We start from the raw sequence: 57,671 nt of genomic DNA, 5'->3' as shown, positions 1-57,671 counted from the left end.
GCGCATACCAGCGCGGATCGGTGTGGCCATGCGGGCTGACAAGGGGCAGGTCCTTGATCCCGGCATAGAGATCACGGGCAATCGCGCGCGAATGCGCCTCGGCGGGAAACAGCAGATCCGCATGGATCAGTGTCACGGTCATCCTCCCAAGGCCACTATCGGTAGGGGCGGCAAGAAATAATGTCAACATACAAAAATTCGATTGTTGTATGATGACTTTTCGACCCATTGTGTGGCAGGAAATCGAATGTTACGCCGCTTTGCCGATCCCTGCCGAGGCCACTCATGTCATCCGACCAGACCAGTCGCACCACGACGACCGAACGCCTTTCCACGAAGACGGTGCGCGCGCTGCCGGCATCGATCGCGACACCTGCGTATGATCGCAGCCGCGTCGTCCCGGGCATCGTGCACCTTGGTGTCGGCGCCTTCCACCGCGCCCATCAGGCAGCCTATGTCGACGATTGCCTGGCGGCAGGCGACGCGGATTGGGGCATAACAGGCGTTTCGCTGCGCAGCACCGACACGCGCGACGCTCTCACGCCGCAGGACGGGCTCTACACGCTGGCGATCAGAAGCAGTGGAACCGAAAGGCTTCAGGTCATCGGTTCGATCGGTGTGATGCTGGTGGCGCCGGAGGATCCCAGGGCGGTGCTGGTCGCGCTGACCGATCCGCGCACCCGCATCGTCACGCTGACGATCACTGAAAAGGCCTATCTGAGGGCGGCAGGCGGCGGATTGGACGCCGCACATCCCGATATCGCCCATGATCTGGCCAATCCCCGGATGCCGAAGACAGCGCATGGTTTTCTGACCGAGGCGCTTGCCCGGCGACGCGCCGCCGGCACGCCGCCCTTCACTGTCCTGTGTTGCGACAATTTGCCGGCCAACGGCGCCACGCTGCACCGGCTGTTGGTCGAATTCGCCCAGTTGCGAGATGCCGGGCTCGCGCAATCGAGCGATGTCGGAATTGCCGACCACATCGCACAACAAGTCGCGTTTCCCTCCAGCATGGTCGATCGCATCGTGCCCGCAACCACTGACGCCGATCGGGTGCGGATCGCTGAAGAACTCGGCGTCGAGGATGCCTGGCCCGTGATGACCGAGCCGTTTTGTCAGTGGGTGGTCGAAGATAAGTTCCCGACTGGCCGGCCCGCGTGGGAACAATTCGGCGTCACCATGGTTCGCGATGTCGGCCCGTTCGAGGACATGAAGCTCAGGCTGCTCAACGGCTCGCATTCGGCCATCGCCTATCTTGGCCTGCTCAGCGGTCATGCCACCGTCGACCGCGCCTTCGCCGACCCGGCGATCCGGCAATTCGTTGATGCATTGTGGGCCGAAGCCATCCCGACCCTGCCCGAGGATGCCGGATTGGACACGAGCGCCTATACTGCGGAGCTCGCGGAGCGTTTTTCCAACACTGCACTTGCCCATCGCACGGCGCAGATCGCCAATGACGGCAGCCAGAAACTGCCGCAGCGCATCGTCGCCTCCGCCATCGAATGCCTCGAAGCCGGTACTGAATTGGTCCATCTAACCCTGGTGGTGGCTGCCTGGATCGCCGCTTGCGCCGCGCGAGGAAAAACCTTGCCGGCGGGACATTTCACCGATCCGCTCGACGCGGCGCTGACGGCACTTTTGAGCGAGCAGCTGCCGGCCAACGAAACCGTGACCGCGGTGTTCGACCTGGCCGGCTTCACCAGGGACCATGCCGAGCGGCAGACGTTGATCGAACTCGTGGCTGTCCATCTCGTCCACCTGCGGCGCGATGGTCCGGTTCTGGCCTTCGCCGCGCTCGGCATACAGAGCGAGCAGGCCTGAGCTACGGCCTCGCGGTTATGATGTCGGCGGGACAGCGCCCCTAGGCGCGAAGGATCGCGACAGAACGCCCGTCCTGCGCGCTACCAATGGCATGAATTCCAGAGTCTGCGCTCAGGCCTTACGCCGGCAGGATGGCGCCTTCCAGCGTGGTGAGCTGGCTAAGGAACTGTTCCGCCTTGCTGCGAGCCTCGTCGTCCTTGGCATCAGTGGCGTCTTCCTTGGCTTCCTGGATGCGGCGCGCGAGATCGGCGCGGTCGACATCCTTCACCGCGACAGCCGATTCCGCCAGCAGCGTGCAGCCGGCCGGAACGATGTCGGCGAAGCCGCCGAACACCACATAGCGCTCTTCGCCGCCCGCCGCGGTCTTCACCGTGACGACGCCCGGCTTGATCGTGGTCATGACCGGAGCGTGATGCGCCATGACGGTCATCTCGCCTTCGGCGCCGGGAATGACGACGGATTCGACCTGCTCGGAAACGAGCAGACGCTCCGGCGAGACCAGTTCGAACTTGAAAGCTTCAGCCATGATCAATTTAGTGAGTAGGGAATAGGAACTAGGCAGTAGTAAGTGGCCCTAACCGGTCCACATTACGCAGCTGCTATTCCCCACTCACTACTGACTACTCCCTATTCCCTAAATTAAGCCGCTTCAGCCGCGAGGCGCTGTGCCTTCTCGACCGCTTCCTCGATGCCGCCGACCATGTAGAAGGCAGCTTCCGGAAGGTGATCGTAGTCGCCGTTGCAGAGGCCCTTGAAGCCCTTGATGGTGTCGGCGAGGTCGACCAGCTTGCCCGGCGCCCCGGTGAACACTTCGGCGACGAAGAACGGCTGCGACAGGAAGCGCTCGATCTTGCGGGCGCGGGCCACGGTTTGCTTGTCCTCTTCCGACAGCTCGTCCATGCCCAGGATGGCGATGATGTCCTGCAGCGACTTGTAGCGCTGGAGGATCGACTGCACCTGGCGCGCGACGCCATAATGCTCGTCGCCGACGACCAGCGGGTCGAGCATGCGCGAGGTCGAATCCAGCGGATCGACGGCCGGATAGATGCCCTTTTCGGCGATGGCGCGGTTGAGCGTCGTCGTCGCGTCAAGGTGGGCGAACGAGGTCGCCGGCGCCGGATCGGTCAAGTCGTCGGCGGGCACGTAGATGGCCTGCACGGACGTGATCGAGCCCTTGGTGGTGGTGGTGATGCGTTCCTGCAGCGCGCCCATGTCGGTGGCGAGCGTCGGCTGATAGCCCACGGCCGAAGGAATACGGCCAAGCAGAGCCGACACTTCCGAACCGGCCTGCGTGAAGCGGAAGATGTTGTCGACGAAGAACAGCACGTCCTGGCCCTGGTCGCGGAAATATTCGGCAACCGTCAGGCCGGTCAGGCCGACGCGGGCGCGCGCGCCCGGCGGCTCGTTCATCTGGCCGTAGACGAGTGCCGCCTTGGAGCCTTCGCCGCCGCCCTTCTTGTTGACGCCGGATTCGATGAACTCGTGATAGAGATCGTTGCCTTCGCGGGTGCGCTCGCCGACGCCAGCGAACACCGAGTAACCGCCATGCGCCTTGGCGATGTTGTTGATCAGTTCCTGGATCAGCACGGTCTTGCCGACGCCGGCGCCGCCGAACAGGCCGATCTTGCCGCCCTTGGCGTAGGGCGCCAGCAGGTCGAGCACCTTAATGCCGGTGATCAGGATCTGCGCTTCCGTCGACTGCTCGACATAGGTCGGAGCCGGCTGGTGGATGGAGCGCATTTCGGTCGCGTCGACCGGGCCTTCTTCGTCGACCGGCTCGCCGATGACGTTGATGATGCGGCCGAGCATGCCCGGGCCGACCGGCACGGTGATCGGCGCGCCGGTGTCACGCACTTCCTGGCCGCGAACCAGACCTTCGGTCGAGTCCATGGCGATGCAGCGCACGGTGTTTTCACCCAGGTGCTGGGCGACTTCGAGCACCAGTCGGTTACCGACATTGGTCGTCTCGAGCGCGTTCAGGATCGCCGGCAGGTGATCGCCGAACTGCACGTCGACAACGGCGCCGATGACCTGGCGGACCTTGCCGGCAACGCCGGTTGCCTTGCTGGCCACTGCCGATGTCTTGGCAGCGGCCGCCTTCGCCGGCGCTGCTGCCTTGGCCGGGGCAGCCTTCGCGGCTGCTGCTGGAGCCTTTGCCGCCTTCACGGGGGCTGCGGTTTTCGCGGCTGCGGCCTTGGGGGCTGCCGTCTTGGATGTCGCCTTCTGGGGGGTCGCTGCTTTCGCCATCGTCTTTACCCTTTTTCGTCCTTTGTTTCTCACGCGGTCCGATCGCGGGTCGATGACCCGCGAACCGCGCCTAGAGCGCCTCGGCGCCCGAAATGATTTCGATCAGTTCCTTGGTGATCTGCGCCTGCCGCTGGCGGTTATAGGTGATCGACAGCTTGTTGATCATGTCGCCGGCGTTGCGCGTCGCATTGTCCATGGCGCTCATCTTGGCGCCCATTTCGCCGGCCACATTTTCGAGCAGCGCCCGGAAAACCTGCACGGAGATGTTGCGCGGAATGAGGTCGGAGAGGATTTCGCCCGGCTCCGGTTCATATTCGTAGACGGCGTTGCCGCCATCCGTCGCCTCGGCAGGAGCCGAAGCAACGCCGGCCGGAATGATCTGCTGCGCGGTCGGGATCTGGCTGATCACCGACTTGAACTGCGAATAGAACAGCGTGCAGATGTCGAAGCCGCCCTCATTGAAGAGGTGGATGACCTTCTTGGCGATCGCATCGGCATTGACGAAGCCGAGTGTCTTGACCTCGCGCAGATCGACGCGGTCGATGATCATCGACGCATAGTCGCGGCGCAGGATGTCGAAACCCTTCTTGCCGACGCAGATGATCTTGACCTGCTTGCCGTCCGCCAAAAGCTTGCGGATATGGTCGCGGGCAAGGCGGGCGATCTGCGAATTGAAGCCGCCGCACAGGCCGCGCTCGGCGGTGCAGACGACGAGCAGATGCACGTCATCCTTGCCGGTGCCGGTCATCAGCGCCGGGGCATCGCCGCCGCCGCCGATGGCCTGGGTGATGTTGGCCAGCACGGAACCCATGCGCTCCGAATAGGGGCGCGCCGCTTCCGCAGCCTCTTGCGCACGGCGCAGCTTCGCCGCGGCGACCATCTGCATCGCCTTGGTGATCTTCTGCGTCGCCTTGACCGAGGCGATACGGTTACGAAGGTCTTTTAATGAAGGCATGCTTCAAACCTGATCCCGTCTTGCAATTCGCTCAGGCGAAGGTCTTGGCGAAAGCGTCGATCTCGGCCTTCAGCTTGGCGCGCAGATCGTCCGACAGCGCCTTTTCCTTGCGGATGGCATCGAGGACGTCCTTGCCGGCCGAACGCATGTGGCTGAGCAGGCCATGCTCGAACTTGCCGACCTGGTTGACCGGCAGCTTGTCGAGATAGCCGTTGACGCCGGCGAAGATCACCGCGACCTGCTCTTCCGTTTTCAGCGGCGAGAACTGCGGCTGCTTCAGGAGTTCGGTGAGGCGCGATCCGCGGTTGAGCAGGCGCTGCGTGGCGGCATCGAGATCCGAGCCGAACTGCGCGAAGGCCGCCATTTCGCGGTATTGCGCGAGTTCGCCCTTGATCGAGCCGGCAACCTGCTTCATCGCCTTGATCTGCGCGGCAGAACCGACGCGCGACACCGACAGACCGACGTTCACCGCGGGACGAATGCCCTGGAAGAACAGGTTGGTTTCAAGGAAGATCTGGCCGTCGGTGATCGAGATTACGTTGGTCGGGATATAGGCCGACACGTCGTTGGCCTGCGTTTCGATGATCGGCAGGGCGGTCAGCGAACCACCGCCCAGATCGTCGTTGAGCTTGGCGGCGCGCTCGAGCAGGCGCGAGTGCAGGTAGAAGACGTCGCCCGGATAGGCTTCGCGGCCCGGCGGACGGCGCAGCAGCAGCGACATCTGGCGATAGGCGACGGCCTGCTTCGACAGATCGTCGTAGCTGATCAGCGCATGCATGCCGTTGTCGCGGAAATATTCGCCCATGGTGGCGCCGGCGAACGGCGCCAGGAACTGCATCGGCGCCGGATCGGAAGCGGTGGCGGCGACGATGATCGAGTACTCGAGCGCGCCGCGCTCTTCCAGCACCTTGACGAACTGCGCGACGGTCGAGCGCTTCTGGCCGACGGCGACGTAGACGCAGTAGAGCTTTTCCTTCTCGGGGCCGTTGTCGTGCACCGACTTCTGGTTGAGCATCGTGTCGAGGATGATGGCGGTCTTGCCGGTCTGGCGATCGCCGATGACCAGCTCGCGCTGGCCGCGGCCGACCGGGATCAGCGCATCGATGGCCTTGAGGCCGGTCGACATCGGCTCGTTCACCGATTTGCGCGGAATGATGCCGGGCGCCTTGACGTCGACGCGCTTGCGCTCGACTGCCTTGATCGGACCCTTGCCGTCGATCGGATTGCCGAGCGCGTCGACGACGCGACCGAGCAGGCCGGGGCCGACGGGGACGTCGACGATGGCGCCGGTGCGCTTGACGATGTCGCCTTCCTTGATGTCGCGGTCGGCGCCGAAGATGACGACGCCGACATTGTCGGCTTCGAGGTTGAGCGCCATGCCGCGGATGCCGCCGGGAAACTCGACCATTTCGCCGGCCTGGACATTGTCGAGGCCGTAGACGCGGGCGATACCGTCACCGACGGACAGCACCTGTCCAACTTCGGAGACCTCGGCCTCCTTACCGAAATTCTTGATCTGGTCTTTCAGAATTGCGGAAATTTCCGCGGCGCGGATGTCCATCAGCCGACCTCTTTCAGTGCAAGCTTGAGCGAATTGAGTTTGGTTTTGAGCGACGTATCGATCTGGCGCGAGCCCATCTTGACCACCAGCCCGCCGAGCAGCGACGGATCGACGGTGACGGAGATGGCCACGTCCTTACCGGCAACGCTCTTCAGCGCCGCCTTGAGTTCGGCCTGCTGGGCAGCCGTCAGTTCGTGAGCCGACGTCACTTCAGCAGCGGTCTCGCCACGATGTTCGGCTGATATCTGGCGGAACGCCCTGATCATGCCGGGAATGGCGAACAGCCGGCGGTTGCGGGCGACGACGCGCAGGAAATTGCCAGTGAGGCCGGCAATCCCCGCCTTGTCGGCAATCGCCGCAATGGCCTTCGCCTGGTCCTCGCTGGAGAACACCGGGCTATTGATTAGCCGGGTGAGATCAGCGCTGCCCGCGAGCATGGCTTCGAAACTGTTGAGGTCGGCTTCGACCTTGGCCACGGAATTTGCCTGCAGGGCGAGTTCGAACAGCGAACCCGCATAGCGTTCTGCGACACCTGAGATTGGCGATGACGATTGAGCCACGGACCGTCTTTTCTCTTGTCTGACAGGCCGTAGATTGTTGGCGCGAGCAAAAACTCTGGCTAAATCTTTGACCTTACTGCATTTTTTCGAGCACGGAGGCGCGGCTTCCGCTATCCCCGGCCGAAAGTCGATTGCCGTCTAGCACAGGCATTTTAAGACCGCAATGCGTCGTTCCGCATGGTTTTCAGGCACTATTGTCGCATCCGGCGAAAGTCACCCGTCTTCCATCGCGGAATACCCAACGATTCAAGGCAGAAAGCCGAAGGCAAAGGCGAGCGGAAACGCCGCCAGCACCAATTCCAGCACAATGGAAACCCAATTGAAAGGCGTGTTGGCGCCATCCGACATCATCGACAGCAGCCGGCCGAAGGCGGTGAACAACCAGGAAAAGCCGAGCGCCATGTAGATCAGCGGCTGCGCCAGAAGGATACAGCACAGGCCGACACCGAGATAAAAGCCCGACATCCTGCCGCGCCCCTCGGCGATCGCGGCAGCCTTCTCTGGCTTGACCTGCAGGCGCAGGGCACGGAAGGCGAGACCAGGTGCCAGAAAAAACAAAAGACCGAGCAGCACGGTGAAGACGGCGCTCGACCAGGCCAGCCATTCGCCCTGGCTCGTCGGCCATGGAAGCGCAAAATCCATCTTGTCCCCTCGAAGTGCCTGTTTTGAAATTCCGGGCATTCTAGCGGAGGAAAAACGCCGCGCCAGATGGCATCAGGCACTTTAGGAGAAGCGCATCAGCCGAGCGCGAATTCCACCGCTGCCTCGGCATGAATGCGCGTAGTGTCGAAGACCGGAATGTCGAAATCCTGCTGACCAATGAGCATGGTGATCTCGGTGCAGCCCATGATGACGCTATCGGCCGCCCCTTCGCGGCGCAGGCGTTCTGTCTCGGCTATATAAGCCGCCTTCGAGAACTCCGTGACGATGCCCCGGCACAGTTCCTCATAAATGACACGATGGACCATGTCGCGCCCGGCCGCATCGGGTACGACGGGGGCCAAGCCATATTTCTCGGCGAGCCGGCCCTTGTAGAAGTCCTGTTCCATGGTGAAGCGCGTCGCCAGCAGCGCCGGGCGCTGCATGCCGGCGCGCTTGACCGCCACCGCGGTGGCATCGGCTATGTGGATCAGCGGGATCGACACCGACGCCTGCACCTGGTCGGCCAGTTTGTGCATGGTGTTGGTGCACAAAAGCAGACCTTCCGCGCCGCCGGCCTCGAGCTTGCGCGCCGCTTCGACAAGAAGCACGCCGGCGCCGTCCCAGTCGCCGTGATGCTGCCGCTCGGCGAGCTCGGCAAAATCGAACGACCAGAGCAGCAATTTGGCCGAATGCAGCCCGCCCAGCCGCTCGCGCACGATCTCGTTGAGCAGGCGGTAGTAGATCGCGGTCGATTCCCAACTCATGCCGCCCAGAAGGCCAAGGGTTTTCATGGTGGCTGTTCCTTTGCTGGGTAGCCGCGATATTATAAACACACGAGACTATAAAGGAGGTCGTCGTGAAAACTATTGAGCTTCGGCAGGCCAAGGTGGGGCTCTCGGCAATCGTCGGGGCCGCAGGAAACGGCGAGCCAACCATTATCACGAGAAACGGCAAGCCGACCGCCATGGTCATTCCGGTTGCTGAGGGGCGAAAGCTTTATCCCCAAGACAGCCAGAAAAACTTCGGGGACTTTTTGCTTCGGTATCCGGGCGGCATCGAACTTGAGCGAAATGAATCGCCATTGAGGGACGTCGAATTTTGATCCGCTCTCTATAAGCTCATTTACCGAGAGTGGCCGGCGGCGTTCAACTCACAAAAAGCTCTGCGGATCAATATCGACCTGCACCCTGACCGAGCCGCGCTGCTTAGGCCCGTTGGCCAGCATAGCCCTGATAAACCCTTGCATGTCGGCGCGCCGTTCGCCCTGGATCAGCAGACGGAAGCGGTGGCGGCCGCCGAGCAGTGACAGTGGCGCCTCGGCTGGCCCCAGCACGAACAGATCTGAGGCCTCCGGCGCGGCGCGGCGCAGGCCACGTGCATGGCCTTCGGCTTCAGCCCGCGTCACCGCACTAACGATGACGCCTGCGAGCCGGCCGAAGGGCGGCAGTGCGGCCCGTTCGCGCTCGGCGATCTCACGTTCGTAAAACGCCTCGGCGTCGCCCGAGACGATCGCCCGCATCACCGGGTGGTCGGGCTGAAAAGTCTGCAGCAGGCCAAGGCTCTTCTTGCCGGTGCGGCCGGCGCGGCCGGTGACCTGGCTGAGCAGCTGAAATGTGCGCTCGGCGGCGCGCGGATCGCCATTGGCAAGGCCAAGATCGGCATCGACGACGCCGACCAGGGTCATGTTGGGAAAGTTGTGGCCCTTGGCGACGAGCTGCGTGCCGATGACGATGTCGGCCTCGCCATCGGCGATTGCCTCCAGCTCCAGCCGCAGACGCCTTACGCCGCCCATCAGGTCCGACGACAAGACGATGGTGCGCGCGTCGGGAAAATGCGCAACGACCTCTTCGGCGATCCGCTCGACACCTGGCCCGCAGGCGACCAGATGATCGAGCGTGCCGCATTCCGGGCAGGCTTCGGGGCGGCGCTCATTGTGCCCGCAATGATGGCAGACCAGCTGGCCGCGAAAACGGTGTTCGACCAGCCAGGCCGAGCAGACCGGGCAGCCGAAGCGGTGGCCACAAACCCGGCACAGCGTCAGCGGCGCATAGCCGCGCCGGTTGAGGAACAGCAGCGACTGCTCCTGCCTCTCCAGCGTCTGGCGCATCTGGTCGAGCAGCACCGGCGACAGGAAACCGCCACGCGCCGGCGGCGCGCGCCGCATGTCGACCGCCTTCAGATGCGGAAGCGCCGCCTCGGCGAAACGAGCGGAAAGCACCGCTCTGTTGTATTTACCTTGGCTGGCATTGACCCGGCTTTCGACCGACGGCGTCGCCGACGCCAGCACCACGGGGAAGCTGCCGATATGGCCGCGCACCACCGCCATATCGCGCGCATTGTAGAAGACGCGGTCCTCCTGCTTGTAGGCAGGGTCGTGCTCCTCGTCGACGACGATCAGGCCGAGCTCCTTGAACGGCAGGAACAGCGCCGAACGCGCACCGGCGACGACCCGCACGCCGCCTTCCGCCACTTGCCGCCAGACTTTTTCGCGCATCCGCGGCGGCAGGTCGGAATGCCATTCGCCCGGCTTGGCGCCGAAGCGCTGCTGGAAGCGCTCGAGAAAGGCATGCGTCAGCGCGATTTCCGGCAGCAGGATCAGCACCTGCTTGCCCTGGTCGAGCGCGGCCGCCACCGCCTCGAAATAGACCTCCGTCTTGCCCGAACCGGTGACGCCGTCGAGCAGCGCGACGTTGAACACACCGGCTGCGACATTGGCGCGCAGCATCAGCGCCGCGTCGCTCTGGTCCGGCATCAGTTCCAGTATGGCGTAGCTGGAATCAGGCGCGGCCACCACCGGTCGCGGCGGGATCATCACCGTCTCGAACACGCCTTGCGCCCTCAGCCCGTCGATCACCGTTGACGATACGCCCGCGGCATGGGCGAGGCCGGATCGCGTCCAGGCGAGCCCACCTTCGGCCGTCTCCAGCACGCGCTGCCTGGCGCCCGTCATCCTGTCGGGCACGAGAAGCGTGCGCTGCAGCCCCTCGATCCACGGTTCGGGGTCGAAAGCCTCCGGCGCCCTGAGCAGCATGCGCGCCACCATGCCCGGAGGCGACAGCGTGTACTGCGCCACCCAGTCGACGAAACGGCGCATCGCGCGGTCGATCGGCGGGCAGTCGAAGACCTGTGCGATGGGGCGCAGCTTTTTCGCGTCGACCTTCTCGACCGCGCCATCCCAGACGATACCGGCGACCTGCCGCGGCCCAAGCGGCACGCGCACGATCGAGCCCGGCACCACGTGCATGCCGGCCGGCACGGCGTAGGTGTAGGGGCGTTCGGCGGGCATCGGCACCAGCACCGGTGCGGCTGCGACAAAGGGCGAATCTTCGATCATGAGGCGTGACCTTGCCCTGACTTTGGTCTAGATCAAAGGCCGACCCCGAATGTGCATGACATGCACATGAAAATCTTCAGGAGACCCGTCATGAAATTTTTTGTCGACACCGCCGACGTCAAGGATATCCGTGAGCTGAACGATCTGGGGCTGCTCGACGGCGTCACCACCAATCCGTCGCTGATCCTCAAATCCGGCGGCAAGATCGCCGACGTCACCAAAGAGATTTGCGACATCGTCAAGGGTCCGGTCTCGGCTGAAGTCACCGCCACCGAATATTCCGAGATGATGCAGCAGGCCAAGGTTCTGGCCAAGATCGCCGACAATGTCTGCATCAAGGTGCCGCTGACGCTGGACGGGCTCAAGGCCTGCAAGACGATCCGCACCGAGATGAACCGCCTGGTCAACGTCACCCTGTGCTTTTCGGCCAACCAGGCGTTGCTGGCGGCCAAGGCCGGTGCCTCGTTCATCTCGCCCTTCGTCGGCCGCGTCGACGACATCGGCATCGACGGCATGGAGCTGATCCAGGAGATCCGGCAGATTTACGACAACTACGATTTCCAGACCGAGATCCTCGTCGCTTCGGTGCGCACAGTGAACCACGTCAAGCAGGCGGCACTCATCGGCGCCGATGTCGTGACCGCGCCGCCGGCGACCCTGAAGGCACTGGTCAAGCACCCGCTGACCGACAAGGGTCTGGAACAGTTCCTCGCCGACTGGGCAAAAACCGGCCAGAAGATCGGCTGAGAATGGCGATCGGCTAAAGCCAATTCGCTTGTGATGAAAAGGCCGGGCAACCGGCCTTTTTCGTGTGCGCTCCAAGCAGACTGCCGCTCAATCCGCGCCGTCATCCTCAGGCGCGTTCGCCGGCTGGCGCCGGCCCATAATGATTTCGCGTTTGCCGACATGGTTGGGTGTGCCGACCAAACCTTCCTTTTCCATACGCTCGACCAGGGACGCGGCGCGGTTGTAGCCGATGCCGAGGCGGCGCTGGATGTAGGACGTCGAACACTTCTTGTCGCGCACCACCACCTTGACCGCCTCATCGTAGATGGCATCGCTGTCTTCGGCTGCGACGGATCCCTTGTCGAAGACCGCGCCCTGGTCTTCTTCGATTTCTTCCTCGTCCTCATCGGCCGTCACGGTTTCCAGATATTCGGGGCGCCCCTGCGCCTTGAGATGCGCGACCACATGCTCGACCTCCGCGTCGGAAACAAACGGCCCGTGCACGCGCGAGATGCGCCCGCCGCCCATCATGTGCAGCATGTCGCCCTGGCCAAGCAATTGTTCGGCGCCTTGCTCGCCCAGGATTGTGCGGCTGTCGATCTTCGATGTCACCTGGAAGGAAATCCGGGTTGGAAAGTTGGCCTTGATCGTGCCCGTGATGACATCGACCGAGGGGCGCTGCGTTGCCATGATCAGGTGAATGCCGGCAGCGCGCGCCATCTGCGCCAGTCGCTGGATCGCGCCTTCGATCTCCTTGCCGGCGACCATCATCAGGTCGGCCATCTCGTCGACGATGACGACAATGTAGGGCATCGGCGCAAGGTCGATTTCCTGCTGTTCGAAAAGCGGTTCGCCGGTGCCCTTTTCGAAGCCGGTCTGCACCGTCATGACAACCGTCTCGCCCTTGTCGCGGGCAGCGGCGGCACGCTCGTTGTAGCCGTCGATGTTGCGCACACCGAGCCGCGCCATCTTGCGATACCGGTCCTCCATTTCGCGCACCGCCCATTTGAGCGCCGTCACGGCTTTCTTGGGGTCCGTGACGACGGGCGTCAGAAGATGCGGGATGCCGTCATAGACAGAGAGTTCGAGCATCTTGGGATCGACCATGATCAGCCGGCATTCTTCCGGCTTCAACCGATAGAGTAACGACAGGATCATGGTGTTGATGGCGACCGACTTGCCGGAGCCGGTGGTTCCGGCCACCAGCAAATGCGGCATCTTCGCCAGCTCGGCGATGACCGGCTCGCCGCCGATCGTCTTGCCGAGACAAAGCGCCAGCTTGCAGCTGGTCTTGCGGAAGCCTTCCGATTCGATCAGCTCCCGGAAATAGACGGTTTCGCGCGTCTCGTTCGGGAGCTCGATGCCGATGACGTTGCGGCCAGGCACGACGGCGACGCGCGCCGAAATCGCCGACATGGAGCGGGCGATATCGTCGGCAAGCCCGATGACGCGAGAAGATTTGACGCCCGGCGCCGGCTCGAACTCATAGAGCGTGACGACCGGGCCTGGGCGAACATGAATGATCTCGCCACGCACGCCGAAGTCCTCGAGCACGCTTTCCAGCAGATCGGCGTTCTGCTCGAGCCGCTCCTGCGACATGTAGAAGCCTTGTCCCTCCGGTGGCTGCTGCAACAGCTCTTCCGAGGGAAGCTCATAGGGATCGCCGGCGGTTGACAGCACGACCTTTCCAGCCCCAGGCAAGCGCGCGGAGCGGGCGCCAACGGCCCTGGCAGGGACGTTCACACTTGGCGCGGCCGACGCGGAAACGGCGTCGCTTTTGGCGGCTGGGATTGCGACAGCCTGGACCGGCGACGGCGCATTGCTCGCTGGCACGCCGGGTTGGGCGACGGTCCAGTTCGAATTGGCCGGCCAAACATCCGGCAACGGCTTCAAGGCCTGGCCCGGAAGGCAGTCGATGACACGAAACAATGCGGTGGCATCGGTCCCTGGGCGGATGTCGATCGGCATAGTGGTCGCTGGCGCTACGGCGACCGGTGCAGGCGACGCTGGACCGGTCTGCCGGGCCGGCGACGAAACGTCGACCAGATAGGGTGCCATAGCCTCGAAGAAGGCATGATCCGAAAGATATGGCCAGCGCAGCCTTTCGGAAGTGGTCGTTTTGGCGCCCGGAGCAACGGACGCGCGCGCGGATGCCCGTGCCGTAGCGACCGACCTCGGCGGCACCGGCGCAACGGCTGGCGCCTTCTCCCTGGCGCGCTCCGGGGCAACAAAAGCAGCAGCCGGCGGTAATGACCCTTGCGAGGCGTGGCCGGCCAGCGGCTGGGAAGCAGGGCTTTTCACCGAAGCCGGCAATGCCAGGAGCGAAGGCGCGGAGGACGCCCCGTTGATCATCGATTGCGCAACGGCTTGCTCTGCTGGGCGCGTCGCGGCGTGTTCGACAACACGCTCCTGCTGCGGACGATGCTTCCTGGCCTCATAGTCCGGCGTGCGTGTAAAACGCACATTGGGTGCAAGGAAGAAATATTCCTGCCAGGCAGGGCTCTCGATATCGCCGATTTTCGAAGGCGTATCGTCCGAGCAACCCCGCGGTTCCATATAGGGCCGCTTGTTGCCGCCGAGGTCGACCACCGGTGCGGAATAGCCGGCCCGGCGTGTGGTGGGCTGCCGGCCGTCCGGCTCCTTGCGAGCCGGACGATCGAGGTCGCCTGCCGCGGAAGAACTTCGCTGACCACCCCTGTCGCCGATGCTCTCCAAGCGCTTCCCCTCGGGGCCATCAGGCAATGCAGCCGTCGATAAATTGACCCGGGAAAAACGCTTGGCTTCCATTCTCAAGACTCACTTTGAAATGTCTGCCGAGCAATAGGGAGCGAGTGGTTAACAGTTGCTTCCCGGATGGATCGCCGACCATCCTGGGCACCAAAATCTTCGTGGTGGTCTGCGAGCGACACGGCACGATCGTCGTCTCGCCGCATCCACGCTGGTGGCGCGATCTACTCGCCGTGCCGCAGCAGCTCGATGGGTCTTCGGACAATCCCTGTTCGGAATCTGGCTCTGTTCGGGAATCTGGTCATGATCCCGCGATCATCCCATCATGCCTGGGGCGCCAGACCGTTTCCGTGAAGCGATGAGGTGCGCTAACCAGTCTTGCCGTGCCGGACAAGGTCCTGGGCAATGGACAGCTGCAGCGCTTCCGCCAACTCTCGCGCAGCGCGATTCTCGGCGTCGATCTGCGCCCGGTATGCGGCGAATTCCTGACGCGGCCTGTCGAAGGACGAAGTGATCGAACGCTTGCCGGATGCGATCACCACGCCGGTCTTCGCATCGGCCAGCGTATAGCTGCCGGTCAGCGTCACGGAACCGGCGGTCGGTTCGTCTTCATCCGTTCCGACCTGCACGAGTGCCGCGGACTCGACCGCTTCGGTCACGCCGAGATTTAGCGAATATGCCGGCGAGGCCGGCTCGCCGGCGCCTCGTCCAAACCCGAAAATCAGATTGTTGCGCACCTGTTGGCCGTAACGCGTATTGACCGGCTTGATGCCGATCAACGCCAGTTCGGCACTGGCACTGGCCTGCGAACCCGACAGTGGCGCGCTCGAATAGAGCGGCCGCACCGTGCAGGCCGAGACAAGCGCGAGCGAACCTATCAGGCCGGCAAGCGCTATGCGGCGCAGCAAATGGCTCAACTCTGTCTTTTCCCGATCAGGCAACGACATTGACGATCCTCTGCGGCACGATGATCACCTTGCGCGGAGCCTTCCCTTCGAGTGCTTTCTGCACGAAGTCGAGAGCCAATACCGCTTTTTCGACCGCACCTTGGTCCGCGTCGCGGGCAATTGTCAAATCCCCCCGCTTCTTGCCGTTGACCTGTACCGGATAGGTGACTTCGTTGTCGACGACCAGCGCCGAATCGAAGACCGGCCAAGGCCGTTCGGCAACGAGATCGGTGCCGCCAAGCGCTGCCCAGCACTCCTCGGCCAGATGCGGCATGACCGGCGCGATCAGATGCACGAGAATCTCCACCGCCTGCCGGCAGGCGCCTTTCAGCGCTGCATCGGCCTTGCCTTCGGCCACCTCGTTGAGCGGCGTGGTCAGCGCGTTGGCCAGTTCGTAGATGCGGGCGATGGCGCGGTTGAAGGCGAGCTTCTCGATATCCTGTCCGACCGCCTTCAGTATCTTGTGCGCGGCCTTGGAAACCACCGCGGCCTCACCGCTGCTGGCCGCCACGGGCTTGATGCCGGCCAGTGTTTCGGCCGCCGTCGACACCAGGCGCCAGATGCGCTGGATGAAGCGATGCGCACCGGCGGCGCCATCGTCGGTCCACTCGACATCGCGCTCGGGAGGAGAATCCGACAGCATGAACCAGCGCGCCGTATCGGCGCCGTAGCCATCGGTGATGTCTTCCGGGCTCACCGTGTTCTTCTTCGATTTCGACATCTTTTCCAGCGGACCGATGGTGACGGCCTCGCCGGTGGCGATGTCGATGGCGCTGCGCTTGCCGTCGACATCCTCCAACCGAACTTCGGTGGGCGCCAGCCAGCGGCCATTCGATGCCGAGCCGACGCGATAGGTTTCGTGCACCACCATGCCTTGCGTGAACAGGCCCTTGAACGGCTCGGCCAGATCGACATGGCCGGCCTCGCGCATGGCGCGGGTGAAGAAGCGCGAATAGAGCAGATGCAGGATCGCGTGCTCGATCCCGCCAATATACTGGTCGACCGCCAGCCATTCGTTGGCCGCCTTGGGATCGGTCGGTTCATGCGCCCACGGCGCGGTGAAGCGGGCAAAATACCACGACGAATCGACGAACGTGTCCATCGTGTCGGTTTCGCGCCGCGCATCCCTGCCGCATTGCGGACATTTCACATGGCGCCATGTCGGATGCCGGTCGAGCGGATTGCCCGGGCGATCGAAATCGACATCGTCGGGCAGCTTCACCGGCAGGTCCGCCTTCGGCACCGGCACCACGCCGCAACCCTCGCAATGAATCATCGGGATCGGGCATCCCCAGTAGCGCTGGCGCGAAATGCCCCAGTCACGCAGGCGGAAATTCACCTTGCGCTCGGCCATCGGCCGGTTGCCGATCGTCTTCTGCTCCAGCAGTTTGGCGACCTCGTCGAAAGCCTGATCTGGCTTCATGCCGTCGAGAAAGCGTGAATTGATCATCACGCCGTCATCGACATAGGCTTCATCGATGATCTGGAACGTCGCCGGATTCTCGCCTTCCGGCATCACCACCGGAATCACCGGCAGGCCGTATTTGTTGGCGAAGTCGAGGTCGCGCTGGTCGCCGGACGGACAGCCGAAAATGGCGCCGGTACCGTATTCCATCAGCACGAAATTGGCGACATAGACAGGCAGCGTCCAGTTGTCGTCAAACGGATGGACGACGCGGATGCCGGTGTCAAAACCCTTCTTCTCAGCTGTCTCCAGCGCCGCCACCGAGGTGCCCATATGGCCGATATCCTCGATGAACTTCGCCAGCGCCGGATTGTGCGCAGCGGCCTTCTTGGCCAACGGATGATCGGCGGCGACAGCCATGAAGGAAGCGCCGAAGATGGTGTCGGGCCTTGTCGTATAGACTTCCAGCTCATGCTCGCCATCAGAGGCGTCGGCCAGAGGCCAGCGGATCAGCAGGCCTTCCGAGCGGCCGATCCAGTTCTGCTGCATCAGCTTCACCTTTTCCGGCCATTCGTCGAGGCCGTCGAGCGAATCCAGCAGATCCTGCGCGAAGTCGGTGATCTTGAAGAACCACTGCGTCAGTTCGCGCTGTTCGACCAGCGCGCCCGAGCGCCAGCCGCGCCCGTCGATGACCTGCTCGTTGGCGAGCACGGTCATGTCCTCCGGGTCCCAGTTGACCTTGGAGGATTTGCGCGTCACCAGCCCCTTCTCGACAAAATCGAGGAACAGCATCTGCTGGCGGTGGTAGTAGTCGACGTCGCAGGTGGCGAATTCGCGCGCCCAGTCCAGCGACAGGCCCATGACCTTGAGCTGCTCGCGCATGGTGGCGATGTTCTGGTAGGTCCATTCCTTGGGGTGGACCTTGTTTTGCATCGCCGCGTTTTCGGCCGGCATGCCGAAGGCGTCCCAGCCCATCGGGTGCAGTACGTTGAAGCCCTTGGCCCGCTTGTAGCGCGCCACCACGTCGCCCATCGTGTAGTTGCGGGTGTGGCCTATATGGATGCGCCCCGACGGATAGGGAAACATCTCCAGCACATAGTATTTCGGGCGCGGATCGTCATTGTGCGCTTCGAACAGCTTCTTGGCGTCCCAGGCCTTCTGCCATTTGGGCTCTGACGCGCGCGGATTGTATCGTTCGGTTGCCATGGGACGTTTTTCACTTAAAAGCAGGCGCGAACTGCGGGCGATGGCTCGGCAGTTCAGGGAATGTGGTCCGGGTGTTCACCATGGTTTGGCAAACCCGTCAACCATATGGGTATCGCGTCTGACAAAAACGCCGGTCAAAACAGCAGGATTTGCATATGGGTGACGCCGTTCAGCAATTTTTCGCGGTCAAGGCGAAGATCGCCGCCGCCGAGCGCGAGGCCGGCCGCGAAGCCGGCGTCGTGACGCTGGTCGCGGTCTCAAAGACCTTCGACGCTGCCGACATCGGCCCGGTCATCGAGGCCGGCCAGCGCGTCTTCGGCGAGAACCGCGTGCAGGAGGCGCAAGGCAAATGGCCTGATCTGAAGGACGCATTTCCCGACATCGAACTGCATCTGATCGGCCCGCTGCAATCCAACAAGGCCAAAGAGGCTGTGGCGCTGTTCGACGTCATCGAGACGATCGATCGCGAGAAGATCGCCGCCGAACTGGCCAAGGAGATCGCCAGGCAGGGCCGCGCACCGAAGCTCTACGTCCAGGTCAACACCGGCTCCGAGCCGCAGAAGGCAGGCATCGAGCCCCGCGACGCCGTGGCCTTTATCGCCCGCTGCCGCGACGTGCATGGCCTCGCCATCGAGGGCCTGATGTGCATCCCGCCGGCCGATGAGAACCCCGGCCCGCACTTCGCGCTGTTGGAAAAGCTCGGCAAGGAAGCCGACGTCGCCAAACTCTCGATGGGCATGTCCGGCGACTACGAGACGGCGATCGCCTTCGGCGCCACCAGCGTGCGGGTGGGCTCGGCGATCTTCGGCAGCCGGTAGCGGACACATCTGTTGGCCAGCAGCGCTGCCGACCTTTAGGAATGTCTGCTATAGTTAGCCAAGCTATCGAGCGAGCAGTCCTCATGAACTGGGATCTTCAGAACGCAAAGAACAAGCTCTCGGAGCTGGTCCAGCAGGCGCGCGAAAATGGACCTCAGACCATCACCGTGCGCGGAAAGCCCGCTGTTGTCGTGCTGGCTGCCGAACACTACCAGAGACTGGTCGGCGCAAAGCATTCGCTTACAGAATATCTTTTTTCCGGCCCGGAGTGGGATGACGACTTCATCGAGGAGGTCAATCGGCGCTCCGAGACGATGATCCGGGATCTCGATCTCTAATCCTTGGGCAGCCTGACTCTATTTTCATCGTTGCGTTCCTGACGGTCGCCGATGCTTCGGCACAGATGCCGGCTAAAGACCTGTGGGCCAGTCCGGCGAGTCCATTGCACCAAGACTGGAAACGAAACGTACCGTTCCTATTTGCTTCGCGTCATCACAAACTCTCTGGAGCCGCCACCATGCGCTACAACCAGCTTGGAAATACGGGGATGTTCGTCTCCGAACTGTGCCTCGGCACCATGACCTTCGGCGCCGCCGGTCAGAATGCCCAATGGGGCCTGATCGCCAGCCTCGACCAGAAGGGTGTCAACGAGATCGTTGCCCATTCGCTCGCCGCCGGCGTCAATTTCTTTGATACGGCCGACGTCTACTCCTTTGGCGAATCCGAACGGCTGCTCGGTCAGTCGCTCAGGGACCTCGGCGTGAACAGGCAGAATGTGGTCATCGCCACCAAAGCCCACGGCGCCATGGGCGACGGTCCGAACCAGCGCGGCTCTTCACGCGGCCACATCATGGATTCGGTCGATGCCAGCCTGAAGCGGCTGCAACTCGACCATATCGATCTTTACCAGCTGCACGGCACCGACACCGTGACGCCGATCGACGAAACGCTGCGGGCGCTCGACGATCTCGTTGCCAGCGGCAAGGTTCGCTATGTCGGCGTCTCCAACTGGGCGGCATGGCGCATCGCCAAGGCGCTCGGCATCGCCGAGCGCAAGGGTTTCGCCCGTTTTGAGACCGTGCAATCCTACTATTCGATCGCCGGCCGCGACCTTGAGCGCGAAATCGTACCCTTGCTCAATGAGGAGAAGCTCGGCCTGATGGTGTGGTCGCCGATGGCCGGTGGCCTGCTGTCCGGCAAATATGGCCCCGGCGCGCCCGGCAATGGCGAAGGCCGCCGCGCGTCCTTCAACTTCCCGCCGGTCAATGAGGACCGTGCCTGGGCGGCCGTTGCCGTCATGCGCGAAATCGCCAAGAAGCATGATGTCAGCGTCGCCACGGTGGCGCTCGGCTATGTCCTGGCCAAGCCCTTCGTGATGAGCGTCATCATCGGCGCCAGCCGCATGGAGCAGCTGGAGCAGAACCTTGCCGCCACTGAAGTGAAGCTCGACAGCGACGATCTGCTTCGTCTCGACCAGGTCAGCGCCCTGCCGTCCGAATATCCCGGCTGGATGCTGGAGCGCCAGGCAGCGGGCCGCCGCCCGGCGCCGTTCACGCCGAAAGCATAAATATAGCCCACGCTGACATCCCGGGAGCCCGTGGCTCCCGGATGTCAGCTCAGCCGGACGCTCTCACTCAGAAAATCGAGAAAGGCACGCACCCGCGCCGGCAGATGCCGGCCTTGGCCGACATAGACGGCATGGGTGGGCTCCTCGTCGCCCGGATTGAATGCCTCCAGCAGCGACACCAGCCGGCCTGCGGCGATATCGGCCGCCACATGCCAGCGCGCCAGCCGGGCGATGCCCGCGCCCGCCAGCGCCATCAGCCGCATCGCCTCGCCATCGCTGACCAGCGTGTTGCCGGTGATGGGAACCATGATGGCGCGGCCGTCCGCGTCGAGGAACGGCCAGCCATCGAGATGCCTGACGAACCCGAAGCCCATGCGGTTGTGCCTGTCGAGATCGGCTGGCGTCGGTGGCATGCCGTGCTTCTCCAGATAGGAAGGTGCTGCAACGACGACCACCGGGCTTTGCCCGAGCTTGCGCGCCACCAGCCGTGACTCACTCAGCGGCCCGGCACGGATGGCGACATCGGCGCGTTCCGCCATCAGGTCGATGACGCTGTCGGTCAGCACCAGATCGACCGAAATCTCGGGGTAGCGTTCGAGGAAGCGTGGCAGAAGCGGGATCAGCCGGTGTACCCCGAAGGGCACGTAGCTGTTGACGCGCAGCCTTCCGCGCGGTGCCGCACCCGCCGCCGCCTCCTGCTCGGCCGCCGCCATGTCGGCGAGGATGCGCAGGCCGCTCTCGTAGAATGCTGTGCCTTCCGGCGTCAGTTGCAGCTTTCGCGTCGAACGGCTGACCAGCCGCGCGCCAAGCCGGGCCTCCAGCCGCGCGATCAGCTTGCTCACCGCCGACGGCGTCATGCGCAACGCGCGTGCGGCAGAGGAAAAACTGCCTTCCGCGACGACGCGCACGAACACTTCCATCTCGCCGGAGCGATTGATGTCAGGCCTGGCCATTTGTGAATCTATTTCACAGAAAATGTGCCCAAGGCAAGTCTGGTTCACAATGCAGGGAAGTACGATCTCAGAGCTCGGGGCGCGGGACGGCGCTCGTCGTCATCGAAGTGGAAACCGCCATGCCTCTTGCTCTCTATGCGCTTGCCGCCGGTGCCTTCGGCATCGGCGTCACCGAATTCGTCATCATGGGTCTGCTGCTCGATGTCAGCAAGGATCTCGGCGTTTCGATCTCGGCCGCCGGCCAGCTCATTTCTGGTTATGCGCTCGGCGTCGTCATCGGCGCGCCCTTGCTGACCATCGCCACCGGCAACTGGCCACGCAAGACCGTGCTTCTGGCGCTGATGGCGATCTTCACGCTTGGCAATTTCGCCTGTGCACTGGCGCCCGACTACTGGACGCTGATGGGCGCCCGCATCATCACCGCTTTTGCCCACGGTACATTCTTCGGCGTCGGCTCTGTCGTCGCCACCGGGCTGGTCGCGCCCAACAGACAAGCCTCGGCGATCGCGCTGATGTTCACTGGGCTCACCATCGCCAACATCCTCGGCGTACCCTTCGGCACCTGGCTCGGCCAGGCCTTCGGCTGGCGGGCGACCTTCTGGGCGGTGACACTGGTCGGTCTGGCGGCCTTCGCCGTCATCCTGGCTCTGGTGCCGCGCAGCCGAACAGCGCCCGAAAAGAGCGATCTGCGCGCCGATCTCGCCGTTTTGCGCCGCACGCCTGTCCTGCTCGGTCTTGCCACCACCGTGCTCGGCTATGCCGGTGTCTTCGCCGTCTTCACCTATATCGCGCCGCTGCTGACCGAGATCAGCGGCTTTAAGGAAGCGGCCGTGTCGCCGATCCTGCTCGTCTTCGGTGGCGGCCTCATTGCCGGCAACTTGCTTGGCGGCAAGGTCGCCGACCGCTGGCTGGTGCCGGCCGTGCTGGGCAGTCTCGTGGTGCTGGCCCTGGTGCTCGCCACCATGACCTTCGCCATCCACAGCCAGGTGATGGCCGTCATCTATGTCGGTCTGCTCGGGGCCGCCGCCTTCGCCACCGTGGCGCCGCTGCAAATGTGGGTGCTGGAAAAGGCACAAGGTGCCGGCCAGAGCCTCGCCTCGTCCTTCAACATCGCCGCCTTCAATCTCGGCAATGCGGCAGGTGCCTGGCTTGGTGGTGCGGTGATTGCCCATGGCCTTGGCCTGGGCTCACTCACCTGGGTCGCCGCCCTGCTGCCGCTCGCGGCACTCGGTGTGGCGGGGCTGGCGCTGCGTCTCGATCGCACCGCCACGCTCGGCGAGCCTGCCTCCATCCGGTCGTGACCGTCCTCTGCAAACCCGCTTTCCACACCCTTCATTCCACAGGAGCAAAAAGATGGACTACCGACGTCTCGGTGCATCGGGCCTGAAAGTGCCCGCACTCTCATTTGGCGCGGGAACCTTTGGCGGTTCCGGCCCGCTGTTCGGCGCCTGGGGCAACAGCGACGCCAGGGAAGCGCGGCGGCTGATCGACATCTGCCTGGAGGCCGGCGTCAATCTGTTCGATACTGCCGACGTCTATTCGAACGGCGCCTCGGAAGAGGTGCTTGGCGAAGCGATAAAAGGCCGCCGCGATGCCGTGCTGATCTCGACCAAGACCGCGCTGCCGATGGGCGATGGGCCGGCCGACTATGGCTCGTCTCGGTCGCGGCTGATCAGATCCGTGGATGATGCGCTGAGGCGCCTCGGCACCGATTACATCGACCTGTTGCAACTGCACGCTTTCGACGCCGGGACGCCGATCGAGGAGGTCTTGTCGACGCTGGACGAACTCGTGCGCGCCGGCAAGCTGCGCTATGTCGGCGTCTCCAATTTCTCCGGCTGGCAGGTGATGAAGTCGTTGGCGCAAGCCGACAGCCAAGGCTATCCACGCTATGTCGCGCATCAGGTCTACTATTCGCTGGTCGGGCGCGACTATGAATGGGAGCTGATGCCGCTCGGCCTCGACCAGGGCGTCGGCGCGCTGGTGTGGAGCCCGCTTGGCTGGGGCCGCCTGACCGGCAAGATCCGCCGTGGCCAGTCCTTGCCGGAAAAGAGCCGGCTGCACGACACGGCAAGCTTCGGACCGCCGGTCGAGGACGAGCATCTCTATCGGGTGATGGATGCGCTCGATGCGGTGGCGCTGGAAACCGGCAAGACCGTGCCGCAGATCGCCATCAACTGGCTGCTGCAGCGTCCGACTGTTTCCTCCGTCATCATCGGCGCCCGCAACGAAGAACAGCTGCGCCAGAACCTCGGCGCCGTCGGCTGGAATTTGACGCCGGAGCAGATCAGGAAACTCGACGCGGCAAGCGAAGTCACCGCGCCCTACCCGTACTTCCCGTATCGGCGGCAGGAAGGCTTTGCCCGGCTCAATCCGCCGGTGGTGTGAGCACTGGCGTTGAAGCTGCCAATCTCCCCCCCTTGCGGGGGAGATCGGCTGTACCGCGTTCAGTGCAGCACGAACTCGCCATCCACCTTGCGCCATTCATTCGGCGCGATCAGCTTCTGGTGGGTGTAGCTGATCGAATGCAGCGGCCCGTCCAGCTTGGCCTTCCAGAACTCGATGAACTTGATCAGTACCGGAAATTGTGGCGCCAGATCGTAGTCCTGCCAGATGAAGCTCTGCAACAGATGCGGATGATCGGGAAAGTGATAGAGAATCTTGGCCGTGGTCAGGCCATAGCCTTTGAGCATCAGGTCCATTTCGGAATGGTCGCGCATGGCAGTCCCCCTTGGGCGGTCCTGGTTGAGTCTCCTTTCCTCCCAACGTCAGAGTGTGCGCGCCGTTGCTTAACTGTCTATTGATTTTTCCTGATCGAAAACGGGTTTTCCGCGCGAAAACATGCAGTTAGCAGCGACGCTGATCGAGTGCTGACAGCGGCGGGAAAAACACCTGCGGCATCCCGCCGCGCGAATCCAACGTCTAATGTTGCCGTAACGGCGGAACTGGTAATAATGCCGCCGAATTCGCGGCCGTGTCGCTGCGATCCCGCCGGCATTTCAAGCCGGCGATTGGTTCGGGAGGAAAGTCAGGAATGTCCGAGGTTCATGTCCATCGCGTCCAGCCGGCGTGGAAGAAAAACGCGCTGATCGACAATGACACCTACCTGAAATGGTATGCCGACAGCCTCAAGAACCCGGACAAATTCTGGGGCAAGCACGGCAAGCGGATCGACTGGTTCAAGCCCTTCAGCAAGGTCAAGAACGCCTCCTTCGACGGCAAGGTCTCGATCAAATGGTTCGAGGACGGACTGACCAATGTCTCCTACAACTGCATCGACCGGCACCTGAAGAAGCGCGGCAACCAGACCGCCATCATCTGGGAAGGTGACAATCCCTACGACGACAAGAAGATCACCTATAACGAGCTCTACGAGCATGTCTGCCGGCTCGCCAATGTGATGAAGAAACACGGCGTCAAGAAAGGCGACCGCGTCACCATCTACATGCCGATGATCCCGGAAGCCGCCTATGCGATGCTGGCCTGCACGCGTATCGGCGCCGTCCATTCGATCGTCTTCGGCGGTTTCTCGCCGGATGCGCTGGCCGGCCGCATCGACGACTGCAAGTCGACCTTCGTCATCACATCAGATGAAGGCCTGCGCGGCGGCAAGCCGATCCCGTTGAAGGAAAACACCGACAAGGCGATCGAGATCGCCGCGAAGGCCGGGACGAAAGTCGAAAAGGTGGTGGTCGTGCGTCGCACCGGCGGCAAGACCGGCTGGGTTCCCGGCCGCGACGTCTGGTACCACGACGAGATCGCGACGGTGAAAGCCGAATGCAAGCCCGAGAAGATGAAGGCCGAGGACCCGCTGTTCATCCTTTACACATCGGGCTCGACCGGCAAGCCGAAGGGCGTGCTGCACACCACCGCCGGCTATCTCGTCTACGTCTCGATGACGCACCAATATGTCTTCGACTACCATGACGGCGACATCTACTGGTGCACCGCCGATGTCGGCTGGGTCACCGGCCACAGCTACATCGTCTATGGCCCGCTCGCCAACGGCGCCACCACGCTGATGTTCGAAGGCGTGCCGAACTATCCGTCGCAGTCGCGCTTCTGGGAAGTCATCGACAAGCACAAGGTCAACATCTTCTACACCGCGCCGACGGCCCTGCGCGCGCTGATGGGCGCCGGCGATGCGCATGTCACCAAGACGTCGCGCAAGTCGCTGCGCGTGCTGGGTTCGGTCGGCGAGCCTATCAATCCGGAAGCCTGGGAGTGGTATTTCAACATCGTCGGCAACGGCAAGGTTCCGATCGTCGACACATGGTGGCAGACCGAGACCGGCGGCATCCTGATTACGCCGCTGCCGGGCGCCACCGACCTCAAGGCGGGTTCGGCGACACGGCCCTTCTTCGGCGTCAAGCCGCAGCTGGTCGACAGCGAGGGCAAGGTGCTGGAAGGTGCGGCCGACGGCAATCTGTGCATCACCGATTCTTGGCCCGGCCAGATGCGCACCGTCTATGGCGACCACGACCGCTTCGTGCAGACCTATTTTTCGACCTACAAGGGCAAGTACTTCACCGGTGACGGCTGTCGCCGCGACGCCGACGGCTATTACTGGATCACCGGCCGCGTCGACGACGTCATCAACGTCTCCGGCCATCGTATGGGCACGGCCGAGGTCGAATCCGCACTGGTCAGCCACGACAAGGTTTCGGAAGCCGCCGTCGTCGGCTATCCGCACGACATCAAGGGCCAGGGCATCTACTGCTACGTCACGCTGATGGCCGGCGAGCAGCCGAGCGAGGATCTGCGCAAGGAGCTGATCGCCCATGTCCGCAAGGAGATCGGGGCCATCGCTTCGCCCGACAAGCTCCAGTTCGCGCCCGGCCTGCCGAAGACGCGCTCCGGCAAGATCATGCGCCGCATCCTGCGCAAGATTGCCGAGGACGATTTTTCAGCGCTCGGCGATACCTCGACGCTCGCGGATCCGGCCGTCGTCGATGATTTGGTCGCCAACCGGCAAAACAAGAAGAGCTGATGATGCAGGCCGCGCTCGGCACTGTCAGTGAACTCTGGCGCTATCCGGCGAGTTCGCTTGCCGGCGAGCGTCGGGAAACAATCTCGGTCGATATCGAGAGCATCGAGGGCGACCGCATGTTCGGCCTCGTCGACGCGTCCGACAATGAGATCGCGCGACCGGACCGCGACCCGAAATGGCACAAGGTGCCGCGCATCCGCACCCGGCTGTCGCCGACCCTGGAACTCGAGATTGCCGTTCCCGGGGACAACTGGCTGGCTGCGCCAAGTATCAAGAGCGACCGCGCGGTGTCGGCCTATCTCGGCTTCGAGGCCTCGATCCGACCGTTTCGCCGCGAGAATGCCGGACCTGACTATTCCGGCCCGCTGACCGCGGAGCGCTACCGCAAGGCGCCCATCCATCTGTTGACCACCGCCTCGCTGGCACGGCTCAAAGCGTTGCATCCGGAAGGGGTCGCCGACCCACGCCGCTTCCGCCCCAACATCGTCGTCGACATGACGGCAATCGAAGGGTCGTTTCCGGAAACGGAATGGATCGGCCGCAAGCTTGCCATCGGCGATCTCCTGCTGACTGTCTCCGAACCCTGCCGCCGCTGCGGTTTCACCATCGTCGCCCAGGATGGCTTCGACCATGATCCGGCGATCCTGCGCAACCTGGTCCGCCACAACGCCCACAATCTCGGCGTCTACTGCACGATCGACCGGCCGGCGCGCGTCGAAGTCGGCGACGCGATGCGCTTCGTGTAAGCTATCGATACAGATCTGCCCGCGTCGGCGGCAGGCCGCTTGGGCCGCGCGCGCGCTTGGTGACGACGGTCTGGAAAATCTGTGCCGAGGCACGTTCGAAGGTGATCGAACAGCCGGTCAGGTAGAGCAGCCATAGCCGCGCCCTGGCCTCGCCCACCTCGGCGATAGCCTCGTCGAAACGCGCGTGCAGGCGCTCGGCCCACAGGCGACAGGTGCGGGCGTAATGCTCGCGCAGATTCTCGACGTCGTAGACCAGGAAGCCGTGCGCCTCGAGATTGCCTGTTGTCATGCCGATCGTGTCGAGTTCGCCGCCGGGGAAAATGTATTTGATCAGCGCCTTGAACTCCGGCCCCTTGCGCAGGGTCTTCTTCATGTCGCCCTTGCTGCGCCTGGTGATGGCGTGATGCAGATAGATGCCGCCGGGCTTCAGCAGGCGGTGGACAGTTGAGAAATAGGTCGCGTGGTTGGCGAGCCCGAGATGCTCGAACATGCCGATCGACGAGATCTTGTCGAACGAGCCGGTGAGTTCGGCATAGGATTTGATCTCGATGGTGATGCGGTCCTCCAGACCCTCGGCGCGGATGCGTTCACGGGCAAGATTGGTCTGGGCCTGCGACAGCGAGACACCGTGGCCGATGACGCCATAGTTCTTCGCGGCATGGATGAGCATCGCTCCCCAGCCACAGCCGATGTCGAGCAGTCGTTCGCCAGGCTTCAGCCGGAGCTTGCGGCAGATATGGTCGAGCTTGTCGATCTGCGCTTGATCGATGCTGTTGGCGAAATCCTTGAAGTAGCCGCAACTGTAGACCATGCGCTCGTCAAGGAAGAGCCGGTAGAAGGCGTTCGAAATGTCATAGTGATGCTGGATCGCCTCCTGGCTCGAACCGCTGACATAGGGATTGCGCCCCGACAGATCGGTCCGCGCCGTCATCTGCATGCGTGCCAAAAGCACGGAAGGCAGGTCGCGCAGGATCGCCATTTTCGGCAGCGATTTGAGCTTGGTTCTGAGCTTGCCTTGCGACGGCAGGGCGTAGAAGTCGAAAAACGTCCCGTCTTCGATATCGATCGTCTTGGAAATCCACATTTCGATCAGCGTCGACAGGGATGGTCGCTTCACCACCTGCCAGACGATGTCCTGGTCGTTGATGGTGAGCACTGGACCCGTGGCGGGGCCGATCCGCTCCCCGGTCCACAGCCTGACGGCAAAGCCCGGTTTCAGCGTCTCGACAACCGTCCGCACGATCCGCGCCGCTCTCTCGGCTGCCTCCATGCATCCCTCCCACAGGGGCCGACCCGGATTGCCGGCTCGGCTCTATGCCATGATCTTGCCTGCCCGGCCGACAGCCCGCAACCCAGTGTCGTGCCAAAAGCACCTTCCCACTTTTTCAAACCTGCGCCTTGTCTTTTGCTGCAACGCACCCCATCATGAGTATGTGTTCAACAAATCGAAAGGAGGTGATCCGATGTCGAGTGATTTCGTTTTCCAGAACGTGGCCTCAGCGGATTGCACTTTCGGGAAGCAGTCTTCCCGTTAAGGCGCGAAATGCGCGGCGGGTGACCTCATAGGTCATCGCCATAGGGCCGCGCCACGGACGGAAACACGGAAGGCCGCCGGCTTCGAAAGAAGCGGCGGCCTTTTCCGTTTGCGGACTAGACTACTGGGTCAATGCGACCTTTTCGGTGTTGCGGATGATTTCCTGAAAGGCGGCATCCAATTCTGCTCCGGTGGACACCTCGAAGAAATGTCTCTTGGCGGCGGAGGCGTCCTTCGATGAACAGTCCTTCAGCACCGCCTTTGCCTGGTCCCGCTCGGTTGCCGACATGTCCTTGTTGTTCAGATCGAAGCCGATGGTGAAAATCTCGATGCCGTCATTTTTCATGTTGCCGCACAGCGTTCCGGCGTTGCCGCGCGCAAGGTTGCCCTGGCTGTTGTAGCTGTCCCCAGCACCGGCGAAGGCGGTATTGAATTGGCCATCGGTCATCAGGATCGCGACCTTGGCGATCTTCTTCGGATCGGCGTCCGAGGCGCCTTTGCCGAGACCGGCATTTCTGATCGCAGTGCGCCATTGCGGCGACAGCATATAGTAGGTCCACTGAATGGCGATCGCGCCGGCCGTGTAGCCATCGGCCTGGAAGTCCTCGATCGATTCAAGCAATGCATCGGAATCGGCGGTCAGCGGGATCACTTCCGCATCAGGGCACCTGTTCATGTCCCCGCCGAGATGATCGTCCCGATTGACCAGGGCATAATATTTCTTGCCTTCCTTGTCGGTGCGAACCGTGTCTGGGCCGTCGGCGCTCATATCCGCGTTGCCGTTCTTGTCCTTGCGCTCCGTGGCGCAGTTGTCGGGATGTGGCATCGCCGCGCCGACGATGGAGATGTACTCGCTGAAGGAGGGCAGCAGATTTTTGCCCGTCTTGGCGACGAGAAGCGGACTGCCGGCGACGGGTGGCAGTTCAGAGCTCCCTTGCTTCTCGGCATAGACGTTTTCCGCCAGCTTGCCGGCGTTCACACCTGATGCGTAAGGCACAATCGCGACGCGGATGCGGGGGTTCTTCGGATCCTGGTTCTGCAGCATCGTCCGGACGGCGTTTTTTGCAGCAGCTTTCAGATCGCCGATTTTGTCGACCTTGCCGCGCTTCCTCATCGATCCGGTCACATCGAGCATCATCGCCACTTCGATGGTCTTGTCCGAATAGAGCGCCGTCGTGGAGGCGGCGACGCGTTTCATGTCGCCCGTGCCAAAAATCGGAAAGTACAGCGCGACATCGACATGGGCGTCGGCCTGGACCGTCTTGGCGGTCTTGTTGACAGTCAGCTTGTCGAGTACGATCTGGTCGGCCTGCAGAATGCCTGCCTGGCTGTTGGCGTCGAGAAAGGCCTGCACCGATTTGTTGGCATCGGCTTCCTTGATGACACCGGTCGTCAGGTCGCGTGCCGTCGACGTGACCGCGGCGTCGACCACGCCCTGAAGGCTCGTTTTCGCATTGTAGAGCTGCGATACGTTGACCGAAAAGCCCACGGCCAGCGCCAAGACCGAGGCGCTAAGGCCGAACAGGACTGCGAAATTTCCACCGCGATCCCTGGCGAACCCGCCAACCGCGTGAACAAGACCCCCGTAATTTCGCATCCTACAGCCTCCACTCGCCTCGGCCTCGTCGCCGCGGAAAGGGCAATGCAGGATTCCCGCCGGATGACGCCCTAGCTGGGCGGAGAGCTGGCTTTCCAGTAGCAAGTCACTGTTTTTGTTAAACTTTGGAATCAACAAAGGTGAACGGCTGGTAAACGGGAACGCACCATGGCGCTGGCGTTTACCAGCCGCTTACCATGATCTGGCCCGAGGCACCGCGACGCCGTCGACGGCGTCCTGTTGCGGCACAAGCTCACTGTGCCGAAGCGGACCATGTGTCCCGAAAGTTGCGGCCGGAGAAAACCTCCTGACCACCCTGGAGCAGTTGCAACGGTAGGCCTCGCGACTACGCCAGCATCTGTGCGCTGACGGTCCTGTCGATGCCGTGGTAGGGCGGGTTGAACAGATTGCCTTCCTGTTCGTAGGTCCACACCTTGAACAGGCTGAGCCGGTGGGGGCCGAAACTGTGCAGCAGCGGCACGTCGGTGGCGTCGCGGCCGCGGGCGATGACGATACGGCCGGTTCTCGGCGTGTTGTGGCGAGGATCGAACGTGTACCATTTGCCGTCGAGGAACACTTCCAGCCACGCCGAGAAGTCCATCGGCGCCGGATCGGCTGGCACGCCGATATCGCCGAGATAGCCGTTCACGTAGCGTGCCGGAATGTTCATGCAGCGGCAAAGCGTGATCGCCAGATGGGCGAAGTCACGGCAGACCCCGACGCGCTCCTCATGCGCCTGCGCCGCGGTGCGGGTCGAGCGCGCATAGCCATAGCCGAACGACAGCCGGTTGTGGACATAATCGACGATCGCCTGCACGCGCGCCCAGCCGGACGGGATGTCGCCGAAGAGCTCCCAGGCCAGGCTGCTCAGATGATCCGTCTCGCAATAGCGGCTGCCCAGGAGATAACCGAGAACTTCGTCGGGCAGGTCCGCCACCGGCACTTCCCTGGCCAGCGTGTTGACCTCGTCCGTCTCGCCGCTGTCCTCGACGACCGCGTCATACAGGATGCGAAAACCACCGGCGGGCGCTGTGAAGCGCCGGCAGGCATTGCCATGCAGGTCATGGTACAGCCTTGTCGGCACCGCGGGCGAGGTCAGCACCCGCGTCTGCCGCTTGATGTCGGCCTGCCTGTCCCGATGGATCTCGAGCACTGAAATCACCGGCGTGACGGCTACGCATTCGATGGCGATTTCGTAGCCGAGCCGGATCAGCATCGTTGGTCCCCCTTCGATCGTTGTTGTGAGAAGCAGTCCTTCCCAAACGCCCTGAGGATACCGCGGTTCCCTGGGCCGATCGAAAAGCCCACCCCGTGTCTTCCCCTGCCGCGGTCGAGGGGTTAGGTTCGGCAACCCCACCAGCGCTCCCCGAACTCAAGGAAAATCATGTATTCAGGCAGAAACTTCGCGGCCTTCCTCTTCGACATGGACGGCACGCTCATCAATTCCATCGCCTCGGCGGAACGGGTGTGGAGCGATTGGGCACGTCGCCAAGGCCTCGACGTCGCCGCCTTCCTGCCGACGATCCATGGCGTGCGCGCGATCGAGACCATCACCGGCCTGGCACTGCCGGGCGTCGACCCGGCATACGAGGCTGATCTGCTGCTGAAGGCCGAGGCGGCCGATCTCGATGGCATTCTCCAGATCGCCGGCGCCGTGGCATTTCTCAATTCGCTGCCGCCCGAACGCTGGGCAATCGTCACCTCCGCCCCGCGCGAGCTGGCGCTGTTGCGCATGAAGGCCGCCGGCATCCCCGTCCCGGGCGTCATCGTCGCGGCGGAAGATGTCTCCCGCGGCAAGCCGGCGCCCGATTGCTTCCGGCTTGGCGCGGAACGGCTCGGCTTCGACGCGCGCGATTGCCTCGTCTTCGAGGATGCTCCAGCTGGCATCGCGGCAGCCGAAGCGGCGGGCGCGGCGGTCATGGTCATCAGCGCCACGCACAAGCACCCCTTGCCAACGCAACATGCCGCGATCGCAGGCTACGACATGGTCGGCATCACGGTCGACGAGCGTGGCTGGATCGCGCTCGAGCCGCAGCGCAACGCTGCGTAGGGAGGCATCTAGAAGTCGCTGGTCAGGCCCTTTACTTCCCAGTCGCCGTAGCGCCCTGGCTCCTTGCCGCCGCGGCCGCCGATCTCCTTCGGCAGCGCGGCCTCCTTTTCGCGGTAGTGTTCCCGCCGCGCTGCGGCCTCGGCCAACGCACGGCGTGCGGCCGGCGCTAGCTCTCTTTGCGATGCCGCTTCGGCAGGAGCGGAGCCTGTTTTACTGATTTCGTCGGTCATGCGATAATCTCGGCAGATTGAGTCCAGTCAGCAGATTGAGTCCAGTCAATTGAAACAGGAACTGGCGTTTCCCATCATATAGCCATGAACCCACGACGATCGACCCCTTTTCGCTATCCCCCGGACAGGAGCAGACGATGAACACCATCCGCACCGCCATGCTTCTTGCCGCGATGACCGCGCTGTTCATGGGCGTCGGCTTTTTGATCGGCGGAACCGGCGGCATGATGATCGCGCTGCTGATCGCCGCCGGCACCAACCTGTTCAGCTACTGGAATGCCGACAAGATGGTGCTGTCGATGAACCGTGCCGTCGAGGTCGATGAAAGGAACGCGCCCGAATATTACGCCATCGTCCAGGCAATGGCCAAACAGGCCGGCCTGCCGATGCCGAAGACCTATCTGATCGACAACCCGCAGCCGAACGCCTTTGCCACCGGCCGCAATCCGCAGAATGCGGCGGTGGCTGCCTCCACCGGCCTGTTGCAGGCGCTGACGCCTGAAGAGGTCGCGGCGGTCATGGCGCACGAGCTCGCCCATGTGCAGCATCGCGACACGCTCACCATGACGATCGTCGCCACCTTTGCCGGCGCCATTTCAATGCTCGGCAATTTTGCCTTCTTTTTCAGCGGCAACCGCGACAACAACCCGTTCGGCTTTGTCGGCGTGCTGGTTGCGATGATCGTGGCTCCGTTTGCAGCGATGGTCGTGCAGATGGCGGTCAGCCGGACCCGCGAATACGAGGCCGACCGGCGTGGCGCCGAAATCTGTGGACACCCGCTCTGGCTGGCATCGGCGCTTGACAAGATCGCCCGCGGCGCCGAACGCATCCGCAACCCCGATGCCGAGCGAAATCCCGCGACCGGGCATCTCTTCATCATCAATCCTCTTCACGGCGAGCGCATGGACAGCCTGTTCTCCACCCACCCCGCCACTGAGAACCGCATCGCAGCCTTGCAAGCGATGGCGCGCGACATGGCCGGCAGCCAAACCCAGGCCGCCCAGCGCCAGGCCCCAACGCCACGCCAGGCGGACGAACTACGGCCATCCGGCCCATGGGATCAGGCAGCGCGGCCCGAGCAGTCGGCGGAGCCCGCCCAGCCGAAGTCCAACCCGTGGGGTCGCAATCCGACCGGGCCCAAGGGCCGGTGGTCGTGAGCGTGGCGGACAGAGGACCACGACGCACTGTTTCAAGTGATCAGGAACACAGGGACGGCGGCGACTTCGTTGCCGGCCTCGCCGCCCGCAAGGCGGCGGCGCGCCTGCTTGCCGCCGTCATCGACGCCAGGACGCCGCTTGATGGGCTGACCGATCACGAGAACGGCCACCCGCAATACAAGGCGCTCGACTTGCGCGATCGCGGCCTGGTCCGCGCCATCCTGGTCACCGCGCTACGCTATCGCATGACCATATCAGGGCTGCTGGCGAGGCGCCTGGAAAAACCGCTGCCGCCCAATGCCACCGCTTTGTCGCACATATTGCATGTGGCCGCAGCACAGATCCTGTTCCTCGATATTCCCGACAGCGCCGCCGTCGACATTGCGGTGACCCATGCCAAGTCCGATCCGCGCACGGTGCGCTTCTCCGGCCTCGTCAATGGCGTTCTGCGCACGTTGGCACGGGCCAAGGAAACGGAATTGCCTGCCGCCCTTGCCGCCACCGACGAGGCGCCCAAATGGTTTTCCGACAGGCTGAAGACCACCTACGGCAACGAGAAGGCCAGACAGATCCTCGAAGCACATCGCGTTGAGGCGCCGGTCGACTTCTCGGTCAAGGCCGATCCCGGTCTCTGGGCCGAAAAGCTCGGCGGCATCGTCCTGCAGACAGGCACGGTGCGAGTCGAGAATCTTGTCGGTGCTGTCACTGAATTGCCTGGCTTTGCCGAGGGCGCCTGGTGGGTCCAGGACGCCGCGGCCAGCCTGCCCGCCCGGCTGTTCGGCGATGTCACGGGATTGCGGGTTGCCGATCTCTGCGCCGCGCCCGGCGGCAAGACCGCGCAGCTGATCGTTGCCGGCGCGAAGGTCACCGCCGTCGACACGTCAAAAAACCGGCTCGTGCGGCTGACGCAGAATCTCGACCGTCTCGGCCTGTCGGCCGAAATCGTCCAGGCCGACCTGCTCAAATATGAGCCGGAAGAACTCTTCGACGCGATCCTCCTCGACGCGCCCTGCTCGTCGACCGGCACGGTGCGGCGGCATCCCGACGTGCCATGGACCAAGACTTCGGCCGATGTCGAAAAACTGGCCGACCTGCAACGCAGGCTGCTCGCCCGCGCCGTCACCCTGGTGAAGCCCGGCGGCACGATCGTCTTTTCCAACTGTTCGCTCGACCCGCTCGAGGGCGAGGATCTCTATCGCGCCTTTCTGGCCGGCACGCCTGAAATCACCAACGATCCGTTGCGGCAAGGCGAGATCGCCGGCATCGATCCGTTCCTGACGCCGCAGGGCACGTTGCGCACCACGCCCGCCGACCTGGACCTCGGCGCGCCGGAGCGCTCGGGCCTCGACGGCTTCTTCGCCGCTCGCATGCGGCGAGCCGGCTAGGGATTGAACTGCCGGATCTACTGACTTTTTAGGCAGGATCGGGGGCAAAACCAGGTGAACCGGCGTGGGCTCGTGGAATTCGCCTTCGCACGAATCGTGCAATCATGTAGACTCGGCGCCGGGGTAGAGGACGATCAGGAGGGGTTTTGGCACTTGCTGCCAGCAGCACGACGCGTCTATGGACGCTTGTCGCGAAGGAGTTCTGGCGCAAAACGCGCCGGCGCCTGCGCGCCGGGCCTGTCTATCGCTGGCGCTATTCCGGCCGCACGCCGGAACGTGTGCTGATCGCACCGCCGGACCTGCGCCTCGCCGACCCGCAGATCGCACTCGAGATCTATTACGGCCGTTATCCCCTGTCGGGGCATCTCGTCGAGACCGGCGGCAAGTCGCCTTTCCAGATCAACGTGCCCAATCACGGCTGGCAGAAGACGCTGCACGGCTTTCGCTGGCTGCGCCATATGCGCGCCGCCGGCACCGAGCTTGCCGCCGCCAATGCCCGCGCCCTGGTCTCCGACTGGATCACCATGCATGGCAGCCATATTTCCGGCATCGCCTGGGAGCCGGGCACGACGGCCAAGCGCATCATCGCCTGGTTGCAGCACTCCTCGGTCGTATTGCAGGGCGCCGAGTTCCCTTTCTACCGCGCCTTCCTGAAATCGGTTGCCATCCAAATCCGCTACCTCAGGTCGATGGCGCGCGAAATGCCCGACGGCAAGGACAGGCTGCGGGCCCGCATCGCGCTCGCCTTCGCTGCCTTGTCCCTGCCGGCGCCGGCATCGGCCCTGCGGGGCGCGACCCGCAATCTTGCCGAGGAACTCGACCGCCAGATCCTCGCAGATGGCGGGCACATTTCGCGCAATCCGATGGTCGTCCTGGAAATCCTCGCCGACCTTCTGCCGCTGCGCCAGACTTATGCCAACCAGGCGGAAACGCCGCCGCAGGCGCTGATCGGCGCCATCGACCGCATGCTGCCGGCGCTGCGCTTCTTCCGCCATCAGGATGGCAGCCTCGCCCGCTTCAACGGCATGGGCGCCACCATCCACGACCGCATCGCCACCATTCTGCGCCACGACGACACCGCTGGCGCGCCGCTGCTGCATGCGCCGCATTCCGGCTATGAGCGCCTGTCGATGGGCGGCACCACGGTCATCGCCGACACCGGCCCGCCGCCGCCGATCGATGTGTCCAACGCCGCACACGCCAGCTGCCTCGCCTTCGAACTGTCGTCCGGCCGCCAGCACTACATCGTCAATGCCGGCATTGACACCTATGGCGCGGCTGAATTCCGGCCGCTGGCGCGCGCCACCGCCGCGCACTCGACCGCCACCATCAACGACACCTCGTCGGCGCGCTTCAGCCATTCGTTGCGCGTCAACGACCTGCTCGGTTCGCCGCTGATCGGCGGCCCGCAGCATGTGCAGTGCAAGCGCACCGACCAGAAGGGCGTTCAGGGCTTCATCGCCCGCCATGACGGCTATGTCCCGCGCTTCGGCTTCCTGCATGAGCGCGAGCTGAAACTGTCGTCGAACGGCAATGTGCTGGCTGGCCGCGACCGCTTCCAGCGCCCCGGCAATACGGCGATCCGCAACAATGGGCGCGACTTCGTCACCGTCCGCTTTCACGTTCATCCCGACGTCAACCTTTTGCAGGACGAGCATGACCGCCTGGTGCTGGCCGCCGATCAGGCCGACACCTGGGTGTTCACAGCAGCCGAAGTGGTGCCGGAGGTCGAGGAATCGATCTATTTCGCCGGCCTTGGCGGCCCGCGCCGCAGCCGCCAGATCGTGCTTGCCTTCAAGGCTTCGGAAATCGCCGAAGTCCACTGGCAGCTGACCCGCACCAGCATCGCCGGCTACCCGGAAAACAACTGACCCTCCTGACAGGGCTTCGAACTCAGGTTAACAAAAGGCCTGACGACAACCAGTTTGGGGCATCGGCAGCTTTAGTGCCGGCAGCTTTCCCACGATAGGAATTTTTTCTTGACTCCGTGCCCTCAGCTATGGTACATTTTTGCCTATGGTGCTGATTTGCGCCAGTGGCCCGCCGCATAGGCGGGTTTTTTCGTTGGTGCTCCGTCAGCCAACGCGCCTGCGAAGTCTCCGAAGAAACCCGTTAACACGGATTCGTTGCCTTGCCCCAACCTGACCGCCGGTTTGATTTCCGGGCGGCATGTGCTACGGGCGCGGGCATCCACCACACCAGTCGTGAAAGGCCGCCAGCCCATGGCCGTCGCCGCCAAGAACATTCCCGCACCAGACCTTGTTCCCGTGCGTCGCGCCCTGCTCTCCGTTTTCGACAAGACGGGCCTTATCGATTTCGCCAAAGCGCTGACAGCGGCCGGTGTCGAACTGGTCTCGACCGGCGGCACGGCAAAGGCGATCACCGAGGCGGGCCTGGCGGTGCGCGACGTCTCCGAGCTCACCGGTTTCCCCGAGATCATGGACGGCCGCGTCAAGACCTTGCATCCCGGCGTGCATGGCGCGCTGCTTGGCGTGCGCGACGATCCGGAGCATTCCGCGGCAATGCGCAAATACGGCATCGAGCCGATCGATCTCGTCGTCTCCAATCTCTATCCGTTCGAGGAGGTCCGCCGCTCCGGCGCCGACTACGCGTCGATCGTCGAAAACATCGACATTGGCGGCCCGGCGATGATCCGCGCCTCGGCCAAGAACCACGCCTATGTCGCCATCGTCACCGATCCCGGCGATTACGCTTCGGTGCTGAATGCGCTGGAGATGAACATCGGCTCGCTGTCGCTGGATTTCCGCAAGAAGCTGGCGGCCAAGGCCTTTGCCCGCACCGCCAGCTATGACGCGGCGATCTCCGGCTGGTTCGCCGAGGCGCTCGAGATCGAACATCCGACATGGCGCGCCTTTGGCGGCAGGCTGGTCGAGGTGATGCGCTATGGCGAGAACCCGCATCAGAGCGCCGGCTTCTATGTCAACGGCGACAAGCGCCCGGGCGTCGCCACGGCACGCCAGCTGCAGGGCAAGCAGCTATCCTACAACAACATTAACGACACCGACGCCGCCTTCGAATTGGTCGGCGAGTTCGACCCCGATCTTTCCGCCGCCGTCGCCATCATCAAGCACGCCAATCCGTGCGGCGTTGCCGAAGGCGCCTCGCTGAAAGCCGCCTACGCCAAGGCGCTGGCCTGCGACCCGGTCTCGGCCTTCGGCGGCATCATCGCCGTCAACCGCACCCTCGACGCCGAGGCGGCGGAAGAGATCGTCAAGACCTTCACCGAAGTGATCATCGCACCCGGCGCGACCGGCGAGGCCGCGGCAATCGTTGCGGCAAAGAAGAACCTGCGCCTGCTGGTCACCGGCGGCCTGCCGGATCCGCGCACGCCTGGCACAACGGTCAAATCCGTCGCCGGGGGCTTGCTCATCCAGGGCCGGGACAATGCCGTGGTCGACGACCTCGAGCTGAAGGTGGTGACGAAGCGCGCGCCGACAGCGGCCGAAATGGCCGACCTCAAATTCGCTTTCCGCATCGCCAAGCATGTCAAGTCGAACGCCATCGTCTACGTCAAGGACGGCGCTACCGTCGGCATCGGCGCCGGCCAGATGAGCCGGGTCGATTCCTCACGCATCGCCGCCCGCAAGGCGCTCGACGCGGCCGAGGCCGCCGGCCTTGCCGAACCGCTGACCAAGGGCTCGGTCGTCGCCTCCGACGCCTTTTTCCCCTTCGCCGATGGGTTGCTGTCGGCGATTGCCGCAGGCGCCACCGCCGTCATCCAGCCGGGCGGCTCGATGAACGACAAGGACGTCATCGCCGCCGCCGACGAGCACCGCATCGCCATGGTGTTTACGGGCGTGCGGCATTTCAGGCATTGAGCGTTCTTCCTTCTCCCCTTGCAGGAGAAGACCCACGACACGGGGCGTTAACCCCGTCTAGGCGACACTTGAAACACGTTGTGATTCGCCTACCTGACTTAATTAGGCCAGAGTGTTCACGTTCCGTTCTCTGTGACTCAGAAAGCACTCTCACGGAGAATGTGACGAAAACGTGTCGAGACCATATCCGAATCAATGGTGATTCGATCTTGTGGAAAAGAACTAAAGCAGCACTGGAGGGTTATTGATGAAACTAAAGATCAAGCAGATTGGCGAAGGAAACCATCCGGGTGAGGTAGTTGTGTCGCTCGACACAACCACAGGAACTGAACGTTTGGTGGTGCATCATCGTTCGTTAAGTGGCGATAGTTTAGACATTGGCTGGCCGGTTGATCGGGAGGACTCAAACCTCCTAGTTGAATTGCCGCGTGAAACTATCAATGGTTCATGGCGGGTGTGGGTTCCGCAGGGGTTAGTCGTAGAATAACCTAACAAAAATGGGGGGGGGGGGCGGGCAATGATACTTACCGACAGAGAGATTCAAATCGCAATCAGCACAGAGGCGATACGAATAGAGCCCGTCCCCGATCTATCATATTACAGCTCAACCAGTCTTGACCTTACGCTCGGTGACCTACTTACCGTTTTTAAAGACCCAAAGATAGGCTTAGGTATTTGCATCGACCCTTCGGAGAAGGGCTATAATCACGAAGAGGTGATGGTCGAAACAACCAGCCCGATCAAGATTGATCCCGAAGCTGGCTACGAATTTAAACCTGGCCAGATGGTCCTAGCTTGGACTCGTGAGGTTGTTGAGCTGAAAATTCATTCTCGGATTGCAGCGAGAGTGGAAGGAAAGAGTTCGCTGGCCAGATTGGGGATCGGCATCCACCTGACAGCCCCGACCATACATGCTGGCTTCGCCGGTCAGATTAGACTTGAGATGGTGAATCACAACAAGCTTCCGGTGCGGTTGCGCATTGGAATGAAGATTTGCCAGTTGATTTTTGAGCAGACGCTTGGCACCCCCACAAAGGGCTACGAAGGCCGGTTTGCCGGCCAAAAGGCTGACGCGAAAAAAGGATAACCCAAGGTACTTTCGAAAACTTGGAAGCGGTCATACCTTGCGCACGGAGGGACCGGGGATGGTAATCAAATGTCGCCGCAATGGCGCTTATTCTGGAGTCGGCTCCGGGTCTGTTGACGGCGTTGTAAGGGGCTATCAGGGCGGCACGGTTGATATCGCCTTTTCGACAGGCGGCCTCTATCGAGGTACGACGTGGCGTGTGGAAATTTCCCAAATGTCATTTGAAGACGTAGCTAAGGCTATGGTCCTCGCAAATCCAGCTTATGCGATACGAGCCTTCGGTGCCGCGCTCGCATCATTCGACAGCGCTACCCAGCCGTAGGGGAATGGCCAATCAAACCTTATCCCACATGGCGGCGATGAACTGACAAGCGTTCTCCATGTTGCCGATCATCGCCTTGGTGTTCTTCGGCGCCTTGTGAATTTCCCCGGTCTGCACGTCTACCGACCAACAAAGATCGAATAAGGGCTGCCGATTGCCCGCAAGGTTCGCACCAACTTGCATCAGTACAAGGGTGGCAACAAAGCGTCCCATCTGGTCCCGCTTCGATTTTGCCTTATCTGTTTCGTCCTCGTCCGGCTTCGTGAGACGAAAAAGCGCAGCGCCAATGCACTCAACGCCTTTCACTGGACAGTGAATGAGAACATCGCAATTTACCGAAACGCCCACACCACCAATAGCCAGCATTGGTTGTTTCGGCGGAGACGGAACGAAATCGAATCCCTTTAGCAAATTCACCATTTTGCCGAAGGATTCCATAACGTCCAACGACTTGGATGCGTCCTCCCGACTCCATGCAGACAATGAGGCATCGGAGGCCTTCTGTTCAAAAGAGCCGAAGGCCGCAGCCAAAATCTGCTTCCCCTTGATAGGGTCACACATAGAAGCGGCAATAGCCGCTCTCACGTCAGAGTATCGAAGGGCTACCGCGCCTCTCTTCTCTTTCGCGCGCTTAATAATTCCCATTCGGCCCGTGTCGCCACTCACCATAAATCGCGCTAATTCATTTGCTGAGATGCGAGACTCGGCATGATATTTTATATGGGAGCTTGCCATGGACGATGACTTCTTCGTTGCGACTCGAATCGATGAACATAGGAGTCTGTGCATCTCATCTATATCAAAGAAGACGTACCTAGAAGTCGGCGCCGAGTTTTTCCCCAGCGACCGTGGATACTTCATTTGCGAACACGACGATCGACAACCATCTGCTGGATTGTCTGTGCTTGCCAAAGTCGCGTCATTGGAAGCCGCCTACCGACTTGTGGACCTTTGGCAATCGATTACTCAACCTGCTCGTGAGACAGTGACCGGTCACTAAGATTTCTTTGGCTTGTCTTCTTTCGTCGGCGTGGCCTTCACCACCTTCTTCAAGACGCGGTCAAAGGCTTCCTCGAAGGCGGCGGCTTCATCGTGGAAGTAGGGACGGGGCGGACATGACTTATTCTCGGAACGGGGCTCTAACGTTCCCAAAAAATACCCCTGCGGAATAGGTCTGTTAAATATATAATCGCCCGGGAGATGGAAGAACGCTGCAGCTATTCGCTTGGCCGGTCCGCCGGATAGGGCGTCTTGACCAGGATCGCCATGCCGATGCCCAGGAACAGCACGATCACCGCCATGCCGAGCCGCGCCGAGCCGCTGGCCAGGGTGACCGACGCGACCATGAACGGCGCCAGGAAACCGGTCGCCCGCCCGGCCAGCGCATAAATGCCGAAATAGCGGCCGGATTCTGCCGCCGTGACGCTGCGCGCCATATAGGATCGCGACGACGCCTGCACCGGCCCGAAAGCCACGCCGATCAACAGGCCGAAGAAGATGTAGGCCTTTTCCGCTGCCGTGCCGAACAGGCCGCCGCTGTCCGGTCCAGGCATCATCCAGAGGCCGAACAACGTATAGCCCGGCCCAGTCGAGACGATGCCGATCGTGGCGATGCTGAGCAGGACCAGCGAGATCATGACGATGGTTTTTGAGCCAAGCGCCGTGTCGAGACGGGCTGCGACCAGGCAGCCGAAGATGGCGACGACGTTGAGAATGATGCCGAAAATACCGATCTCGGTGATCGACCAGTGGAACATCGCAGCGGCGAAAGTGCCGCCCAACGCCAGCAACGCGTTGACGCCGTCCTGATAGATCATGCGGGCGACCAGGAAGCGGAAGATACCGCTGCGCTTACGCACCTCGCCCAATGTCACTTTCAGCTCCGCCAACCCCTCTCGGACAGCCGGACCGATCGGCAGGCCCTTGATGGCGTCGGGGGTGAAAAAGAACATCGGCAGGATGAACAGGAAGTACCAGCCGGCTGACAAAGGCCCGGTTGCGCGCGCGTCCTCGCCGAGCTTCGGGTCGAGCCCGAACAGCGGGTCGATGCCGATGATCGTCTTGCCGGTCTCCGGCGAACCGGCCAGGCAGGCGACGACGAAGATCAGCGCGATCATGCCGCCGAGATAGCCAAGGCCCCAGGCCATGTTGGAGATCCTGCCGATCTCGCTCTTCGGCACCAGGCGCGGCATCATCGAGTCGTTGAACACCGTCGAAAACTCCGCCGCGACCGACGCCAGGGAGAAGAAGAACACGACCAGGAAAAGGTTCGAACCGGGGGCCGCGAACCAAAGCAGGCAAAGGCAGGTGATCTTGACCGCGGCAAAGAATGCGATCCAAGGCTTGCGCGGTCCGGTCTGGTCGGCGATCGAGCCGAGGATGGGCGACAGCACTGCAATGACAAGGCCGGCCGCGGCAATGCCGTAGCCCCAGGCCGCTTGCCCGGTTTCCGGATCGCTCGCCATCCGCGACACGAAATAAGGCCCGAAGATGAAGGTGGTGACGACGGTGAAGAACGGCTGCGCCGCCCAGTCGAACAACATCCATCCCCAGATGCCGCGCCCGGACGCACGCTGCACTGTCTCTACCGTCATGATGATCCCCCGGCACCGGTTCCGTGTCGGGCGCCATGTCTGCATGTTTCATGCGCTCATGCAATGAACGAAGCTTGGTGCCGTCCCTTGCCCCTGCCCGGGGTTCATTGTTGGAAAACCCAGCAATTGGCTTTCGTCCGCGGCGCGGGCCAAGCCCTTATTTTTTCTCGTGAGGGAAGTCGGACCGAAGGTCCGGCACCGTCCTCCACCCCCTGCTTCGCAGCGATTGCCGCCGTCGCGAATTTCTTGATTATTAAGTTGACTCTTTTTATCCGGTTTGACTAATTGCGCTCGCGTAGGGCCGGAAAGTCACCGGTCGAACGGCTCGATATTGGTCTGACAGGAATAAGAGATGACGATTGGTCGACAGGCATTGTTGCGCACTCAGGCAAGGCGATTGATTGCGAGCAGTGCCTTGATAGCGGCATCTTTTGGAGCGATGGGGGCCGGCCGGGCCCAGGAGGTTTCGCCGGACGATGCAACTCAACTGGAAACGATCGTCGTTACCGGCAAGTCGGACCGCGTTGTCGGGCCCGATCAAACGATCGTCGCCGAGGATACGGCGACCGGCACCAAGACCGATACGCCCATCGTCGACGTTCCCGCCTCGGTTTCAGTTGTAACCCAGAAGGAACTGGAGGCACGCCATGTCGAAAGCCTCCAGCAGGCCGTGGCCTACACATCCAGCGTCCTCACCGACGAGTTCGGCAACGATGACCGATACGACTATATTCGTATCCGCGGTTTCGACCAGACATCGCTCGGTACTTATCGCGATGGCCTCACGGCGCGCATCCCCGCTTGGTTCACGGCCAGCCGTCTCGAGCCTTACGGACTTCAGCGCGTGGAGGTCCTGAAGGGATCGACATCGACGCTTTTTGGTCTCAACGGCCCTGGCGGACTGGTCAATGCCATCACCAAGCGGCCGCTGGACCAGAAGCAGGGGGAGATTTACACGTCCTATGGCGACGGTACCAAGGAGGTTGGCGTTGATTTTGGCGGACCGATCGACCCCGATGGCGTGTGGACCTATCGGCTCACCGGGCTGGCCAAGGATGGCGATCAAGGATGGGACTATTCCAACGACGATCGGCTTTACATCGCGCCCGCGTTGACTATCAAGCCCGAGGAAGGAACGTCGCTCACCATCCTGACTGACTATTACAAGCGAGACGGGACAGGAGCACGCGGCACCCCGGCTGGCGGCAATATCGACGTCGGCACATTCCTGGGCGAGCCGGATTTCAACCGCTTCAACACGGAGCAGGTCGATATCGGCTACCAGTTCGAGCACGAGTTCAACGAGAACCTCACCTTCCGCTCCAATGCCCGCTACACGCATTTGAGCCTCGACTACGCCGAGGTCTACGGCGCGTCGCTTGACCCCACGGCGGATCGCACGGCATTTTCCGTCGATGGCGTGTCCAACCGCTATGCCTTCGACAATCAGTTGCAATACGATACGGGCTGGCACGGGATCGACAGCAAGACGCTTGTCGGCGTCGACTACGCCAATGACAACACCCGCGAAAACATCCTCTTCGGTACCGCCGGTCCCATCGACATCAACAATCCGACCTATTGCGGTCTGTCCTGCATCAATCTCGGCCCCTACGTGAACTGGCGGGTCAAGCAACAGGCGGTCGGTGTCTATGCCCAGGAGCAATTGACGTTTGACGACCGCTGGATCGTCACCCTGGGCGGGCGCTGGGACCGCGTGCATACGACGGCGGACTATCTCGACTCGGGAACGCAGGACGACGACACGGCATCCGCCTTCACCAAGCGCGCCGGCCTGACCTACAAATTCACCCCGAATCTCGCGGTCTACGCCAACTATTCGGAAAGCTTCCAGCCGCTCGTGGCGCCAAGCGCCAACGGATATGCGGTCTCGGGTTCGCTGAAGCCTCAAGAGGGCAAGCAGTATGAGGCAGGCATCAAGTACAAGCCCGACGGCTTCGACGGCCTGTTCACGGCCGCGGTCTTCGACCTTACCCAAACCAATGTTCCAACCTATGTCACGCCTGTTGTCCAGCAGCAGATCGGCAAGGTCGGCGTCCGCGGCATCGAACTCGAGGGCAAGGCTGCCATCGCGGAAAACCTGAACCTGACGCTTGCCTATTCCTACTGGGATGCCGAGATCCTGGAAGACGGCATTGGCGGTAATGCCGGCAATCGGCCGCAGCGTGTTCCTCGCCACCTGGCGTCGGCCTGGGTTGATTATACGCTTCCCAAGGAAGGACGGCGTGGCGACCTGACCATCGGCGGTGGCGTGCGCTATATCGGGCAAACCTACGGGGATGACGCGAACACGACTTCGATTGGCGGCTACGCACTGGTGGATGCGGCGATCAGCTACAAGATGACCAAGGACGTGACGTTGGCCCTGAACGCAACGAACCTGTTCGACCGGAAGTATTTGACAACCAGCTATTACGGAACCGAATTTTACGGCGACCGGCTGAAAATCGTCGGCACGCTCAAACATTCCTGGTGAGCTTTTTGAACGCAGGTTTCGAAGCGGATGGCATTCGAAAAGAGCCACACGCATCCGGTGATGCGTGTGGTGATCGTCGGCGGTTCACATCCCCGTCAGATCGCTCATCAGCCCCGACGCCACCGACAGCCGCGACACGGTGATGTCGCCGCCCTCGGTCAGTGCCTGCAGCCGCTCGCGGATGCGCGCCACCCGCTCGCCGCCGGCGTCCAGCCAGGCAACCACCGGATCGGCCGTCTTGGCGTGGCCGGTGAGTGCCGCCACCGCGATGCCGCGCCGTGCCGCGCCGATCGTGTCGGTGGCGCGCGACAGCGCCAGTTGATCATAGTAGTCCGAAGGCGTGATCGAGCGTGCGGCGTCCTCGACACGCGGGATGCGGAAGGCATCGCTGACGGCGAAGAACGCCTTGGCCGCGGCGACGATATCGGCGCCGGCGGTGCGCGCCGTCAGCGCGATGTCGGGGATAAGTTCCGCCACCTCGCTGAGCGCCAGTTGCCCGGCCAGCCCTTCCGGCGCGCCGCTCTTGAACAGCCCGTGCCGCTTCTCCTCGATGCGCTCGCGCGAGAAAGCCGGCAGCAGCGAAACAAGCTTGGGTTCCAGCGCCTTGCGTGCGTCCTGCAGCGCGGCGATGCGCTGGCCAAGCGGTGCCGTGCCGGCATCGTTCTTCAGATACCAGCCGCTGGTCACGTAGATCAGCCGGCTAACCATCTGATAGAGATCGAGCTGCACCTGGCCGTCGATCTGGTTGTCGAGCGCGTCGATCTCGCGATAGAGCCCCGGCAGCGCAAAACCGTCGCGCACCACGGCGAAAGTGCGCACGACATCGGCGGCGGTGCGCCCCGTGGCTTCCTGCAGCCGGTTGACGAAGGATGGGCCGCCGCGATTGACCAGATCGTTGGCGACGACGCGCGTGATGATCTCGCGGCGCAGCCGGTGGCCATGGATCTCAGTGGCGTATTTCTTCGCCATCCGGTCCGGGAAGTAGCCCATCAGGTCGCGATCGAAATGCGCGTCATCAGGCACGTCGCTGGCGACGATGTCGGAAAACAGCACGATCTTGGCATAGGCGAGCAGCACGCCAAGTTCGGCCCTGGTCAGCGGTTCGCCACGTGCTTCGCGCTCGGCGAGCGCTGACGGCGACGGCAGCGTCTCCACAGCGCGGTCGAGCAGGCCACGCGCCTCCAGCGCCGTCATGAAACGGCTCTGATGCGCGATGTCGGCGAGGCCGCGCTTGCGGGCGATCGAAAGCGCCAGCGTCTGCTGGTAGTTGTTGGACAGCACCAGCGAGCCGACCTCGTCGGTCATCTCGGCCAGCAGCTTGTTGCGTGCCGGGCGCGTCAACGACCCCTTGCGCATGGCGGACGCCAGCGCGATCTTGATGTTGACCTCGACGTCGGAACAGTTGACGCCGCCCGAATTGTCGATGGCGTCGGAATTGCAGCGGCCGCCATTTAGGCCGAACTCGATGCGCGCCCGCTGCGTGACGCCGAGATTGGCGCCCTCGCCGATCACTTTGGCGCGCACGTCGAGCGCGGTGATGCGAATGGCATCGTTGGCGCGATCGCCGACTTCGGCATTGGTTTCGGTCGATGCCCGCAAATACGTGCCGATGCCGCCGAACCACAGGAGATCGACAGGGGCCTTGAGGATGGCGGTCATGATCTCGACCGGCGTGGCAATGGTCTTGGTCAGGCCGATCGCCGCCGCCGCCGCCGCCGGCAAGGTGATCGATTTCTGGTTGCGCGAGACGATGATGCCGCCTTCCGACAGTTTCGTCTTGTCATAGTCCTGCCAGCTCGAACGCGGCAGCGCGAACATGCGCTCGCGCTCGGCCATCGAGGCTGCCATATCGGGATCGGGGTCGATGAAGATGTCGCGATGGTCGAAGGCGGCGATCAGCCGGGTTTTCGGCGACAAAAGCATGCCGTTGCCGAACACGTCGCCCGACATGTCGCCGACCCCGACGACGGTGAAGGACGAGGTCTGGATATCGCGGTTGATCTCGCGGAAATGCCGCTTGACCGCTTCCCAGGCGCCCTTGGCGGTGATGCCCATCTTCTTGTGGTCGTAGCCGGCCGAGCCGCCGCTGGCGAAGGCGTCGTCGAGCCAGAAGCCGTGCTTCTCCGAGATCGCGTTGGCGGTGTCGGAGAAGGTCGCCGTGCCCTTGTCGGCGGCAACGACGAAATACGGATCGTCCGGGTCGCGTCTGATGACGCCGGCCGGCGGGATGACACCGTCGAGGCCGATATTGTCGGTGATCGACAGCAGGCTGGAGACGAAGTTCTTGTAGGCCGAGGTGCCGGCCGCAAAGATGGCGTCGCGGCCGGCGCTCATCGGCAGCTTCTTGGGATAGAAGCCGCCCTTGGCGCCGACCGGCACGATGACGGCATTCTTGACCTGCTGTGCCTTGACCAGGCCAAGCACCTCGGTGCGATAGTCCTGGGCGCGGTCCGACCAGCGCAGACCGCCGCGCGCCACCGGACCGAAGCGCAGATGCAGACCTTCGACCTCGGAACCGTAGACGAAGATCTCCCGCCACGGTCGCGGCGCCGGCAAGCCCTCGACCGCGTGCGAATCGAGCTTGATCGCCAGCGACTGGCCCTTTTCTTTCGTATCGGCAACGAAATGATTGGTGCGCAGCGAGGCTTCGATCAGATTGAGATAGCGCCGAATGATGGTGTCGTCGTCGATGTTGGGAACGTCTTCCAGCGCATCCTTGATCTTGGCCTTGAGGTGCTTTGCCGCCACCACGCCTTCTGTCTCGGCCGTTGGGCCAAGCCGGGCGATGAACAGCGCATGCAGGCCGCGCGCGATGTCGGGATAGCGGTTGAGCGCAGCGGCGATGAAATCCTGGCTTTGCGGAATGCCCACCTGTTGCAGATAGCGGCCATAGGCGCGCAGGATGGTGATCTCGCCAGACCACAGGCCGGCGGTCTGGGCGAGGCCGTTATAGCCGTCATTGTCGACGTCGCCGCGCCAGACGGAGAGGAATGCGTCCTCGAACAGCGCGCCGCCATCGGTCAGGTCGATCGGCTTGCCGTAGCTGTTCTCCAGTTCCATGTCATGAATGAAGACCAAGCTGGACTGGTCATCGCCGACCTCGAAGGTGCGTTCGCTGATGACGCGGAAGCCGATGTTTTCCAGCACCGGCACCCGGCGCGACAGCGCCACGGGACTGCCGTGGTGATAGATCTTCAGCGCCGCCTGGTGCGGCTTCTGCTCGGCGTGGCGATAATAGTCGATGGCGATCGGATTATCGGCGCTGATTTTGGCAATGCGCCGAGCATCGGCCAGCGCCACCGCCGCGCTAAACGAATCGCGGTAGCTTTCCGGCAGCCGCGCGGCGATCGCCTTCAAAGCCTGGTCGCCGCCACTGGCCTCGGCCGCATCGGAAAGGGCGTCCTCCCAGGTACGCACGATGTCGCGGATCGCCGCCTCAATCGTCGCTTGTTCGACCTTCGGCGTCTTGCCGCCGGAGCGGCCGATGATGAAGTGCACGCGCGCCAGCCCGCCCTCGGGGAAGGCCGGGTAATAGGCCGACAGCCGGCCTTCGAATACGGTTTTCAGATACGAGCCGATCTTCTCGCGCACGACGCTGTCGTAACGGTCGCGCGGCACGAAGACGAGGATCGAGACGAAACGGTCGAACTGGTCGGCGCGTACCAGCGCCCGCACGCGCGGCCGCTCGACCAGGCCAAGAATGGCTGCGGCGTGCTTCCTCAGCACCGGCACCGGCACCTGGAACAATTCGTCGCGCGGATAGCTTTCCAGAACATTGATCAGCGCCTTGCCGGAGTGATCGTGCCGGTCGAAGCCGGACTTGGCGATGATGGTTTCGGCCTTGGACCTGAGATACGGGATCTTCATCACCGAGCGCGTGTAGGCGGTCGAGGTGAACAGGCCGACGATGCGCAATTCGCCCGCGAGTGTGCCCTTGGCGGTGTAGGTCTTGACGCCGATATAGTCGAGATAGATGCGGCGGTGCACGGAAGACTTGGCATTGGCCTTGGTGACGATCAAGGGCTCCGGCCCATGCAGGAAGGCGCGGATCTCCGGCGTCGTCGTCACCGCTTCGGTGCCGCGCCTGAGCACCAGCACGTCGGGGTCGGACAGGATGCCGAGGCCAGGCTTTTCAGCGCGCTCCAGCGTGCCGCTTTCCTCGCCGCCGGTGTATTTGAACTCGCGCATGCCAAGGAAGGTGAAATTGTCGTCGCGCAGCCACTCCAGGAAGGCGAGGGCCTCGGCAACGCTCTTCTTGTCGAGCGGCACGGCCGTATAGCGGAATTCCGAGATCGCCTGATCGAGGCGGGCCAGCATCGGCCTCCAGTCGTGAACGGCGGCATGAACCTGGCCAAGGATCTTGCGCAGCCGCTCGCTCAATCCGCTCGCCTGCTCGGATGTCAGCCGCGGGATGTGGACATGGATGACGCTCAGCCGGTCGTGGCTGCCATCGTCCTTGGCGAAATTGCCGTCGCCGAGGATTTCTTCCACGCCGCCCTTGCCGTGGCGCACCACGATAACCGGATGAGTGACCAGGGTCGGTTCGCCCGATGTCTCGGTGATCTCGCCGAGGATGGAATCGAACAGGAACGGCATGTTGTCGTTGACGACTGTGACAACCGTCATCGGGCGGCCGTCTCGCACAACGCCCGAATCGGCATCGACGGCGACGACGCACTCGCCTTTCCTGTGAGTGGCGACTGCCTGGCCGGCGAGATCGGCGGCACGTTCCAGGTCGGCCACATCGTAGGGAGCAATGTCTTCAGCCGGCGCGCGGGCGAGCAGATAGTCCGCAAGCCTGGCTGGCATTTCCTCCGCTCTAATCGCTGCCGTGGCTTTTTTCTTCGGCTTGCTCGCGGATTTCACGCTGGCCATGACGCAATTCCCTCCCGTCAATGCTTTTACGACTATGGTAGCAGATGACCGCTGTTTGGCGACAAAGGTTTGACGGCTTGCCAAGAATTATCGGAATTTGGCGACAAGATGCCGCGCAACGAGGAGAAATGACCCATGACCGGCAAAATCACCGCGCTTGACCTTGGCCAGGCAGAGCTGAGCGACGCGACAAAAGCCTATTTCGCCAAATGCGAGGAGAAGCTCGGCCTCGTCCCCAACGTGCTCAAGGCCTACGCCTTCGACGACAAGAAGCTGCGCGCTTTCACCGACATGTACAACGATTTGATGCTGGGTGATTCCGGCCTCTCGAAGCTGGAGCGCGAGATGATCGCGGTCGTCGTCTCCTCGATCAATCATTGCTACTATTGCCTGACCGCGCATGGCGCGGCGGTACGTCAGCTGTCCGGCGACCCGGCGCTCGGCGAAATGATGGTGATGAATTCCCGCGCCGCCGATCTTTCGCCCAAGCAGACCGCAATGCTCGAATTCGCCGTCAAGCTGACGGAAGAACCGGCTAAGATCGTCGAGGCCGATCGGGCCACCCTTCGCAAGGCCGGCTTCACCGACCGTGACATCTGGGACATCGCCTCGACATCAGCCTTCTTCAACATGTCGAACCGGGTGGCTGCGGCAATCGATATGCGGCCGAACGACGAATACCACGCCATGGCACGGTGAGGCGCGGCAGCTGGGCCAGGTCGAGCGTTATATTAGCAGTTTCGCATTCTCGTTGCTTGTTTGCCGGTTTGGTCCGATGATCGGCAGGCGGCATGACCGCATGCCGGTTCGATGCCGCTCACCAAGGGAGGAGAACATGGCGAAGTATCTCTACGTCTATCATGGCTCGGGCAAGATGCCGACCGACGAGGCCGAGCGGAAAGCCGCAATGGACGCCTGGAACGGCTGGTACGGCAAGCTCGGCTCGGCCGTGGTCGACGGCGGCAATCCGGTCGGCATGTCGAAGATGGTGCTGCCCGGCGGCAAGGTCGAGAACAATGGCGGCAGCAATCCGACCGCGGGCTACACGATCGTCGAAGCGAAAGACATCGACGAAGCCGTCGCCAAGGCCAAGGATTGCCCGATCCTGATGGATCCGGGTTTCAGCGTCGAAATCGCGCCGATCATTGAAATGATGTGACGGGTTAGGACCGCGCCGCGATCGCGGCCGCCGCGCCGGCCATCGTCGTCGCGCTGACACGGTTGGCGATCTTCATGGCGCGCTTGCTTTTCAAAAGCTTGCGCGCCTGTGATGCAGCGAGCACCCAGGCGAGATCGATGGCGACCAGCACCACGGCCATGGTCGCCGTCAGCTCGACCCAGCCGACAATGCTGACCGAAGCGAGGTCGATGATGGTCGGCAGCAGCGCCAGGTAGAACATCATGATCTTGGGATTGCCGAGCGTCACCGCCATGCCGGCAAAGAACAGCTTTGCCGGAGAATCCTCGCGCGGCATCTCGCCCTCTTTCGCGTCGACAGGGGCGGTCCACATCTTCCAGGCGAGATAAGCGAGATAGGCAACGCCGACCCATTTCACCACGACGAAGGCGAAATGGAAGGTCTGCGCCACGACAGCCAGGCCGAACACCGCCAGCGACAGCCAGATGCCCTCGCCGATCCACATGGCGAGCAGGAACGGGAACACGTCGCGAAATCCTTTCGAGATGACGCGGGCGACAAGCGCCGCGATCGATGGCCCGGGCGAGCCCGCGGCAACGAACAGAGCGGCGGCGAAGATGAGCAGCGAGGTGAGGTGCATAACCGGGTCTCTGGTTGAAAACCTTCGATTTCGGATATTAGCGCAAGTGGCTCGGCTGCGGTAGCACCGACAAAAGACCCTTGTCGGTCCAGCATCTCGCGGCTAGAAAGGCCGCCGCGAAACAATTTCGAGCTTCACTTTGCCTACGTAACCGCCGGTCTCGCCAACTCCCCCGACACAAGCATGACACCGCGTTCGCGGTGTCTGTTTTCGTTTTCCATGTGTTCTTCTGGGCGGCGGTTCGAGACCGGTTTGGCACTGCTGAACCGCGTCGCGCGGCTTTTGCCCGTGACACCCGATTTCCAAAAACCGCAGCTTCTCGCCACGCCGTGCCCGCATGGGCATCTCGACATCGCCGGCCTGATGAACTTCCCGACGGGAAGGGCTTATCGGCATGTCTGGACCACTGCGTATCCATTGGACGATCGCACCCAAAACCCCACCTCGGCCGCTCATCAACTGCAATCGCTGCGGCACTGTGAAGGCCTATTGCAGCAGCGGGAAATTCCGCGTCAACGCCAATGGCAAACGCATCGACGTGTGGCTGATCTATCGCTGCATCGACTGCGACAACTCCTGGAATTTCGGCATTTTCGAGCGCTGCAACCGCCGCGACATCGACCCGGCGCTGCTGGCGGCACTCGAAAGCAACGATCCTGCACTCGCTCATCGTCATGCCTTCGATGTAATCGCGTTGCGCAACCGGATCGGGCGCGTCGAGGAGTTCTCCGATGTCAGCGTTCACAAGCGCAGGCTCGGCGACACCAGGGAAGCCGCGACCGTGTTGGAAATCCAGCTTGGGCTCGAAATGCCGACATCGCTGCGACTCGACCGGCTGCTCGCCGGCGAACTTGGCATCTCGCGATCACGGCTTCAGGCACTGGAGGAGAAGCGGCTGCTCATCGTTGACCCGGATGGAGCAAAGGCCCTGCGCAAGCCGGCCCGCGCGGGAATCGCGATCCGCATCGATCTGGCCGGCGAGACCGATCGGCAGGCCATCATCGCGGCTGCCGGTGAGTGAACGAAGAAGGGGCGGAACACTGGTTGCTCCGCCCCTCTCGATTGTTGGAAAATGTAGAGAGCTTACGCCGCGCCGACCGCCTTGGCCGACTTCTCGAAGCGCTTGCGCTCGTTCGGATCGAGATAGAGCTTGCGCAGACGGATCGTCTTCGGCGTCACCTCGACCAGCTCGTCGTCCTGGATCCAGGCCAGAGCCTTCTCCAGCGTCATGCGGATCGGCGGGGTCAGCTTGACCGCTTCGTCCTTGCCGGCGGCACGGATGTTGGTCAGCTTCTTGCCCTTGAGCACGTTCACTTCAAGATCATTGTCGCGGCTATGGATGCCGATGATCATGCCCTGATACACCTTGACGCCCGGATCGATGACCATCGGGCCGCGATCTTCCAGGTTCCACATGGCGTAGGCGACCGATTCGCCCTGTTCGTTGGAAATCAGCACGCCATTGGTGCGGCCCGGCAGCTCGCCCTTGTAGGGCTCATAGGCATGGAAAAGCCGGTTCATCACGGCGGTGCCGCGTGTGTCGGTCAACAGCTCCGACTGGTAGCCGATCAGGCCACGGGTCGGCGCGTGGAAGACGATGCGCTGACGGTTACCGCCGGATGGGCGCAGTTCGACCATCTCGGCCTTGCGCTCGGACATCTTCTGCACGACGACGCCGGCATGCTCCTCATCGACGTCGATGACGACTTCTTCGACCGGCTCCAGCAATTCGCCGTTCTCGCCCTTCTGCATGACGACGCGCGGACGCGACACGGCGATTTCAAAGCCCTCGCGGCGCATCGTCTCGATCAGCACGGCCAGCTGCAATTCGCCGCGGCCGGAGACGAAGAACGAATCCTTGTCGGGCGATTCCTCGATCTTCAGCGCGACATTGCCTTCGGCTTCGCGCAGCAGGCGGTCGCGGATGACGCGGCTGGTCACCTTGTCGCCTTCGGTGCCGGCCAGCGGACTGTCGTTGACCAGGAACGACATGGTCACGGTCGGCGGATCGATCGGCTGCGCATGCAGCGGTTCGCTCACGCTCAGGTCGCAGAACGTGTCGGCGACGGTGCCCTTCGACAGGCCGGCAATGGCGACGATGTCGCCCGCCTGCGCTTCTTCGATCGGCTGGCGCTCAAGGCCGCGGAAGGCCAGTATCTTCGAAATACGGCCGGTTTCGATCTGGGTGCCGTCATGGTGCAGCACCTTGACCGGCTGGTTGGCCTTCAGCGTGCCGCTCTCGATGCGGCCGGTGATGATGCGGCCGAGGAACGGATTGGCTTCCAGGATGGTACCGATCATGCGGAACGGGCCGGGATGAACGGTCGGCTCCGGCACATGCTTGATGACGAGGTCGAACAGCGGCGCCAGCTGCTGGTCTTTCGGTCCTTCCGGATTTTCCGAAACCCAGCCATCGCGGCCTGAACCGTACAGAATCGGGAAGTCGAGCTGCTCGTCGGTGGCGTCGAGCGCGGCGAAAAGGTCGAACACCTCGTTGACCACCTCGACATGACGGGCGTCCGGACGGTCGATCTTGTTGATGACGACGATCGGCTTCAGGCCGACCTTGAGCGCCTTGCCGACGACGAACTTGGTCTGCGGCATCGGCCCTTCGGCGGCATCGACCAGCACGATGGCTGAGTCCACCATCGACAGGATGCGTTCGACCTCGCCGCCAAAATCGGCGTGGCCGGGGGTGTCGACGATGTTGATGCGGGTATCCTTCCAGTCGACCGAAGTCGCCTTGGCCAGGATGGTGATGCCGCGTTCCTTTTCGAGGTCGTTGGAATCCATGGCGCGCTCGGCGACGCGCTGATTATCTCGGAAGGAGCCGGACTGCTTCAAAAGCTGGTCGACCAGGGTGGTCTTTCCATGGTCGACGTGCGCGATGATCGCGATATTACGGATTTTCATGTTCTGGTCTCGGAAGCGTTGCAGGCAGCAGGCCAAAGGCGCTGCCTCTTTCGGTTGCGCGGCTCATACAGGGTTTTTCGCAGTTGCGAAAGAGGAGGCGCGTCACCAAATACTCATCAAATCTTAAGCATCTGCGTGTGAGATGATTTTGTTAACCAAGGCGGGAACCCTTCGGGGCCCAGACAGTTCGAACGTCATGACCGATAAACTCAACCGATTTTGGCCGCTCATCGCGTCCGTTGCCTTCGCCGTCCTGCTGGCCGCCAACGCCGCGCAGTCGGCGGCGACGATGAAGGAATCACGGCCTGCCTTGCCGTCGGAGGCACAGTCGGCCGAGCAGATTTTCGCCGACGCACCAGACGGCGTCGACCCGATGGTGACCGGCCCGGTCAGCGCCGCTTTCAAGCAGCGGCAGGACACCGCCAACTGCGACAGCGCCATCTGGCCGAATATCCCCATGGTCTGCTACCCGGACTAGTCGGCGCTTCCCGCCCCGTCTTGCCAGCTTCGCTTTGCGAAGCCGCCGCGCCGACCCTCCCCACAAGGGGGAGGGGAAAGCGCGCTTATGCCGAGCGGACCGGGTCGAGCGTCACCTTGTAGAGTTCGTTGTCGTCGCGATCCATCAGCCGCACCGTCATCTGCTCGCTGGCGCCTGAGATATCGACCAGCCCGAAGAATTGCAGACCGGCCGAGGGCGGCAGGTTCTGTCCCTGTTCGGCGGTCGGCGCCTTGATGAACTTCAGCTCCGGACCGAACGTCATGTCGAAATCGTTGGGACCGAACGTGCCGGCATGGATCGGACCTGAGACGAATTCCCAGAACGGATTGAACTCCTGGAACTGCGCCTTGTCCGGGTTGTAATAATGCGCGGCCGTGTAATGCACGTCGGCGGTGAGCCAGACGGTGTTGCTGATGCCGGCATTCTTTATGAAGCGCAGCAGGTCGGCGATCTCGAGCTCGCGCCCTTTTGGCAAGCCATTGTCGCCATTGCTGACCGCCTCGGCGCCGACCTTCTTGGCGCCGTCGTCCCACACGATGAGGCCGAGCGGCATGTCGGCGGCGATGATTTTCCAGGTCGCCTTCGAATTCGCCAGTTCGCGCTTCAGCCATTTCGTCTGCTGTTCGCCGAGCATGCGCGATTGCGGCGTCATCTCATCCTGCATGTCGGGACCATTGGGGCCGCGATAGGAGCGCATGTCGAGGAAGAACACGTCGAGCAGCGGCCCATAAGCGATCTTGCGATAGACGCGGCCGGGCTCGGAAGGTTCGTAGCGGATCGTCGTCATCTCGTGGAAAGCCCGCGCCGCGCGGGCCGCCAGCACGTGGATGGATTTTTCCGTGTAGCGGTTGTCGGCGCTGAGATCCTTGGAATCCGACCAGTTGTTCAGCACTTCATGGTCGTCCCACTGGTAGAAAGTCGGGCAGATGGCGCTCAGGCCGAGCACGTTCCTGTCCATCATGTTGTATTTCCACTGGTCCCGGTATTCATCCAGCGTCTCGGCGACTTTGCGCTTGCCGTCGATCAGCACGACGTTCTTCCACTTGCCGCCGCCGGGCAGGTCGACCTCGTCCTTCATGGCGCCGTCGGCATAGATGGTGTCGCCCGAATGCAGGAAGAAGTCGGGCGTGTGCTTGCCGATCGTGGCGTAAGTCTTCATGCCGGTCTCGTCGATGCCCCAGCCCTGGCCGGCGGTGTCGCCGGACCAGGCAAAGCGGATGTCGCGCTTCGAGGCTGGCGCCGTCCTGAAACGGCCGGTGATCGGCTCCGAAACGGCGTTGATGTCGGCGAGATCGGCCGATGTCATGCGGTAGAAGATATCCTGATCGGAAGCGAGGTCGGTGAGCAGCCGCTTGACCGTGTAATCGCTGGCCGGCGACGTATCGAGCGGCGCCAGGCGTGTCGCATTGGCGAAATTCTCCGTTGACGACACTTCGAACATGACGCGCGACGGGCGATCGGTGCGCGTCCACACCATGCCGCTGGTTGCGTCGACATCGCCGGACTGGACGCCATGGGTGAAGGAAGGCCGCTGATTGGCGCGCGAATAGTAGGGCAGCGCCAGGCTGGAAACGCCGGCCAGGCCAACGGCGCCGGCGGAAGTGACGAAAGCGCGGCGGGTCATCGAAAGCTTGTTCACGGCTGTCTCCTGGATGGCTTGAACGGTGCCACCAAAATCCAGCGTCAATGTTTCAGGGACATCTCGAAATGATGAAGTTTTTCTGACGATCAACAGGGTGATCTCCCCCTCGAGGGGGAGATGGCCGGCAGGCCAGAGGGGGTCGGTCCGACCGGGCTCGGCCCTTTGTCGCAGACGCAGGAAGTCGGCGTTCCACGTGAGACGACCCCCTCTGTCGCCTTCGGCGACATCTCCCCCTTGAGGGCAGGGCTATCGCATATGGAATTCCTGAGATGTCTGCCCGGCACGGACCCCCACCCCTAACCCCTCCCCAAAAGGGGGAGGGAGACTTCCGTTGGCGCTGACCCAGGAGAATCGCCTGTCTTTTCGGCGCCAACAAGAATTAGGTAGTGTGCTGAGAGTTCTGCAAATTCGCTGAGAGAGGGCGGTCATGGCAGGCTGGTGATGTTCAACGTCACCGATTCCCGCGA

Annotated in this window: 46 protein-coding genes (1 of these 46 running past the window's edge); 22 read left to right on the top strand and 24 right to left on the bottom strand. The window is 62.7% G+C overall.

Translation table 11 applies throughout. The features are described from left to right. Positions 1-142, bottom strand: partial view of a glucuronate isomerase gene (gene uxaC / locus NKJ00_RS05820; protein WP_352629126.1) — the 5' end (the start) only. It extends 1,271 nt beyond the left edge of the window; the window shows 142 of its 1,413 coding nt (coding positions 1-142); the start codon lies at positions 140-142; the stop codon falls past the left edge of the window. 143 nt (positions 143-285) lie between these two features. Between uxaC and NKJ00_RS05815 the strand changes: the two genes are divergently transcribed. Next, complete coding sequence (locus NKJ00_RS05815) at positions 286-1,821, top strand: mannitol dehydrogenase family protein (protein WP_352629124.1); 1,536 nt, start codon at positions 286-288, stop codon at positions 1,819-1,821. A 118-nt stretch (positions 1,822-1,939) separates the two neighbouring features. Here the strand turns inward: NKJ00_RS05815 and NKJ00_RS05810 are convergent, their stop codons facing one another. From NKJ00_RS05810 to NKJ00_RS05780, 7 genes are all read right to left on the bottom strand, one after another. After that, the gene (locus NKJ00_RS05810; RefSeq protein WP_013529039.1) at positions 1,940-2,347 is read right to left on the bottom strand and encodes a F0F1 ATP synthase subunit epsilon; all 408 of its coding nucleotides are present in this window, start codon (positions 2,345-2,347) and stop codon (positions 1,940-1,942) included. Positions 2,348-2,460: 113 nt separating this feature from the next. Further along, the gene (atpD, locus tag NKJ00_RS05805; protein WP_023811758.1) at positions 2,461-4,068 is read right to left on the bottom strand and encodes a F0F1 ATP synthase subunit beta; all 1,608 of its coding nucleotides are present in this window, start codon (positions 4,066-4,068) and stop codon (positions 2,461-2,463) included. A gap of 70 nt (positions 4,069-4,138) precedes the next feature. Continuing rightward, entirely contained in the window at positions 4,139-5,023 is an 885-nt protein-coding gene (locus NKJ00_RS05800; protein WP_023811757.1) for a F0F1 ATP synthase subunit gamma, read from the bottom strand. Positions 5,024-5,054: 31 nt separating this feature from the next. After that, positions 5,055-6,584, bottom strand: a complete 1,530-nt coding sequence (gene atpA, locus NKJ00_RS05795; protein ID WP_023811756.1) for a F0F1 ATP synthase subunit alpha — start codon at positions 6,582-6,584, stop codon at positions 5,055-5,057. Continuing rightward, positions 6,584-7,144, bottom strand: a complete 561-nt coding sequence (locus tag NKJ00_RS05790; protein ID WP_352629120.1) for a F0F1 ATP synthase subunit delta — start codon at positions 7,142-7,144, stop codon at positions 6,584-6,586. Before NKJ00_RS05790 ends, atpA begins: the two co-directional genes overlap by 1 nt. Positions 7,145-7,390: 246 nt before the next feature. Continuing rightward, positions 7,391-7,786, bottom strand: a complete 396-nt coding sequence (locus NKJ00_RS05785; protein WP_352629117.1) for an AGROH133_08824 family phage infection protein — start codon at positions 7,784-7,786, stop codon at positions 7,391-7,393. 95 nt (positions 7,787-7,881) lie between these two features. Then, positions 7,882-8,577: an aspartate/glutamate racemase family protein gene (locus NKJ00_RS05780; protein WP_352629115.1), complete on the bottom strand. Its 696-nt coding sequence runs from the start codon at positions 8,575-8,577 to the stop codon at positions 7,882-7,884. A gap of 65 nt (positions 8,578-8,642) precedes the next feature. Here NKJ00_RS05780 and NKJ00_RS05775 point away from each other — a divergent pair, with 65 nt between their 5' ends. Next, positions 8,643-8,888 carry a type II toxin-antitoxin system Phd/YefM family antitoxin gene (locus NKJ00_RS05775; RefSeq protein ID WP_352629113.1) on the top strand — a complete coding sequence of 82 codons (246 nt, stop codon included), beginning with the start codon at positions 8,643-8,645 and terminating at the stop codon, positions 8,886-8,888. Between the two features lie 48 nt (positions 8,889-8,936). On the opposite strand, the gene NKJ00_RS05770 is transcribed toward NKJ00_RS05775, so the two are convergent. After that, positions 8,937-11,120, bottom strand: coding sequence for a primosomal protein N' (locus NKJ00_RS05770; RefSeq protein WP_352629111.1), 2,184 nt, complete (start codon positions 11,118-11,120; stop codon positions 8,937-8,939). A 90-nt stretch (positions 11,121-11,210) separates the two neighbouring features. On the opposite strand from NKJ00_RS05770, the gene fsa reads away from it, so the two are divergent. Then, the gene (fsa, locus tag NKJ00_RS05765) at positions 11,211-11,867 is read left to right on the top strand and encodes a fructose-6-phosphate aldolase (protein WP_127270489.1); all 657 of its coding nucleotides are present in this window, start codon (positions 11,211-11,213) and stop codon (positions 11,865-11,867) included. An 87-nt stretch (positions 11,868-11,954) separates the two neighbouring features. On the opposite strand, the gene NKJ00_RS05760 is transcribed toward fsa, so the two are convergent. The 3 genes from NKJ00_RS05760 to leuS form a co-directional block, all read right to left on the bottom strand. Then, positions 11,955-14,633: a DNA translocase FtsK gene (locus NKJ00_RS05760; protein WP_352629109.1), complete on the bottom strand. Its 2,679-nt coding sequence runs from the start codon at positions 14,631-14,633 to the stop codon at positions 11,955-11,957. Between the two features lie 308 nt (positions 14,634-14,941). Further along, a complete protein-coding gene (lptE, locus tag NKJ00_RS05755; RefSeq protein ID WP_023811749.1) occupies positions 14,942-15,520 on the bottom strand; it encodes an LPS assembly lipoprotein LptE in 579 nt (192 codons plus the stop codon). Continuing rightward, entirely contained in the window at positions 15,507-18,131 is a 2,625-nt protein-coding gene (gene leuS / locus NKJ00_RS05750; RefSeq protein ID WP_352629107.1) for a leucine--tRNA ligase, read from the bottom strand. The genes lptE and leuS overlap by 14 nt, the downstream gene beginning before the upstream one ends. 155 nt (positions 18,132-18,286) lie before the next feature. On the opposite strand from leuS, the gene NKJ00_RS05745 reads away from it, so the two are divergent. The 3 genes from NKJ00_RS05745 (at position 18,287) to NKJ00_RS05735 (ending at position 20,516) form a co-directional block, all read left to right on the top strand. Continuing rightward, a complete protein-coding gene (locus NKJ00_RS05745; RefSeq protein WP_352629105.1) occupies positions 18,287-18,949 on the top strand; it encodes a YggS family pyridoxal phosphate-dependent enzyme in 663 nt (220 codons plus the stop codon). Between the two features lie 83 nt (positions 18,950-19,032). Further along, a complete protein-coding gene (locus tag NKJ00_RS05740; protein WP_352629103.1) occupies positions 19,033-19,287 on the top strand; it encodes a type II toxin-antitoxin system Phd/YefM family antitoxin in 255 nt (84 codons plus the stop codon). A 179-nt stretch (positions 19,288-19,466) separates the two neighbouring features. Continuing rightward, positions 19,467-20,516, top strand: coding sequence for an aldo/keto reductase (locus NKJ00_RS05735; RefSeq protein ID WP_352629101.1), 1,050 nt, complete (start codon positions 19,467-19,469; stop codon positions 20,514-20,516). Positions 20,517-20,560: 44 nt separating this feature from the next. On the opposite strand, the gene NKJ00_RS05730 is transcribed toward NKJ00_RS05735, so the two are convergent. Beyond that, on the bottom strand, positions 20,561-21,469 hold the full coding sequence (locus NKJ00_RS05730; RefSeq protein WP_352629099.1) for a LysR family transcriptional regulator: 909 nt from the start codon (positions 21,467-21,469) through the stop codon (positions 20,561-20,563). A 119-nt stretch (positions 21,470-21,588) separates the two neighbouring features. On the opposite strand from NKJ00_RS05730, the gene NKJ00_RS05725 reads away from it, so the two are divergent. Further along, positions 21,589-22,770, top strand: coding sequence for an MFS transporter (locus tag NKJ00_RS05725; RefSeq protein ID WP_352629097.1), 1,182 nt, complete (start codon positions 21,589-21,591; stop codon positions 22,768-22,770). A gap of 52 nt (positions 22,771-22,822) precedes the next feature. Then, positions 22,823-23,857 carry an aldo/keto reductase gene (locus NKJ00_RS05720; protein WP_128304069.1) on the top strand — a complete coding sequence of 345 codons (1,035 nt, stop codon included), beginning with the start codon at positions 22,823-22,825 and terminating at the stop codon, positions 23,855-23,857. 59 nt (positions 23,858-23,916) lie between these two features. Here the strand turns inward: NKJ00_RS05720 and NKJ00_RS05715 are convergent, their stop codons facing one another. After that, a complete protein-coding gene (locus NKJ00_RS05715) occupies positions 23,917-24,189 on the bottom strand; it encodes an usg protein (protein WP_109664371.1) in 273 nt (90 codons plus the stop codon). Between the two features lie 314 nt (positions 24,190-24,503). Between NKJ00_RS05715 and acs the strand changes: the two genes are divergently transcribed. Together acs and NKJ00_RS05705 are read left to right on the top strand one after the other, a co-directional pair. Continuing rightward, entirely contained in the window at positions 24,504-26,459 is a 1,956-nt protein-coding gene (acs, locus tag NKJ00_RS05710) for an acetate--CoA ligase (RefSeq protein ID WP_352629095.1), read from the top strand. Positions 26,460-26,461: 2 nt separating this feature from the next. Further along, positions 26,462-27,205 carry an MOSC domain-containing protein gene (locus NKJ00_RS05705; RefSeq protein ID WP_502906403.1) on the top strand — a complete coding sequence of 248 codons (744 nt, stop codon included), beginning with the start codon at positions 26,462-26,464 and terminating at the stop codon, positions 27,203-27,205. 1 nt (position 27,206) lies between these two features. On the opposite strand, the gene NKJ00_RS05700 is transcribed toward NKJ00_RS05705, so the two are convergent. The 3 genes from NKJ00_RS05700 to NKJ00_RS05690 form a co-directional block, all read right to left on the bottom strand. Beyond that, a complete protein-coding gene (locus NKJ00_RS05700; RefSeq protein WP_352629091.1) occupies positions 27,207-28,475 on the bottom strand; it encodes a class I SAM-dependent methyltransferase in 1,269 nt (422 codons plus the stop codon). A 385-nt stretch (positions 28,476-28,860) separates the two neighbouring features. After that, positions 28,861-30,336 carry a TadE/TadG family type IV pilus assembly protein gene (locus tag NKJ00_RS05695; RefSeq protein WP_352629089.1) on the bottom strand — a complete coding sequence of 492 codons (1,476 nt, stop codon included), beginning with the start codon at positions 30,334-30,336 and terminating at the stop codon, positions 28,861-28,863. Between the two features lie 346 nt (positions 30,337-30,682). Beyond that, complete coding sequence (locus tag NKJ00_RS05690; protein ID WP_352629087.1) at positions 30,683-31,552, bottom strand: transglutaminase-like domain-containing protein; 870 nt, start codon at positions 31,550-31,552, stop codon at positions 30,683-30,685. Positions 31,553-31,720: 168 nt separating this feature from the next. On the opposite strand from NKJ00_RS05690, the gene NKJ00_RS05685 reads away from it, so the two are divergent. Further along, the gene (locus NKJ00_RS05685) at positions 31,721-32,386 is read left to right on the top strand and encodes an HAD-IA family hydrolase (RefSeq protein WP_352629085.1); all 666 of its coding nucleotides are present in this window, start codon (positions 31,721-31,723) and stop codon (positions 32,384-32,386) included. Between the two features lie 8 nt (positions 32,387-32,394). Here the strand turns inward: NKJ00_RS05685 and NKJ00_RS05680 are convergent, their stop codons facing one another. Then, positions 32,395-32,616 carry a DUF1674 domain-containing protein gene (locus NKJ00_RS05680; RefSeq protein WP_352555469.1) on the bottom strand — a complete coding sequence of 74 codons (222 nt, stop codon included), beginning with the start codon at positions 32,614-32,616 and terminating at the stop codon, positions 32,395-32,397. Between the two features lie 137 nt (positions 32,617-32,753). Between NKJ00_RS05680 and htpX the strand changes: the two genes are divergently transcribed. The 6 genes from htpX to dcd all read left to right on the top strand — a co-directional run bounded on the left by htpX (position 32,754) and on the right by dcd (position 40,084). Further along, entirely contained in the window at positions 32,754-33,773 is a 1,020-nt protein-coding gene (htpX, locus tag NKJ00_RS05675; protein ID WP_352611345.1) for a zinc metalloprotease HtpX, read from the top strand. Further along, positions 33,770-35,158 carry an RsmB/NOP family class I SAM-dependent RNA methyltransferase gene (locus tag NKJ00_RS05670; protein WP_352611344.1) on the top strand — a complete coding sequence of 463 codons (1,389 nt, stop codon included), beginning with the start codon at positions 33,770-33,772 and terminating at the stop codon, positions 35,156-35,158. The genes htpX and NKJ00_RS05670 overlap by 4 nt, the downstream gene beginning before the upstream one ends. 146 nt (positions 35,159-35,304) lie before the next feature. After that, entirely contained in the window at positions 35,305-37,029 is a 1,725-nt protein-coding gene (locus NKJ00_RS05665; protein WP_352611343.1) for a heparinase II/III family protein, read from the top strand. A 351-nt stretch (positions 37,030-37,380) separates the two neighbouring features. Further along, positions 37,381-38,997: a bifunctional phosphoribosylaminoimidazolecarboxamide formyltransferase/IMP cyclohydrolase gene (gene purH, locus NKJ00_RS05660; RefSeq protein WP_352611342.1), complete on the top strand. Its 1,617-nt coding sequence runs from the start codon at positions 37,381-37,383 to the stop codon at positions 38,995-38,997. Between the two features lie 247 nt (positions 38,998-39,244). Continuing rightward, on the top strand, positions 39,245-39,484 hold the full coding sequence (locus tag NKJ00_RS05655) for a hypothetical protein (RefSeq protein WP_352441028.1): 240 nt from the start codon (positions 39,245-39,247) through the stop codon (positions 39,482-39,484). A 30-nt stretch (positions 39,485-39,514) separates the two neighbouring features. Beyond that, positions 39,515-40,084, top strand: a complete 570-nt coding sequence (gene dcd / locus NKJ00_RS05650) for a dCTP deaminase (protein ID WP_352441030.1) — start codon at positions 39,515-39,517, stop codon at positions 40,082-40,084. A 334-nt stretch (positions 40,085-40,418) separates the two neighbouring features. On the opposite strand, the gene NKJ00_RS05645 is transcribed toward dcd, so the two are convergent. Together NKJ00_RS05645 and NKJ00_RS05640 are read right to left on the bottom strand one after the other, a co-directional pair. Beyond that, positions 40,419-41,141 (bottom strand): hypothetical protein, encoded by a 723-nt coding sequence (locus NKJ00_RS05645; RefSeq protein ID WP_352629083.1) that lies wholly within the window; start codon positions 41,139-41,141, stop codon positions 40,419-40,421. A gap of 482 nt (positions 41,142-41,623) precedes the next feature. Next, the gene (locus NKJ00_RS05640) at positions 41,624-43,000 is read right to left on the bottom strand and encodes an MFS transporter (RefSeq protein WP_352441032.1); all 1,377 of its coding nucleotides are present in this window, start codon (positions 42,998-43,000) and stop codon (positions 41,624-41,626) included. Between the two features lie 352 nt (positions 43,001-43,352). Here NKJ00_RS05640 and NKJ00_RS05635 point away from each other — a divergent pair, with 352 nt between their 5' ends. Then, positions 43,353-45,497: a TonB-dependent siderophore receptor gene (locus NKJ00_RS05635; protein WP_352629081.1), complete on the top strand. Its 2,145-nt coding sequence runs from the start codon at positions 43,353-43,355 to the stop codon at positions 45,495-45,497. Between the two features lie 84 nt (positions 45,498-45,581). Here the strand turns inward: NKJ00_RS05635 and NKJ00_RS05630 are convergent, their stop codons facing one another. Beyond that, the gene (locus tag NKJ00_RS05630) at positions 45,582-50,372 is read right to left on the bottom strand and encodes an NAD-glutamate dehydrogenase (protein WP_352613025.1); all 4,791 of its coding nucleotides are present in this window, start codon (positions 50,370-50,372) and stop codon (positions 45,582-45,584) included. Between the two features lie 135 nt (positions 50,373-50,507). Between NKJ00_RS05630 and NKJ00_RS05625 the strand changes: the two genes are divergently transcribed. Beyond that, on the top strand, positions 50,508-51,071 hold the full coding sequence (locus tag NKJ00_RS05625) for a peroxidase-related enzyme (protein ID WP_352441035.1): 564 nt from the start codon (positions 50,508-50,510) through the stop codon (positions 51,069-51,071). A gap of 136 nt (positions 51,072-51,207) precedes the next feature. Further along, positions 51,208-51,531 (top strand): YciI family protein, encoded by a 324-nt coding sequence (locus tag NKJ00_RS05620; RefSeq protein WP_023811729.1) that lies wholly within the window; start codon positions 51,208-51,210, stop codon positions 51,529-51,531. A gap of 4 nt (positions 51,532-51,535) precedes the next feature. On the opposite strand, the gene NKJ00_RS05615 is transcribed toward NKJ00_RS05620, so the two are convergent. Beyond that, positions 51,536-52,150, bottom strand: coding sequence for a LysE family translocator (locus NKJ00_RS05615; protein WP_128304079.1), 615 nt, complete (start codon positions 52,148-52,150; stop codon positions 51,536-51,538). 394 nt (positions 52,151-52,544) lie between these two features. Here NKJ00_RS05615 and NKJ00_RS05610 point away from each other — a divergent pair, with 394 nt between their 5' ends. After that, positions 52,545-53,171: a DUF1062 domain-containing protein gene (locus tag NKJ00_RS05610; RefSeq protein WP_128304080.1), complete on the top strand. Its 627-nt coding sequence runs from the start codon at positions 52,545-52,547 to the stop codon at positions 53,169-53,171. A gap of 62 nt (positions 53,172-53,233) precedes the next feature. On the opposite strand, the gene typA is transcribed toward NKJ00_RS05610, so the two are convergent. Continuing rightward, positions 53,234-55,063 carry a translational GTPase TypA gene (gene typA, locus NKJ00_RS05605; protein ID WP_352613027.1) on the bottom strand — a complete coding sequence of 610 codons (1,830 nt, stop codon included), beginning with the start codon at positions 55,061-55,063 and terminating at the stop codon, positions 53,234-53,236. Positions 55,064-55,259: 196 nt separating this feature from the next. On the opposite strand from typA, the gene NKJ00_RS05600 reads away from it, so the two are divergent. Then, positions 55,260-55,541 carry a hypothetical protein gene (locus NKJ00_RS05600; protein WP_245486184.1) on the top strand — a complete coding sequence of 94 codons (282 nt, stop codon included), beginning with the start codon at positions 55,260-55,262 and terminating at the stop codon, positions 55,539-55,541. 85 nt (positions 55,542-55,626) lie between these two features. On the opposite strand, the gene NKJ00_RS05595 is transcribed toward NKJ00_RS05600, so the two are convergent. Beyond that, positions 55,627-57,186, bottom strand: a complete 1,560-nt coding sequence (locus tag NKJ00_RS05595; RefSeq protein WP_502895835.1) for an alkaline phosphatase D family protein — start codon at positions 57,184-57,186, stop codon at positions 55,627-55,629. Between the last annotated feature and the right edge of the window lie 485 nt (positions 57,187-57,671).

The organism is Mesorhizobium sp. M0227 (genome assembly GCF_040321855.1).
Lineage (GTDB): Bacteria > Pseudomonadota > Alphaproteobacteria > Rhizobiales > Rhizobiaceae > Mesorhizobium.
Note: the sequence above shows the minus strand (reverse complement) of the source record. Positions and strands in the feature narration are given on the sequence as shown.

Bases quoted from the DNA above. Each gene is read 5' to 3' on its own strand.
- NKJ00_RS05815 (WP_352629124.1), top strand. From the start codon at position 286: ATGTCATCCGACCAGACCAGTCGCACCACGACGACCGAACGCCTTTCC.
- NKJ00_RS05810 (WP_013529039.1), bottom strand. From the start codon at position 2,347: ATGGCTGAAGCTTTCAAGTTCGAACTGGTCTCGCCGGAGCGTCTGCTC.
- atpD (WP_023811758.1), bottom strand. From the start codon at position 4,068: ATGGCGAAAGCAGCGACCCCCCAGAAGGCGACATCCAAGACGGCAGCC.
- NKJ00_RS05800 (WP_023811757.1), bottom strand. From the start codon at position 5,023: ATGCCTTCATTAAAAGACCTTCGTAACCGTATCGCCTCGGTCAAGGCG.
- atpA (WP_023811756.1), bottom strand. From the start codon at position 6,584: ATGGACATCCGCGCCGCGGAAATTTCCGCAATTCTGAAAGACCAGATC.
- NKJ00_RS05785 (WP_352629117.1), bottom strand. From the start codon at position 7,786: ATGGATTTTGCGCTTCCATGGCCGACGAGCCAGGGCGAATGGCTGGCC.
- NKJ00_RS05780 (WP_352629115.1), bottom strand. From the start codon at position 8,577: ATGAAAACCCTTGGCCTTCTGGGCGGCATGAGTTGGGAATCGACCGCG.
- NKJ00_RS05770 (WP_352629111.1), bottom strand. From the start codon at position 11,120: ATGATCGAAGATTCGCCCTTTGTCGCAGCCGCACCGGTGCTGGTGCCG.
- fsa (WP_127270489.1), top strand. From the start codon at position 11,211: ATGAAATTTTTTGTCGACACCGCCGACGTCAAGGATATCCGTGAGCTG.
- NKJ00_RS05760 (WP_352629109.1), bottom strand. From the start codon at position 14,633: ATGGAAGCCAAGCGTTTTTCCCGGGTCAATTTATCGACGGCTGCATTG.
- lptE (WP_023811749.1), bottom strand. From the start codon at position 15,520: ATGTCGTTGCCTGATCGGGAAAAGACAGAGTTGAGCCATTTGCTGCGC.
- leuS (WP_352629107.1), bottom strand. From the start codon at position 18,131: ATGGCAACCGAACGATACAATCCGCGCGCGTCAGAGCCCAAATGGCAG.
- NKJ00_RS05745 (WP_352629105.1), top strand. From the start codon at position 18,287: ATGGGTGACGCCGTTCAGCAATTTTTCGCGGTCAAGGCGAAGATCGCC.
- NKJ00_RS05740 (WP_352629103.1), top strand. From the start codon at position 19,033: ATGAACTGGGATCTTCAGAACGCAAAGAACAAGCTCTCGGAGCTGGTC.
- NKJ00_RS05735 (WP_352629101.1), top strand. From the start codon at position 19,467: ATGCGCTACAACCAGCTTGGAAATACGGGGATGTTCGTCTCCGAACTG.
- NKJ00_RS05730 (WP_352629099.1), bottom strand. From the start codon at position 21,469: ATGGCCAGGCCTGACATCAATCGCTCCGGCGAGATGGAAGTGTTCGTG.
- NKJ00_RS05725 (WP_352629097.1), top strand. From the start codon at position 21,589: ATGCCTCTTGCTCTCTATGCGCTTGCCGCCGGTGCCTTCGGCATCGGC.
- NKJ00_RS05720 (WP_128304069.1), top strand. From the start codon at position 22,823: ATGGACTACCGACGTCTCGGTGCATCGGGCCTGAAAGTGCCCGCACTC.
- NKJ00_RS05715 (WP_109664371.1), bottom strand. From the start codon at position 24,189: ATGCGCGACCATTCCGAAATGGACCTGATGCTCAAAGGCTATGGCCTG.
- acs (WP_352629095.1), top strand. From the start codon at position 24,504: ATGTCCGAGGTTCATGTCCATCGCGTCCAGCCGGCGTGGAAGAAAAAC.
- NKJ00_RS05705 (WP_502906403.1), top strand. From the start codon at position 26,462: ATGCAGGCCGCGCTCGGCACTGTCAGTGAACTCTGGCGCTATCCGGCG.
- NKJ00_RS05700 (WP_352629091.1), bottom strand. From the start codon at position 28,475: ATGGAGGCAGCCGAGAGAGCGGCGCGGATCGTGCGGACGGTTGTCGAG.
- NKJ00_RS05695 (WP_352629089.1), bottom strand. From the start codon at position 30,336: ATGCGAAATTACGGGGGTCTTGTTCACGCGGTTGGCGGGTTCGCCAGG.
- NKJ00_RS05690 (WP_352629087.1), bottom strand. From the start codon at position 31,552: ATGCTGATCCGGCTCGGCTACGAAATCGCCATCGAATGCGTAGCCGTC.
- NKJ00_RS05685 (WP_352629085.1), top strand. From the start codon at position 31,721: ATGTATTCAGGCAGAAACTTCGCGGCCTTCCTCTTCGACATGGACGGC.
- NKJ00_RS05680 (WP_352555469.1), bottom strand. From the start codon at position 32,616: ATGACCGACGAAATCAGTAAAACAGGCTCCGCTCCTGCCGAAGCGGCA.
- htpX (WP_352611345.1), top strand. From the start codon at position 32,754: ATGAACACCATCCGCACCGCCATGCTTCTTGCCGCGATGACCGCGCTG.
- purH (WP_352611342.1), top strand. From the start codon at position 37,381: ATGGCCGTCGCCGCCAAGAACATTCCCGCACCAGACCTTGTTCCCGTG.
- NKJ00_RS05655 (WP_352441028.1), top strand. From the start codon at position 39,245: ATGAAACTAAAGATCAAGCAGATTGGCGAAGGAAACCATCCGGGTGAG.
- dcd (WP_352441030.1), top strand. From the start codon at position 39,515: ATGATACTTACCGACAGAGAGATTCAAATCGCAATCAGCACAGAGGCG.
- NKJ00_RS05645 (WP_352629083.1), bottom strand. From the start codon at position 41,141: ATGGCAAGCTCCCATATAAAATATCATGCCGAGTCTCGCATCTCAGCA.
- NKJ00_RS05640 (WP_352441032.1), bottom strand. From the start codon at position 43,000: ATGACGGTAGAGACAGTGCAGCGTGCGTCCGGGCGCGGCATCTGGGGA.
- NKJ00_RS05635 (WP_352629081.1), top strand. From the start codon at position 43,353: ATGACGATTGGTCGACAGGCATTGTTGCGCACTCAGGCAAGGCGATTG.
- NKJ00_RS05630 (WP_352613025.1), bottom strand. From the start codon at position 50,372: ATGGCCAGCGTGAAATCCGCGAGCAAGCCGAAGAAAAAAGCCACGGCA.
- NKJ00_RS05625 (WP_352441035.1), top strand. From the start codon at position 50,508: ATGACCGGCAAAATCACCGCGCTTGACCTTGGCCAGGCAGAGCTGAGC.
- NKJ00_RS05620 (WP_023811729.1), top strand. From the start codon at position 51,208: ATGGCGAAGTATCTCTACGTCTATCATGGCTCGGGCAAGATGCCGACC.
- NKJ00_RS05615 (WP_128304079.1), bottom strand. From the start codon at position 52,150: ATGCACCTCACCTCGCTGCTCATCTTCGCCGCCGCTCTGTTCGTTGCC.
- NKJ00_RS05610 (WP_128304080.1), top strand. From the start codon at position 52,545: ATGTCTGGACCACTGCGTATCCATTGGACGATCGCACCCAAAACCCCA.
- typA (WP_352613027.1), bottom strand. From the start codon at position 55,063: ATGAAAATCCGTAATATCGCGATCATCGCGCACGTCGACCATGGAAAG.
- NKJ00_RS05600 (WP_245486184.1), top strand. From the start codon at position 55,260: ATGACCGATAAACTCAACCGATTTTGGCCGCTCATCGCGTCCGTTGCC.
- NKJ00_RS05595 (WP_502895835.1), bottom strand. From the start codon at position 57,186: ATGACCCGCCGCGCTTTCGTCACTTCCGCCGGCGCCGTTGGCCTGGCC.